Source organism: Bacillus sp. 005/A4HT-01/001 (assembly GCF_004634445.1).
GTDB classification, from domain to species: Bacteria; Bacillota; Bacilli; order Bacillales; family Bacillaceae; genus Bacillus; species Bacillus altitudinis.
On the sequence record NZ_SEIZ01000002.1, the window covers coordinates 630522 to 687145 of the forward strand.

Genomic DNA, 56624 nt, shown 5'->3' on the forward strand with positions numbered 1-56624 from the left:
CGCAGCATGCCTTTGTCACGCAATTAAAGGAACATCATTTATCAATAGATGATATTGATCAAGTGGTTTTGACACATCATCATGCAGATCATGTCGGTCTTTTAGATCTGATGAAACCCCATGTCCGTGTCATCGGACACGAGTTGAATGAGCCCTATATTAGTCAGGATGCAGCGTTTAAACAGCGTCAAATCCATTTTATGAATGATTTTTTTCAGCAGTTAGGTGTCCCACTTCGTCAAGGTGAGTGTGAAAGAATGGTGAGGCAGTCCTATACATATTCATGTACGGCACATGTCGATGACGTCATAAAAGAAGGTGATCGTTTGAAGGGACATGAGCATTTCCAAGTGCTGGAGACCCCAGGACATGCACAATCTCATCTTTCTTTTTTAGATGAAACAACAGGGAATTTCATCGGCGGTGATCTGCTGCTTACGACCATTTCTTCCAATCCGTTAATGGAAGCGCCGGTGAAAGGAACAGAACGTCAAAAATCGCTGCTTCAATATAAAGCATCACTCAAGCGTTTATTGCATTTGCCCATTCAGGCGATTTATCCAGGGCATGGCCAGCTCATTACCTCTCATCACGAATTGATCGAAGAAAGATTTAAAAAACAGGAAAAACGGGCAAATACGATGTATCAGCTGCTTCAACTAAAGGAAATGACCGCCTTTCATCTTTGCCGCACCTTATTTCCGGGCCTGTATGAAGAAGCATTATTTCTGACAATGTCTGAGACAGTCGGGCAGCTTGATGTGCTTTTAGCGGCTGGACAAATTGAAGAAGTGCAAAAAGACAGAACCCTCTATTATCGAGCAAATGAAGGAGTGAAATAAATGGGGCGACTAACAGGAAAGAGAATATGGATTACAGGTGCTTCAGGCGGTATTGGTGAAAAGATGGCGTACTTGGCAGCAGCTGAAGGAGCAGAAATCATTGTGTCAGCAAGACGAATTGAAAAGCTCACAGGTGTAAAAGAAAAGATTATAAGTGCTGGCGGCGTATGTCACATCGTTCAGCTTGATGTCAGTCGGCTTGAGGACATTGATCAAGCCTATCAACAAGTGGGAGCTGTTGATATTTTGGTGAACAATGCCGGCTTTGGTGTGTTCGATCTCGTCGAGGACGCATCCATTGAGGAAATGGTGTCGATGTTTGAGGTCAATGTCTTTGGTTTAATTGCCTGCACAAAAAAGGTCCTTCCTGAGATGAAACAAAGAGGGAAGGGACATATTATCAATATTGCGTCACAGGCAGGCAAAATTGCCACCCCTAAATCCGCCATCTATTCCGCATCAAAGCATGCGGTTCTCGGATTTTCAAACAGCCTCAGAATGGAGCTGGCAGACAGCGGAATTCATGTCACAACCGTCAATCCAGGACCGATTGCCACAGACTTCTTTACCATTGCAGACCGCAGTGGTGAATATGTGAAAAATGTTGATTTTATGATGCTCAGTGCTGACAAGGTAGCAGGGAAGATCGTATCCGCCATGATGACGAAAAAAAGAGAGATTAATTTACCAGGATGGATGAATGCTGGTAGTAAATTGTATCAATTATTCCCGTTTTTATTTGAAAAAGCAGCACGGAAAGCGATGATGAAAAAATAACAAAAAAAGAAACCGGTCACAGGCTGGTTTCTTTTTTTGTTTGATGGGGCTTAATATTGGTGACGCCAAAGACATTGCCATTAACATCTTCGAAGCTAAAACCGCCTAAGTCTGGGTCAGCTAATATTTGAATATCCGATACGGTGACGTTATGCTCGCTTAAATACTGGTGAAAGTTTTTTAAATCCTTCACAAATAAATCAATCATACTATGCCGAACTCCTGTAAAAGAGTTCATAAAGTAGATTCGTTTCTCGTGTTTTGTTTTGACGAGATAAAAAGAAGGTCCCTCGCCATGAGTAAAAGTGAGCATGGCGGCTTCTTCTGATTGATGTAGAACGATCATCTCTAAAATCTGTTCATACCAAGAGACAGCCCGGGGGATATCAGTCACAGGAATTTCAATAGTAGCAATTTGTTGAATGGTCAATGGCTTCACTCCTTTTTCTATATTCGTCTTGCCGCTTGCTGAAGTGGGTCCCATACACTGTTAAAAGGAGGGGCATAGCTAATATCTAAATCTTCAAGGTCTGTCACAGTCAGCCCTTGATAAAGAGCCGTTGCCATGACATCAATTCGTTTATCAACACCTTCTTTACCGATGATTTGTGCGCCAAGCAAGGTGTGATCATCGCTTCTATAAATCAGTTTCACTTTCATTTTCTCTGCATCTGGGTAATATCCAGCGTGGTCAGTGCTGTCGATGGTGATGGTGGAGAAAGGAAGGCCCGCGTCTTTTGCTTCTTTCTCTGATAAACCCGTTCGTCCCGCTGTCACGTCCATAAATTTCATCACCGCTGTGCCGGTTACGCCTTGAAACGCGCGGTTTGTTCCTGTCATATGAAAGCCTGCGATTCTTCCTTGTTTATTTGCTGTCGTGCCGAGCGGAATATAGTCCAGTTCCTTTTTGATACGGTGATAGGTTGCTGCGCAGTCACCCGCCGCATAGATATCTTGTACATTGGTCTGCATGTATTTATTCACAACAACTGCACCATTTTGAAGTCGCTGAATTTCTGTGCTGTCTAAAAAGGATGTTTGCGGAGTGACACCAACGGCGATGATGACCATATCTGTTTCAATGGTCTGCTTGTCTGTTTGAACAGCTGTTACATGTGTCTTGCCCTTTAATTTTTGCACTGTTTCACCAAGTACTACTTGAATGCCTTGATTGTCCGCTTCTTCTTTCAGATATTTTGCTATATCGGGATCAAAGCCTGGGCCAAGTGCTGTACCCCGCTGAATGATATGAACGTCTTTTCCTAGCGCTTTTAAATTTTCTGCCATTTCTAAGCCGATATATCCTCCGCCGATGATCGTGATATGTGTGACGTCTTTTTTTAGATTGTCTAAAATAGACAGCGCATGCGGGATTGTTTTTAATACGTGGACACCTTCTAAGGAATGACTGTCTAGATCAAGTGTGACGGGGCTTGCTCCTGTCGCAATTAACAGGCGGTCATACGTTTCTGTAAAGGGTTCTTTTGTTTTAGAATGAATACCCGATACTGTTTTTTGCTCCGGGTCGATTGAGGTCACTTCGTGTAAGCATCTGGCATCAATTCCGTATTTGTCACGAAAAGTGTCAGCGCTGCGTGCGATGAGTTTTCTGTGATGATCAATGAGACCGCCGATCAAGTAGGGGAGTCCGCACTGTCCATATGAGAAAATCTCTCCTTTTTCAAAAGCTACAATATGCGCGTCTGGATCCTCTCTATATATTTGCATAGCGCAGCTCATTCCTGCTGCATCTCCGCCAATCATCACATATTTCATTTGGTATGCTCCCTTCTATCTATCAAACTGAATACTCTTATTTACCCTCATTTTCCTTTATTTAATGCTTTTTTTTCGCAAAAGAAGCAAACTTTCGTTGAAAAATAAAGACAGCGCCTTCATTTTAAGCTACAATCGGATTATCGTCTTTTTGGTTATGAGTTTAGTTTAGATTGGTGGGAAAGACTTTGGGTGACGAACGACTAGATTTTAATACATTATATACACGCCATACGAGAGAGGCATGGGCGGCTCTTGGAGAATATATGCCGGTATCTGTTTCAGAAGAAGAAGTGAGAGCACTTCAAGGATTAAACGACTACTTATCGCTAGAAGAAGTTCGAGATATTTACATACCGCTTATTCGTTTTCTGACATTACACGTTTTTGCAGAAAAACAAAAAAATCAGCATGTAAATGCTTTTTTAAACTACCCGCATCATGCGAAAATCCCCTTTTTAATCGGGATTGCAGGAAGTGTGGCCGTCGGAAAAAGCACGACAGCACGTATCATTGAAACACTTTTATCAAGGCTTGGAGATGGACTGAAGGTGAGTCTCGTGACAACGGACGGCTTTTTGTATCCACAAAAAGAATTAAAAGATCGAGGGCTGATGGAAAAGAAAGGCTTCCCGGAAAGCTATGATGTTAAAGCGCTACTTTCGTTTTTAAATGAATTGAAATCAGGGAAACAAACTGTGCATGCACCTGTATATTCACATCTGACCTATGACCGTCTTGAAGGGGTGTATGAGACAGTAGAAGATGCAGATATTGTGATCATTGAAGGGATCAATGTGTTGCAATCACCGGCACTGGATGATCTGAAGGATGAGCCGCGCGTGTTTGTATCAGATTACTTCGATTTTTCGATTTATGTAGATGCCGCTGAGACGCAAATTCAATGCTGGTATAAAGAACGGTTCCGTTTGCTGCGGGAAACAGCCTTCCAAGACCCTGAATCTTTCTTTCATCAATACAAAGATTTGACGGATGAAGAAGCAGATCAGATGGCAAGCACGATTTGGAATACAGTGAACCGGCCAAATTTATATGAAAATATTTTGCCGACAAAATATAGAGCCGATTTGATTTTAAAAAAAGGCGATCAGCATAAGGTGGAAGAGATCGCCATCCGCAGGGTATAAAGAAAACCGCTCAAATTGAGAGCGGTTTTTTAATGACCTCCACTTACTTTCACAGCCACGGCAGCCGCCGTTCGTTTTTTTAGGCGGTAGTATCCGATGAGTAAAAACGGAACGCCTGCAGCGGTGACAATCGCCAAGACTGAAAAAATAGAAAGGGGATGGGCTGCGCCAAATAAGTCAATACACAATCCTCCGACAAACGGTCCGACGACGCTGCCGAGCTGAGAAAACCCCATTGCGCCGAAGTATGATCCTTTCACTTCAGGTTTTGCAATATTGTCTACAAACAGATCCATCATCGCAAAGAGCAGCACTTCACCAATCGTAAACACGACAATGATGAAAGCAAGCGTACCGAGACTTTGTGAAAAAGCAATGGCAAACAAACTGCCTGCTAGAAGCACGTTCCCAGTCGTTAACGACAAAATCGTTGAATAGCGCTTAGCGATCATAATCAGCGGGTACTGAACGACAATGACAACCACTGCGTTTAAGGATAAAAGATACCCAAACAGTTTAGGGCCATCCTCAATCATAGGGGATGCCGATAAATATTGAGGCAGTGTTGAGCTTAGGTGTGAATAGCCAAATGAACATAAAGTAACGCCAATGAGGATGATGCTAAAGACCGTATCTTTCTGAATAATGGAAAGAGCTTTTTTGACGCCGATTTGTTTGGTGCTTTCTGGAGCAGCCACTGGATGCTTTTGAAATTGCCATGCCAGCGTTAACCCATACAACAAGTAAATGAGGGCAGCGACGAGAAATGGAAAAGTCGTTTTTGATGACCCGAGATATAAGCCAAGCAGCGGGCCGAAAATGACACCAATGTTAATGGCCGTATACCGTAAGTTAAAGACAAACAACCGAATGCTCGATGGGGTGACATCGGATAAGAGTGCTTTAGACGTTGGTTCAAACAGCGCCCGGCACAGTCCATTTAAAGCATTCATAAAAAAGAAGACCCAAATGGCATCTGCAAATGCGAAGCCAACAAAGACAAGTGTCCAGCCAAAGATGGATAAAAGCATGACCTTTTTTCTGCCGATTCGGTCGGAAACATAGCCGCCGTAAAAACTCGCAACAATCCCAATAAGAGAGCTGACGGCAATGATCAATCCAGCTGAAGAGGCTGAGGCGCCTTTGACTTGTGTCAAATAAACGGCTAAAAAGGGAATGCTCATGGATGTCGCCATTCGGCCAAATATCGTGCCGATGATGATCGTCCAACTAAGTGGATGTAAAGTGCGTAAGTTATTTTTCATGCTGTGTCTCCCCTGAGTTTGTAAGATGTTCCAATCATACATGAAAAATTGTGCAAATTAAATACACAATTTGATGGAGGAGTCATCCGTCAAATGACAGAGAAGCTTGAACCGTTCCGTTCATTCGAAGAGCATATGCCTCGTTTTCAAGGTTTTAAGCCTTGATGGGTCATGATTTTTTCAGAAAAACGAAGCGGGTTTTCTCAATGATCATGTTTTCGTTTTGTGAAAATCAATTGAGATCGATGGCAATAATTTGATGTAAGGAAAGGTTTAGAACATCTTCGTCATTCACGATTTTCATTTGGCGTGTTTCATAATGAATGGCTTTCACCCAGCCCCAAAACTGTGCTTTCATGCCGGATGAGACATATGTCACGCAAATCGCTTGATCCTCGGTAATCGACTGTGTGATCAAAACATTCATTTCCTCTAGCTGATCGGAGCTGAGCGGTAGAGGTGTATATTCTTTTTTCTTTCGTTTTTGAGCAAGAAGCTGCTCCCGGTGCTCTGGTAGCATCATTCGGCTTGATTCCCACATGATGTTGTATCCAGGTGTTAATTTATTGGGATTCATGCTTGTTCGCCTCCGTTATTTGTAATGCCCGCCAATTTTTTCGGCGCGGTGATATGCCTGCCCTGCGCTTGTCAGTGACGAAGCATGCAATAATGCCGCAGGTCCATATTTCAGATGGATTTTATCAAATACTTTGCTGAGTTGATCTTTCTTCAAATGATGATCAAATAAAGTCAGCTGATAGTGGCTGTCAGGCTGCAGCTGTGAGAGGGTAATGCCTACACTGCGAATGGGCTGGCCATCCCAGTGCTGCTGGCATAGCTGAATCGCCGCCTCTGCAATATCTGAGCCATACTGTGTCGGTGAATGAAGCTTCATTTGTCGATGAAAGCCTGTTGGATGTGAAAAATCAGTCCCTCTTACACCAACAGACACCGTTTGACCGAGATAATGCTTAAAACGTGCCCGCCTAGCGACTTCCTCACTCAATTCAAGAAGAGCGACTTTGATCTCTTCAAAAGATGCGTAATCACGGGGAAGGGTCATATGATGCCCAACGGCTTTTTGCTGATCATGTGTGTGAATAGTGACTGGGGAGGGATCGTGTCCTAAAGCTGTTCGCTGCAGAAGCTCCCCATTGATTCCCCAGCGTTTTTTTAATCGGTCTAACGGATAAGTAGCAAGTGTGCCAATGGTACTGATGCCCATTCGTTTCAAATGATGCTCCATTCGTTTGCCGACGCCAAATAATTTTCCAATGGGAAGCGGCCATAAATCAGCAGCAACCCGGTCGGCACTCAGTTCATAGATGCCGGATCTGTTTTTTTTGGCAAAATGGTCACAGGCCATTTTAGCGAGCACTTTATTAGGGCCTATGCCCACACGTGCGTAAATGCCAGTCTGGTTCATAATCGTTGTTTGTATATGTTGAGCGATCTCATGTGGAGAGCCGAATAGTGTAAGACTGCCTGTAATATCAAGAAACTGTTCATCAATGGAATATGGCTCGACAAGGTCTGTGTATTGTTCAAGCAGTTCTGTAATCATGACAGAGATATCGAGATAGCGCTGCATACGTGGACGTACGACCACTGCTTCAGGACATTTCTCCTGTGCTTCCCATAACCTTGATGCATTTTGTACGCCACGTTTCTTCGCGAGAGGGCAGGCTGCCAGGACGACTCCGCTTCTTCGTTCTGGATCTCCAGAGACAATGAGCGGCACATTCTCCAAATGAGGCGCCTCCACCTTCTCAACTGATGCATAAAATGACTGCATATCCACAAGCAGAATGGCTCGTTCATTCATTGTACTTCACCTCTTAGAACGTATGTTCTGTATCTATTGTAAACAACATGAGGTGAAATTCATACTGGTAAATCATTCAAAAGCTGTCCATACAAAAAAGACGAAGTGATGAACACTTCGTCTCGTCTGCTGCAACGATTGTTAGGCATGTGCCATGTTGTGGAATGTTTGGAGCGGTTCAGAACGCAGACGATAAGCCATCAGCTTTTTCTTTGGCTTATGTGTAAACTGCCGAACCACATCCACATGGTCATCATAATGGAATAGATAAAGGGTGACATCATGTTTCCCATGCTTTGTTTGCATAGTAAGCGGCGCTGGCCCTTCATTCGGATGAAGAAAGCGCTCTTCATCACCAGGGTAAATATAATAGCGTTCAATAAAGATCGCATCATTAAAATGTTGAATGATTTCAGATGCTCGCTGCTCATCAAGCGAACGACCTTGAAAAGTAATATTTGTTTGCTCACTTGTTACTTTAGCATGTACGGCGTAGCGGCTAAAAAGGCGCTCAACAACACCAGAAGGCAAAGAGGTGACAAGCAGCTTTAAAAGACTAAACACAACAAGCGAAATAACAACCCAAACCAATCTCATCATCTCCAATAAACATTTGTACCATTTCCTATATGAACCATCTTAACATAACAAATGAATGAAACTTTCGCACAAAAAGTGAACTTTTTGAAATAAGTGTGAAGATTTAAAAGGAGATGACGGCTGAAAGACGAAGAACCAACAAGTGAACATGAAAAAGACGGGCATACTGTCTTTACAACCATTTGATCAGACAGTAGACTATTGAAACAATCGCATTTTTGAGAAAAAACGAATCAAAGGAAAGCCAAAATGGAAAAAGGGGCGAGGCCATCATGATACGTCAAGTGAAACCGTCAGATTTTTACGCAGTCACATCCGTCATTCAAAGCTGGTGGGGAGGCAGAGATTTGCGTGCAAAATTGCCAAAGCTCTTTTTTGAACATTTCCAGCAAACAAGTTTTGTTGTCGTTGAAAAGGGAGAGCTGATCGGCTTTTTGGTTGGCTTTTTATCGCAATCTCATTCGGATGAAGCCTATATTCACTTTGTTGGCGTCCATCCAGATCACCGTAAATTAAAGATAGGCAAAATCCTCTATCAAGCTTTTTATGAAGCGGCTGAAAAGGAAGGAAGAACAACCATTAAAGCTGTCACAGCTCCTATCAATAAAGTCTCCATTGCTTACCATACAAAACTCGGGTTTCAGATAGAAAAGGGAGATAAAACAGTAGATGGCATCTCAGTCTTTTCAGATTACGATGGCATTCATGAAGACCGTGTGTTATTTGTGAAGAAGCTGGAGGCAATGAAATGATTGTTCATTTAGATCACACAATAAGTGATGTAGCAAAGCAGATCTTACATATTCAACTAGCTGCATACCAACAAGAAGCTGAACAAATTGGCTATGCTGATCTTCCGCCATTAAAAGAGACCATTCAAGATGTCATGAAAGCAAAAGAGCAATTTATTGGTTTTGAGCAAGATGATCTCTTATTAGGTGTAGTCTCCTATGAAGAGCTGAAAGATTGTTTGATCATTAGTCGATTGGCTGTGCATCCAAAAGCGCTAAAGCAGGGTATTGGAACAAGACTTATGTCGACAATTATGGAGAAGAATGTCCCGATAGAACTGACCACAGGGCAAGAAAACACCCCTGCAAAAAGGCTATATGAAAAATTGGGGTTTTTTGAAACAAATGTGATTCATGTGGCAAAAGAGCTCACCCTATCAAAAATGAAATGGACACCGCGACGCAAGGTTGAGGTTGTCGAATTCAAAAAAGAATGGCATGAAGAATTCCGTCAAGAAAAGCAGCGACTCAAGCAAATCATTCAAAAGAGCTGGATAGAAGGATACCATATTGGCAGCACGTCAGTTACAGGACTTGTTGCCAAACCAATTATAGATATATTAATAGAAGTAAGCGATATAGAAGAGATTGATAGGAAAAAAGAGAGATTTGAACACCTTGGATACGAAGTGCTCGGTGAAAATGGTATAAAAGGGAGACGTTTTTTTCAAAAGGGTGGCTTGAATCGTACGCATCATGTCCATGTGTATGAAAGAAATCATCCTGATGTGAAAAGACATTTATTGTTTCGAGATTACTTAAGAGTCCACCCAGAACGAGCTGTAGCGTATGCGTCTGTCAAGGAACAATTAGCAAATCAGTATCCGGAAGATATACAAAGCTATATGGCAGGAAAGAATGAAATCATAAAAGAAATAGAAAATGAGGCATATCGCTGGGATAGAGAAGGAAGAGAGGAAGCTCTTAAATAAGCTGCCTCTTCATCTCGTTAATTAGGAAACTGAACATTGCCTTTTACAATATAGGCCTGTGAAGCAGCAGTAGACGGAAGAGCGGGTAATTGATCCTTTACTATGACCCCGCGGATATCTGTGATTCGAACAGGAAGAGATGTAGACCCCATATGAAAGCCAAGGAAATGGTTGTAGTCTGTCTTTTCCATGTTCACCCATTTTCCATCTTTGTAATATTCCATTTTCATAACCGGATATTTATGATTGCGCACTTGAATCGCAGCCCACCACTCACTGCTACCTTCTTTTATTCTGTAAGCTACATTTCCGCTAATCGGTGCTTTTATAATTTTCCAACTAATCGGGATTTTCCCATCTTCCATATTGCCAATTTTGGTAAAGGCATTAGGAGAAAGATCAAGAGCTCCTTTTGCTCCTTCTGGATATTTATCGGTTACATACACAACGGTTTTTCCTTTTGGCCCCGTTACTTCAAGGTAAGCCCCTGCAAGTGCCGCATTTACCCCTTTATAGTTATAGTCATGGGGATTTAAAGCTGTAATTTTCATGTCAGAGGGAATAGGATCTAATAAAGCGGCGCCCCCTGAGTAACCAGATCCCGTATAAGTCGCATAGCTTTCTCGTACTTCATCAAGGATAGATGCCGCTTTCATGTTTGGCATAGTGAAACTCAACATCAATATCAGCGCCCCGATAAAGCAGAGAGATAATCTTTTTTTCACGATCTAAAACCTCCTGTTTCTTCTTTTAAAATGGATAGCGTCATCAGTATAATTCTAAAAAACAGGATGCAGAAAGAGCCAATAGATAGATATAATCCTAGTGAGAAGAGCGTGTATTTCAAAGAGTATGACTTTCGGATTTAGTCGTGTGTCATGTTTTATGGTGTTTTATGTGTTACAATGTAAGCATCAATTTAAAAAGGATGTTCGCCATGTATATTCACATCACAGAACTGGCTAAAACATATATAGAAAAACAGCAAACAGGAAACGAGACGAAGGAGTTACTGCTTCGCTACGATTCAGAAGGTTGTGGCTGTGCAGTGAGTGGCGTACCAATGCTTTGGTTAACAAGTGAAAGAACAGGTGAATGGGAACCACTTAAAAATAGCCAACATTTAAAACTATATATACACACAGCACAAAAGGTGTTTTTTGACGAGGAAATGACGATTGATTTTAATGAAAAAGCCAATACACTTATGTTGAAAAGTCCTCAACAAATACTCAGCCCGAGAATGGGTATACTTGTAAAGTAAGGTGGAAACGTAGTGGATCAAAAGCTGAAAGTGATACAAAATACGGCACAAAATAAAACGTGGGTGTCGTTTTTAAATAATAATCATCCATATAGCCTTTTGCACTGGTCAATCGGTGGAATGGATTCAGTAAAAAAGGACGTCTGGCTTCTCCAAGATGAAGTCACATTTGAAACGGAAGAATTTCCAACGCTTGAATTAGCAGTCAGTTGGATAAAAGAGAATATGGAACACGTAACAGATGTGTTATAAGCCCTTTGCTGAAGAGGGCTTTTTTTGTGCCATCATCATCTCATCAAACAGAAGAACTGTCTAATTTGAAAAATGAGATTTTTCAACGATAAAAAGTCATTTTTAACAAACATTTCGACAAAATGAGAAAAGTAGAAAGAGAAAAATAGAGACTGTTAATGCCGAAAAATCGGCAATGGAAGCGGTTATTGCGGGATACCGAAAACTTTACGAAAAACGACATTTCATATTTCTTCCATTCGAGGAAATATGATAGAATACAACATGTATCGTACATGAGGAGGGAGGTGCTAAGGTGAATTGAAGCTCAAGCTGTCATCGCCTCAGGTTGGAATCAAAATAAACGAATGGTATAGGCAGATTTGCGGATTTCATGTCATGAAAGCAGAGAAGCTAAAGGCCGAGATCGAGCAGGAAATCCTTGAGATGGAGCAAGATCAGAACTTGCTGCTTTTTTACCAGCTAATGGATTTTCGACATAAGGTCATGCTTGAATATTTTGAACCGGCAAAAAAAGCCTCAAATGATGAGGAGATTAAGAAGCTTCTAGAAACAATTGAACATTCGCAGACCAAATTAACAGATATGCTTGAATACTATGTTCATTTTTTTACAGGAATGTTTGAATTTGAACAGAGAAACTATTTGAGTGCCATTGCTTATTACCGTTCCGCAGAAAAAAAGCTCAATCTCATATCAGATGATATAGAAAGAGCAGAATTTTATTTTAAATTAGCAGAAATATACTACCACATGAAACAAACCCACTTTTCGATGCACTATGCTTTGCAAGCGTTAGATACGTACTCTGCCTACAGAACGTACACGCTGAGAATCATCCACTGTGAATTTGTCATCGGTGCAAACTATGATGATTTGAAATGCTATGAACATGCATTGCCCTACTTTAAAAATGCTCTAAAGCGAGCACGCTCAATTGGAAACCCTCGAGTCATAGGTTCGGCCCTTTTCAACTTAGGTAACTGCTATTACCAAATGAACGATCTTGCTACAGCAAGTCGCTATCTCAAAGACTCTCTTGAAGTGTTTGAAAAGGAGAATTTAACCCATCTAAATCGCTCTCTAGACCCACTATTTATGCTGACCCAAATCCTGTTTAAACAAAAACAAATAGAAGAGTCGTTAACCCTCTATCAACAAGGTATTATGAAAGCCTGTGAATTAGAAGATGAAATTTACATCTGCAAGTTTCAGTTTTTAAAAGCATTATACGTTGATGCAGAAATAAAAATCATAGACGATACATTAGATTTGTTGGAGGACAAGCGCTTATACCCAGATATTGAGGAACTGGCACTTGATGCGGCTCATTATTATAATGAGCTTGGATTATTTGAAGTTTCTACCCGGTATTACGAAAGGAAAATTCAAGCCATATCAAAAATTCAAAATGGAGGTCATTTATATGAAAATGAGTTTGATAGTTCTTTTATTGGCAGCAACTGCAGGGTTATCGGTCATGAGTCAGCAGCAATCGGAAGAGAGCCATATGGAGCTGGCGGGCAGACACCATACAACAGTGGTGACTATCGTATAAGTTAGCAAAAAGAGGAGACGAACGGCTGTTCATTCTCCTCTTTCATTTTGATTGAATTGAAATGCTTCCAGAAATGCTTCGATCTCTTGTTCATAGACTTCCTTATTGTCACTATAAGACATCGCATGCGCACCATGTGGCGCAATAAATAGCCGTTTATCACCCTTTTTGCGTGCGTATAACTGCTCGCTTTGCTCACAAGGGATATAGTCATCATGGAGGCTATGAATAAAAAGGATAGGTTCTTTCACCTGGTCGATTACATCAAGTGGAGAAACTTGTCGAATGCTGTATCCGTCCCGCCATTTCAACACTTGATCACTTAGTGGAAGAATCCACTGTCCTGAAAGACGAAAATCTGTTTTTAATCGATACAGAAGCTGATCCTCAAAAGAAGCAAAAGGACAATCAGCGATGTAAAAATTGGCGTTTGCATCCGGTTTTGCAGCATATAATAAAGTTGTGACTGCGCCCATCGATTCTCCGTGTATCCCAATGATTGCTTTTTCCCCAAGCTTTTTTCTCAGCCACTTGACGACTTGAGCCAAATCTTCTTTTTCATAATATCCATAGCTCGTTGTTTTTCCGCCGCTCATCCCATGTCTTCTATGATCATAAAGCAGCACATTCCATCCAAGCTTTTGGAATAATTTCATATACTTCACGGAATTGATCAAACTGACGGTAACCCCGTGACAAAGAACGATGGTGCGTGTTGTATGAGGGAGCGGTACAAAATAGCCATGAAGATCGTAACCAAATGCTGAAGGAATACAAACTTTCTCTTTTTGCAGCTGTTGAAACTCCTCGTGATGATAGTGCCCTTCATCTGATTCTCGTTTGATGAGCTCTTCATCCGTTAATTTTCGTATATACATCATTTTATTGGTAAAAAAAATGCCGATTGCAGCGAGTGGAAATAATATCAAGGCGAGTATAGCGAGCCATTTCTTCTTCAAGCTGATTCTTCCTTTCCGAAGGGTTTCTATGAAGATCATACCACATGTTGGGAGTTTGGCGTGACTCTTGCTGAGCAAATAAAACGGATGATACACTAAAGCAAAAGGAGAGAGGCAAAGTGAAAAAGACCAATCAAGATCAAGCAAAGCTAAAGGACGGCATAAAGGATGATGTGAAACAGCAGCTCCTTCAAATGAAGCAGAACCTGGCCGCTGAGACAGAAAAAAGAGAAGAACAAAAACGACAAGACCTCCTTCGGCAACAGAAAGAAAAAGAAAAAAATAAAAGCTTCTCAGAGCTGCTAGATGAAAGTCATTTAGACTGGAGAAAGTATAAAAGTTAAAAAAGGGAGCTACGATGCTCCCTTTTTTATGTTATATTATTGAGATGAATACATACTACATGAGCCTGAGAGAAAACACGTCTAACTCCCTCGTATCACTTCATTTCAGAATCGCACCATCAATAGGGTTGTACATTAAAACAAAACATAAGTGGCAAGCTGTTCTTCCATTTGTCTTCTATTGATTCAAACGATGCGTCTCATACACAGACTGTTTTGTGAAATATGACAAAGCTTTTACTTCTTGGTCGCTTAATGAACGTGCATTTGCCGCTGCCACATTTTCTTTTAACTGTTTCACCGAGCTTGCGCCAAAAACAACAGAGCTGACTGCAGAATGCTTGAGCAAGTATTGAATGGACAGCTCTGTCAGTGATAGGTCATAAGCGACTTTCTTTAACGAAGGGATGATTTGCTGGAGCTCTTCAAATGAATAGTCAAGATACCCGTTCTTTTGAATCGCCGCACTTGCTTGCGAAAGGGGTTTTTCTGTTAATAATCCTTTTGCTAAAGGACCTCTTGCCACGACACTAATGCTTTGTTCTTCAAGAAGAGAAAACCATTCTTCTGGGCGGCGGTCGAGTAAACTATATTGCATCATCACACTCACGATGTTTGATTTTTTGGCGTATTCTTTAATGACATTTGGACGGATCGACGATATGCCGTAATAGCGAATGACACCTTCTTCAACCAATTCTTCAAATGCCTCGATTGTTTCGTCAATTGGATCGTCAATTGTGCCGCCATGCAATTGATATAAATCAATATAATCTGTTTGAAGTCGTTTCAGGCTTTGTTTCACTGCCTCTTTTATATATGCTTTTGAAGGATCCCATTCCCAGCCAGGTTTGCCATTTTCAAAGCGGTTGCCACCTTTTGTGGCCAAAATCAGATCTTGGCGTCTGTTCTTAATGGCTTCCCCGACGATTTCCTCATTTGTTCCAAAATCATATAAATCAGCTGTATCCAAATAGTTAATCCCAAGATCAATGGCTTCATCTAATAAAGAGAGCGCTTTTTCTTTTTCAGTCCCAAGGGACATACATCCTAGTGCCGCCTCACTAACCAAGAGATCAGAGGTGCCAATTCGTCTTTTTTTCAATTCAATCACACTCCTATCCTTTCACATTAAGTGAAACAATTCTGGAATTCAAGCTAGGTGATTTCAAAAGGCGCATTGAAGCAGGCATCCGCATTTTGGCTTCTCCTAAAACATCTATGTTAAAATGAATGAAGTAAAAAGTGAAAGTAGAACGAGGAGCTGACAAAATTGAAGGACTTTGAAGAAAAAACATTATCGTCAAAAACATTATATAACGGAAAAATCATTGACTTGGTTCTTGAAGATGTAGAATTGCCGAACGGAAAACCAGGCAAACGCGAAATCATTAAACATCCAGGTGCAGTAGCAGTCATTGCACGTACAGACGAAAATAAAATCATTTTGGTCAAGCAATACCGTAAAGCACTGGAGAGAGCCATCGTTGAGATTCCGGCTGGAAAATTAGAAAAAGGAGAAGAGCCGGCACATACAGCACTGAGAGAATTAGAAGAAGAAACAGGTTATACAACTCAGGCGCTCCAAAAGCTGACCGCCTTTTATACATCACCAGGGTTTGCGGATGAAATTGTTCATATCTACCTTGCCGATCAGCTCGTCCCACTTGAAGAGAAACGAGAGCTGGATGAGGATGAATTTGTCGAAGTGATGGAAGTTTCACTAGAAGAAGCACTGCACCTCATCGAAAAACAACATATTTATGATGCGAAAACAGCCTATGCCATTCAATACTTACAATTGCAAGAGGTACTTAAGTCTACAAAATGAGGGAATTCTTTGCAGATATCCATATTCATATTGGTCGAACAAGAACAGGCAGGGCTGTCAAAATTACAGGTGCAAGGTCACTGACCATTGACCAGATTCTCATTGAAGCGTCTCAAAGTAAAGGGATGGGGATGATTGGTGTGATTGATGCGCAATCTCCTGAAGTCCTAGAAGAATTGATAGAAGGTGTAGAGGAAGGCATATACACTGAACTAAGCGATGGCGGTTTATCATTTGGAAAGACCGTTTTGCTTTTAGGCAGTGAGCTAGAAATCAATGATGACCAATCAAAAGGTCCGATTCATGTGCTTGCCTTTATGCCCACGCTTCGTAAAATGTCTGAGTTTTCCGCATGGCTTTCTCTTCATATGAAAAATGTGCATTTGAGTTCACAGCGTTTATATGTGGATGGAAGAACGCTTCAGCATAAGGTGAAGGAACTAGGGGGATTATTTATTCCTGCCCATATTTTTACGCCGCATAAAAGTTTATACGGCAAAGGGGTTAATACTTCTTTAACCGAAGTATTCGATCCAGAACTCATTGATGCTGTTGAGCTTGGCCTTAGCTGTGATACGTCTATGGCCTCCCAGCTAAGTGAGCTAAACCGTTATCCTTTTTTAACAAATTCAGATGCCCATTCTTTAGGGAAAATTGCGCGGGAATATACTAAGATCCGAATGGATCATGCCTCCTTTGCTGAATTTGAGCTAGCGCTTCAAGGTAAAGATGGCAGAAATATCACTGGAAATTATGGGCTCGCTCCGCGGCTCGGAAAGTATTATCATACGACCTGTGAGAAATGCGGGGTAAGACCTGACAGTCAGGATCAAGAAAAGTGCCAAGCATGCGGCCATACCCGAATGACAAAAGGGGTGAGTGAGCGGTTAAAGGAGCTTGCTGACCAAGAAAGTGACAAAGGAATAAGGCCTCCTTATGTTCACCAGCTTCCCCTTCATTTTATTCCGGGTGTTGGAGCCAAAACGTTAGAAAAGTTAAAAGCTGTCTTTCATACAGAGATGAATATTCTTCATCAAGCAACAGAACAAGAATTAAAAGCGGTCCTGCCTGAGAAAACAGCCGATTACATCATCAAAGCAAGAAGAGGTGAAGTTGGACTGATCGCTGGCGGAGGCGGAGTCTACGGTAAGGTGGATATCAATCATGAATCAACTTAAATGGACATGTCACACATTTGAACAACTGTCTAAAGAGGACCTTTACCTGATTTTAATGGAAAGAGTGAATGTGTTTGTTGTAGAACAAACATGTCCTTATCCTGAAATTGATCATCGTGATCAAGAGGCGCTGCATGTCATCGCCAAAGAGAACGGCACGATTGTCGCTTATTGCCGCATTTTCCAAAGCGGGATCATGTACAAAGAGGCGTCCATTGGTCGTGTCCTTGTGACGAAGGCCGGCCGGAAAAAAGGTTACGGGAAGATCCTGCTCGATCAGGCGATAAAAAAGCTCAGTGTATTAGGCGAAACAAAGATTAAAATCCAAGCACAGGCTTATTTGAAATCGTTCTACGAATCGTTTGGCTTCGAAGCTGTCTCAGATTGTTATGATGAGGATGGAATTCCGCATCTTGATATGGTGAGAAAAGAAAGATAGGCGTGTATACGTCTATCTTTTTTAGATGCGTTCATGTATCATAACGACAACGAAAGGGGTTTTGCGAAATGGGAAAAAGCAAAGCAAAGAAAAAGAGAGAACACCTTCAAAGGCAGCACAGCCGAAATCCAGAACAATCGAGAGGAAATATGCCGCATTTTAGTACACACGAAAGAAAGACAAAAACAAAACAAGAAGCCTTGCAGCATATGATGAAAAAACATAAAGGTAGGAATGCTTATGATCGCTATGAACAGGATCATAAGCATTTTTATTTTGCTTTTTTGTGACAAGTAGATCAAACAATTGGAAAAATTTTAAAAAATAGGACAAACGGTCGTTTCTTTTTGTCTAAAAATGTAGTTAAATGACAAAAAGAAATGAAAGGGAGAGTGGGTATCGTGAAGGTCAAATCATTTGGAGCAGGGCTTTGTATGGCAAGTATGCTACTGGCATCGATGACATTCGGCGCATCAGATGTATCTGCAAAGGATCAAGCAAAAAAAGAGTATATGATCGGTTTTTCTTCTTCCGTTCAAGACAAAACACAAAAACAGCTTGTTGAAAAAGCCGGCGGTCATGTGAAAGAATCAATAGAGAAAATAGATATGATGAAAGTTTCGTTGAACGAAGCATCAAAAGAAAAACTACATCAAGCAAAAGAAGTTACTTTTATTGAGGAAGACCAAAAAGCAAAAACAAGCGGTCAAAGCGTTCCTTATGGCATCAAAAGCATCAAAGCACAAAAGGTACATAAACGAGGATATGCCGGACAGAATGTCAAAGTAGCTGTTCTTGACAGTGGAATCGACGGCAAGCATGAAGATTTACATGTAACTGGTGGTGTCAGCTTTGTTCCAACAGAGTCCGATCCGCTCGTTGACCCGCATGAACACGGAACTCACGTTGCAGGCACGATCGCAGCATTAGATAATAAAGTAGGCGTCGTTGGTGTGGCACCAAAAGCTTCGATCTATGCGGTGAAAGTGGCAGATGAAAATGGTGACGGCTACTATAGCTGGATCATTAAAGGCATTGAATGGGCGATTGAGAATGAGATGGATGTTATCAATATTAGTATGGGGGGAGCAAGTGAATCGGAGGCGCTGAAAGAAGCGGTAGATCGAGCTTATGACAACGGGATTCTCATTGTCGCATCTGCAGGAAATGCTGGGAGCTACGGGTCACTTAATACGATAGATTACCCGGCCAAATACAGCTCTGTCATGGCAGTCGCATCTGTGGATCAACGAAAGCAAAGAGCCTTTGATTCCTCTGTTGGGGAAGAAGTGGAAGTATCAGCACCAGGTGTTTCAACATTAAGTACCATTCCTCATAACGAATATGGATATAAGAGTGGAACGTCTATGGCATCACCTCATGTAGCTGGTGCTGCGGCAGTCATTCTATCAAAACATCCGAATCTGACAAATGATGAATTGCGTGAAAGGCTGACAAAAACGGCAACAAAACTTGGCGAACCTTTTTATTATGGCGCTGGGCTTGTGAACGTACAAAAAGCTGCACGATAAAGGAAACGAGAGAGCGGTGTACAGCTGCTTTCTCGTTTTTCTTTTTATAAAACTGTCATGTTTCGTCTGCTCTCTCATAGAATCTAGTAACCTTTACTATTTGGGAGGAAGGCGCATGCGGAAAAAGTCTTGGAAAGAACATCTTCTTCAGCACGTGAAAGATCATGTATCGATTTATTTGTTTGTTTCTGTACTATTTTTAATGGGCGTCATTTTTGGAGCCATTATCGTCAATAGTATGACAATGAGTCAGAAAGAGGATTTATTCTACTATTTAAATCAATTTTTTGGTCAACTGACGAATGAGAAAGCAGCAGAATCAAAAGAAATGTTTTTGCAAAGCTTTTTACATCATATGAAATATTTGGGCCTCATGTGGATACTCGGAATTTCCATCATTGGCCTGCCGCTTATTTTTCTTATGATTTTTTTAAAAGGGATTGTAGTTGGGTTTACTGTCGGTTTTTTGGTCAATCAAATGGGGCTTAGCGGTTTTTTTCTATCTTTTGTCTCGGTGCTTCCTCAAAATATCTTGCTCATTCCAGCGTATTTAGTGATCGGAACTTGTGCGATTGCGTTCTCCATTCGTTTAATTGGTCAGCTTTTTATGAAAAAAACCATCAGTCAAGCGCCAATCCATTGGTTTGGCCGGTATGCTTCTGTTCTACTGATGATTTTAACCCTCGCTGCTCTTTCGTCCTTTTTTGAATCATACTTATCATTCATGCTGATGAAAAAGCTGGCAGGTGTTCTGTTTTGATGATTTTATAATCGTTATTAAATAATAATCAATTTATTTATCAATTTAAAATGATTATAGTTGGCTCTCTGCACATCATTTGATATAATGATCAAGTAATGTGGCGTAGGAGGGAAAGTCAATGGAAAATCGGATTGATCGAATTAAGAAACAGCTTCATTCTTCCAGCTATAAGCTCACGCCACAGCGTGAAGCAACAGTAAGAGTACTGCTTGAGAATGAAGAAGACCATTTAAGTGCAGAAGATGTATACCTCCTCGTAAAAGAGAAGTCTCCTGAAATTGGTCTTGCTACTGTTTATCGGACGTTAGAATTGCTTACTGAACTGAAAGTTGTTGATAAAATTAACTTTGGAGACGGCGTTTCGCGATATGATCTTCGCAAAGAAGGAGCCGCTCACTTCCATCACCATCTTGTCTGCATGGAATGCGGTACAGTCGATGAGATAGAAGATGATTTATTAGAAGATGTTGAAGAGATTATTGAACGCGACTGGAAATTTAAAATTAAGGATCATAGATTGACATTCCATGGTATTTGCCACCGGTGTCATGATGATGAATCCGGCAAATAATCCGAATTGGAACCTTTTCATTCAAAATGAAAAGGTTTTTTGCATGTTCGCTGTATATTCCTTGTCCCACCTGGCATATGCTGAAGTAATGAGAACACGAGAAAGGACATGAAGAACATGCGAAAATGGCTCAAAACAACAGGTGAAGTAATGAAAGTATTTATCTTGTTCACTGGTTTTACCGTCCTGTTCTATTATGCTATGATATGGATAAATTCAGAATATGAAAGCTATCATCGTTATGATAAACCAGAAGGTGCAGCGATAAAAGTGATGGAAATGGATCAGCCGAAACAAGACAGCTGGCAGGATCGATTGATTTATTTTTATCAAAACGGGGAGTAGAAACCATTGAAGGATCAATTATCCGACTTTATTCATTTTATGACAGTAGAGAGAGGACTCTCTGAAAATACCATTGTCTCTTATAAAAGAGATTTACAGAGCTATTTGTCTTTTTTAATGACGCATGAACAATTGACAGATGTAAAAGACGTCACACGCCTTCATATTATTCATTATTTAAAACAGTTAAAAGACGAGGGGAAATCGAGTAAAACGTCCGTCCGTCATCTATCATCGATACGCTCCTTTCATCAATTTTTGCTCCGTGAAAAAGTGACAACAGATGACCCGTCATGGAACATTGAATCACAAAAAACAGAGCGGAAATTACCGAAAGTTCTATCATTAGATGAGGTAGAAAAGCTGCTCGATACACCTAAGCAGCAAACACCATTTGACTACCGTGACAAAGCCATGCTCGAACTTTTATATGCAACAGGTATTCGCGTAAGTGAAATGCTTGATCTGACTCTTGCGGATGTGCATCTGACCATGGGGTTTATACGCTGTTTTGGAAAAGGAAGAAAAGAGCGGATCGTGCCTATTGGTGAAGCTGCTACAAGTGCGATTGAAGTGTATATAGAAAAAGGCAGAAACAAGCTGCTCAAAAAACAGCCGGCCGATGCCTTATTTCTGAATCATCACGGAAAAAAAATGTCGCGGCAGGGCTTTTGGAAGAACTTAAAGAAACGAGCCATAGAAGCAGGTATTCAAAAAGAATTGACGCCTCATACGCTCAGACATTCATTTGCGACACATTTGCTTGAAAACGGTGCGGATCTTAGAGCCGTACAGGAAATGCTCGGACATGCCGATATTTCTACTACACAAATTTACACACATGTCACAAAAACAAGATTAAAAGACGTGTATCACAAATTCCATCCAAGGGCATAAGTAAAGCATGGCACGGTGAACGTGTATCATGCTTTTTTATGTTTGGACCGTTTATGGTTGTCAATTGACTTGAAAACGGTTTATACTTGAGATGTCTGACCTCTCCAGTTGTGAAAGGTGAAAGGACAAGAATATTGAAGGAGGCGCTTTTTTATGCCTGATTATCAGTATAAACGTATTTTCCTCATTGTGATGGATTCAGTAGGAATCGGGGAAGCACCTGATGCTGCTGATTTTAATGATGTAGGTGCAGATACACTTGGACATATTGCTGAAAAAATGAACGGGCTTCATATGCCGAATATGGCGAAGCTTGGGCTAAGTCATATTAAAGAAATTAAAGGAATTCCAGCGGACGAAAAACCGCTTGCGTATTATGGGAAAATGCAAGAAGCATCCAATGGGAAAGACACAATGACAGGACATTGGGAAATCATGGGTCTTTACATCGACACACCATTTAAAGTCTTTCCAGACGGCTTTCCAGATGAACTGTTAAATGAATTAAAAGAAAAAACAGGGCGCAGCATCATTGGAAATAAACCAGCGTCTGGTACAGAAATTCTGGATGAGCTTGGCGAAGAGCACATGAAAACAGGCGATTTAATCGTTTATACTTCAGCAGATTCTGTGCTGCAAATTGCTGCACACGAAGAAGTTGTGCCATTAGACGAACTTTACCGCATTTGCGAAATCGCACGTGAACTGACTTTAGATGAAAAATATATGGTAGGGCGCATCATCGCTCGTCCATTTGTCGGGGAGCCGGGGGCATTTGTTAGAACACCAAATCGTCATGACTATGCATTAAAACCATTCGACCGTACCGTCATGAATGAATTGAAAGATGATGGACTTGATGTCATTGCGATCGGAAAAATCTCTGATATTTATGATGGTGAAGGAATCACCTCTTCACTCAGAACGAAATCCAACATGGATGGAATGGACAAGCTAGTGGAGACGCTGAAGACAGACTTTACTGGGCTGAGCTTCTTAAATCTTGTCGACTTTGATGCGCTTTTCGGACATAGAAGAGATCCAGAAGGCTACGGTAAGGCACTAGAGGAATTTGACGCACGTCTACCTGAAGTGTTTGATCTATTAAAAGAGGATGATCTGCTTGTGATCACAGCAGATCACGGAAATGACCCGGTTCATCACGGAACAGATCATACAAGAGAATACGTTCCGCTTATTGCTTACAGCAAAAAGCATCAAGAAGCGAATGAGCTGCCAACAGCGAAAACATTTGCTGATCTTGGGGCAACGGTCGCAGACAATTTCAAGACAACGATGCCAAAATACGGCACAAGCTTTTTATCTAAACTCAAATAGGGGGAAATCACGTGGGAGCACAGTTTTCAGAAGCGGCGGCATATATTAAACAAGCATCGACATATGTACCAACAGTTGGATTGATTTTAGGTTCAGGTCTTGGCATTTTAGCCGATGAGATTGAAAATCCAATCAAATTGAAATATGAAGATATTCCTGGATTCCCTGTTTCAACAGTAGAAGGGCATGCAGGCCAGCTCGTCATTGGAACGCTGAAAGGCACGGTCGTTTGTGCCATGCAAGGACGTTTCCATTACTATGAAGGGTATGATATGAAGCAGGTGACATTTCCTGTCCGTGTGATGAAAGAAATCGGTATTGAGACATGTATTGTGACAAATGCAGCGGGTGGTGTGAATACATCCTTCCATCCTGGCGATCTCATGCTGATTACAGATCATATCAATATGATGGGGACCAATCCGTTAATTGGACCAAACGACAGTCAAGGGGTTCGTTTCCCTGATATGTCTGCACCGTATGATAAAGATTTGCTGGCACTTGCAGAGAAAACGGCTAAACATTTAGGCATATCTGTGCAGCAAGGCGTTTATGCAGGAATGACAGGTCCTTCATATGAAACACCGGCAGAGGTTCGTTTCCTCAGAACGCTTGGCGCTGATGCAGTCGGTATGTCGACTGTGCCAGAAGTGATTGTGGCACGTCATGCAGGCATAAAAGTACTTGGTATTTCATGCATCTCTAATGCGGCTTCAGGTATTTTAGATCAGCCGCTTTCTCATGATGAAGTGATCGAAGTGACGGAAAAAGTGAAAGCAAGTTTCCTTGATTTAGTGAAAGAAGTTGTCAAACAACTCTCATAGATCGTGTGAAAAAGCCTTCTGTTCATGAAACAGAGGGCTTTTTTTTATGGCAATCAAACGATCTCTGAATAAAACAGCCTTTATGAGGAAAAAATAGAAAGGATTACGATAATGGAGGTTTGCCACTTGAAACGTCATATATGTGCATTGTTTACTTTAATGATCCTTATCTCAATGGTTTCACCATCAGCGATGGCAAAGGAAAAGATTGAAAAGCCAGGAGAAAAACAAACATCAGAATTGGCGCATGAAGCCAAATCAGCGATTTTAATGGAACGTGACACGGGAAAAGTGCTTTACAACAAAAACAGTGATGAAAAGCTTGCCCCTGCAAGTATGACCAAAATCATGACGATGCTTCTCATCATGGAAGCGATGGATCAAGGAAAATTAAAAATGACTGATAAAGTAAGAACGAGCGATCATGCAGCATCTATGGGAGGCTCACAAATTTTCCTTGAACCGGGAGAAGAAATGACGGTTAAAGACATGCTAAAAGGCATTGCGATTGCGTCAGGAAACGATGCTTCAGTTGCCATGGCAGAACATATTGCTGGATCTGAAGAACAGTTTGTTGAGCAAATGAACAAAAAGGCAAAAGAGCTTGGGCTCACCTCAACGGTCTTTCAAAATCCAACAGGACTTCCTGAAAAAGATCATTACAGCACGGCTCATGATATGGCAAAAATGGCAAAAGAGCTGTTGAAATATGAAGAGATCACCAAGTTCACAGGTGTATACGAAGACTATCTTCGTCAGAACACGGATAAAAAATTCTGGCTTGTGAATACAAACCGTCTCATTAAATTTTATCCAGGTGTGGATGGGGTGAAAACAGGGTTTACAGGCGAGGCGAAATACTGTCTAACTGCATCCGCTAAAAAAGGGAACATGCGCGTCATTGCTGTTGTATTCGGCGCAAGTACACCAAAAGACAGAAATGCCCAAGTCGTCAAAATGCTGGATTACGCCTTTAGTCAATATACAACGCATCCTCTGTACAAGCGTGGTCAAGATGTAGCAGAGATCAAAGTGAGCAAAGGGAAAAAGAAAAAAATTCAGCTTGTCACGTCTGAACCGATTTCTCTTCTAACGAAAAAAGGCGAAAATGTCGATCAGATCAAAAAAGAAATTAAATTAACTCAAGATGTCACAGCCCCATTTTCAAAAGGAACGAAACTTGGCACCATCATCTTGAAAAAAGATGGAAAAGTGCTTCATGAAAGTCCTGTTGAAGCCAAAGAAGATATGGAAAAAGCCGGTGTTTGGACGTTCTTCAAACGGGCTATGGCCGAATTTGTTAAATGGAAGTAAAAGGTAAAAGACTGCTGAAACTGGCAGTCTTTTTTGCTATGAACGAAAAGAACATCTAAATGTGACGAATGATCACTAGTTTTGTCATGGTGAAGGATTTGCATGTGAAGAAAGAGAAACATTCTTTATCCGAAAATAGAGCAAGGAGGAAGAAAAGATGAGCCTTGGTATTGATTTTCAAATAAAAGAGAGCGTACTTTGCATTCGGTTGACAGGGGAGCTTGATCATCACTCCGCAGAGACATTGAGACAAAAGGTGACGAATTATTTGGAAACAGAGGACATTCGCCACATCGTGCTGAATTTAGCTGATTTATCGTTTATGGACAGCTCTGGCCTCGGAGTGATTTTAGGAAGATACAAAGAAATTAAACAGCTTGGCGGTGAAATGGTCGTCTGTGCGATCTCGCCGGCGGTGAACCGTTTATTTGATATGTCCGGCTTGTTTAAAATTATTCGTATGGAGCCTTCAGAGCAAACTGCGCTACAAACATTGGGGGTGGCATCATGACAAATGAAATGAATTTGACTTTTTCTGCTTTAAGTCAAAACGAATCTTTTGCAAGAGTAACGGTGGCAGCATTCATCGCTCAGCTCGATCCAACATTAGATGAGCTAACAGAAATCAAAACAGTCGTATCAGAGGCGGTCACGAACTCGATCATTCACGGGTATGACGGGAATCCAGACGGCAAGGTGCACATTAGCGTCACACTGGATGACCATATTGTGTATCTGACGATTCGAGACGAAGGCATGGGCATTTCAGATCTTGAGGAAGCAAGGCAGCCGCTTTTTACGACGAAACCAGATTTAGAGCGTTCCGGGATGGGTTTTACGATCATGGAGAACTTTATGGATGATGTCATGGTGGACTCATCTCCAGAAATGGGCACAACGATCCGCTTAACAAAGCATCTATCAAAAAGCAAAGCGCTTTGTAATTAAGGAGCTGCTCATATGGATGTGGAGGTAAAAAAGCAAGCAAAAAAAGCACAGCTGTCTAATGATGAAGTGAAACAGCTCATCAAAAAAAGCCAAGACGGAGATCAACAAGCAAGAGACCTCCTCGTAGAAAAAAACATGCGTCTTGTTTGGTCCGTTGTTCAGCGCTTTTTAAATAGAGGATATGAACCAGATGATCTGTTCCAAATAGGCTGTATTGGCCTGCTGAAATCTGTTGATAAATTTGATTTGTCTTATGATGTGAAGTTTTCGACCTATGCCGTTCCAATGATCATTGGTGAAATTCAGCGTTTCATTCGTGATGATGGAACCGTCAAAGTCAGCAGGTCCTTAAAGGAACTTGGAAATAAAATTAGGCGGGCAAGGGACGAATTGTCTAAATCTCATGGACGAATGCCGACTGTTCAGGAAATCGCTGAATATCTGGACATCACACCTGAGGATGTTGTCCTCGCTCAAGAAGCGGTCCGCTCACCATCATCAATTCATGAAACCGTGTATGAAAATGACGGCGATCCGATTACGTTGCTCGATCAAATTGCCGATCATTCAGAAGAAAGATGGTTTGATAAAATTGCGCTGAAAGAGGCGATTAAAGAATTAGAAGAGCGCGAGAAACTGATTGTCTATTTAAGGTATTATAAAGACCAAACACAATCAGAAGTAGCAGAAAGACTCGGAATTTCCCAAGTGCAAGTCTCACGGCTTGAAAAGAAGATTTTAAAACAAATCCAAATGCAAATGGATCAAAAAGACAGCTAGCCAATTCGGCTGGCTTTTTTTGTGTGGTAATTACCGGTAAATCAAGTTCTTACAGTATGAGAACCATTTTTCACCACATACTATTTTTAACCCATCGTATAGGAAGTGACTTGGATGGACGGACAAATCTTTATTCGGCTGCGCCATCGGATTAAGACTGGTAATGATCAGCTTATTTATTTAGAGGATATCGCCCAAATCACTGGAGATGACAGTGCTGTGCAAAAGCTGAGCAAAATGCCGATATACCATGTCAGCAAAAAGGATCGTCACATCGTTGTGTTAGATATCATGCATGTGGTCAAAACGATCAAAAAAACATGGCCTGACATTGACATTCAAACAGTCGGAGGCTCAGAAGCCATTGTTGAAATAGACACAGGCAAACGCCAGCTGTCCCCCGTATTATTCGTGTTTGTATGGCTCCTCTTATTTGTCGGAGCGGCCCTTGCCATCATGAATTTCCATGAGGATGTTAGTATGCGACTTGTTCATATCCGCCTTTACGAGATGATTACTGGAAACACGGTTGAGCATCCGTATTTATTACAAATTCCATATAGCTTTGGACTCGGTTTTGGCATGATTTTATTTTTCAATCATGTGTTTAAAAAGCGTTTAAACGAAGAGCCAAGCCCGCTTGAAGTGGAAATGTTTAAATATCAGCTCGATCTTGATCATTATGTCGCACTCAATGAAAACAAAGAAACATTGAAAGATATCCATGATCGGTAAATGGCTTTTTGTGGTGCTTGTTGGGCTCGGCGGCGGTTTAACGGTAGGGGCAGGATTTGTGGCGTTTCTCACAGTGCTTGGTATTATCCCTCGATTAATGCAATTAACGAAAACGCAGCGTTTTATTCAAGGATATGAGGCTGCCGTGATAAGTGGAGCGGTCGTTGGTGGCTGGGCTACTTTAAGTCAAGTCCATTTGCATTTATCCAAATGGCTGGCGCTACCGATCGGTCTTTTATCTGGCATTTTTGTCGGCATGCTTGCTGCCGCACTCACTGAAGTGTTAAATGTACTTCCTATCTTAACGAAAAGAATTGGAATGGACGGGAAAATTGTGCTGCTGCTCATGGCCATCGTCTTAGGAAAGGTGTTTGGCTCGCTATTTCATTGGCTTATTTATATTTAAAAATGTGGAGGGAACAACACGTGTCAAGTTTAAAAGAGAACTATCCATCTAAAGTGAAAACGTATCAGCCGAAACCTCCTTATGTACTGAACTGCATCAAGGCTTTTCTTGTCGGCGGTTTGATTTGTGCGATAGGTGAGGGATTGCAAAATTTCTATATTACTTTTTTTGATTTTAATGAGAAGACAGCAGGGAATCCAACGGTGGCGACCCTTATTTTAATTTCTTCTATTTTAACTGGTATTGGTATTTACGATAAAATCGGCCAGTTTGCTGGAGCGGGATCAGCTGTCCCAGTGACAGGATTTGCAAATAGCATGACAAGTGCGGCTCTTGAGCATAAAAGTGAAGGGCTTGTGTTAGGTGTAGCGACCAACATGTTTAAACTGGCTGGGAACGTCATTGTGTTTGGTGTCGTCTCGGCATATGTCGTAGGGATTATTCGATACGTCTTGGAAAAGATGTTTTCGTAGGAGGAATAAAACGTGAAACTAACAGGTAAGCAATCTTGGGTATTTGAACACAAGCTTTATGTGAATGCGGAAGGAACAGCTGCAGGACCGAAAGAAAAAGAAGGCCCAATCGGTCATCTCATTGATAAAACCTATGATGAAATGCACTGTTATCAAAAGAACTGGGAAATGGCTGAAAGGCAGCTCATGGATGATGCCATATCAATGGCCTTATCAAAAGCGAATTTGCAAAAAAGTGATATTGACCTTTTGCTGGCAGGAGATTTACTAAACCAAAACGTGACAGCCAACTATGTGGCAAGAGAACTCAAAATCCCGTTTCTTTGTTTATTTGGTGCCTGCTCCACATCTATGGAATCAGTCGCCATTGCCTCAGCGTTAATAGATGGTGGGTTTGCCAATAGAGCACTTGCTGCGACAAGCAGTCACAATGCGACGGCAGAGCGGCAATTTCGTAATCCAACAGAATATGGCGGGCAAAAACCAGATACAGCCACAAGTACAGTGACAGGGAGCGGTGCTGTCGTCATCAGCCAAGAACCTTCCCAAATTCAAATTACAAGTGCCACCGTCGGACGGGTGATGGATCTTGGGATTACAGATCCATTCGATATGGGTTCGGCTATGGCGCCTGCAGCGGCAGACACAATCAAACAACATTTAGAAGACTTAGGAAGAACAGTAGATGATTATGATCTCATCCTAACAGGAGATCTATCTGGAATTGGATCGCCTATTTTAAAGGATCTTCTGAAAGAAGATGGCATTCAGCTTGGACGGAAGCATGATGATTGCGGATTAATCATATACACACCTGATCAAAATGTATTCGCTGGAGGCAGCGGCTGTGCCTGCTCAGCTGTCGTGACATTCAGTCACATCTTTCAAGAAATGAAAGCAGGGAATTTGCAAAGAGTATTGGTTGTAGCAACCGGTGCGCTTCTCAGCCCAATGATGGTTCAGCAAAAAGAGACCATTCCAACCATTGCGCACGGAGTTGTATTTGAGCGTGCAGGAGGAGAAAGCTAATGGATTATTTGATTGCTTTTGTTGCAGGCGGACTGATTTGCGTGATCGGCCAGCTTTTACTTGATGTACTGAAACTCACACCGGCACATGTCATGACGACCTTTGTTGTGGCGGGGACGATTTTAGACGGGTTTGGTATTTATGATAAATTTATTGAATTTGCAGGAGCGGGTGCTACCGTCCCTATCGTAAGCTTTGGTCATAGCTTGCTTCATGGGGCGATGCATCAGGCCGATGTCCACGGATTTATTGGAATCGGAATTGGGATTTTTGAGTTAACCTCTGCTGGAATATCAGCTGCAATTTTATTTTCATTTATCATTGCACTTATCTTTAAACCGAAAGGATAACCTAATATGGGGCAAAGACGCAAAGTCATTTTAGTGACAGACGGAGATATATATGCTGCCAAAACGATTGAGCTTGTCGCAAAGAAAGTCGGCGGAAGATGTATTTCCAGCTCAAAAGGGAATCCGAGCAAACGAACAGGACCAGAACTGGTCCAGATGATTTTGAAAACGCCGTATGACCCAGTGTTTGTCATGTTTGATGATTCTGGTCTAACAGGTGAAGGAACAGGGGAAACGGCCATGAAGCACGTAGCACGTCACCCTGAAATTGAAGTGATTGGCGCCATTGCAGTCGCATCTAAAACCCATCAAGCGGAATGGACAAAGGTACATGTCTCCATTGACCGGGAAGGTGAACTGACAGAATACGGCGTTGACAAACATGGACTTCCAGAAATGGAACCACACAAAATGAGTGGAGATACAGTGTATTGTCTCGATTCACTACAGCTTCCGATTGTTGTCGGCATTGGAGATATTGGCAAGATGGGACGGAAAGATGATCTAAGCAAAGGGTCCCCCATTACAATGAAGGCAGTCGAATTAATTTTAGAAAGGAGCGGTTTCCATGAAGAAAGACAAGGTGCATGTGTACCGAGATCCAAAGAAAAATGAAGATTTTTTCAAAGACAATGTCGGGATGGGTCTCAGCTTTGACCTTGGCGTTCGGAAAATTTATGTCCATGATCAGGAAATCCAGCTTTACTATGTAAATGGATTATGTGATACACAATATGTGATCTATTTATTAAAAGAACTGATTGAAATCAATGACAACGAACCTGAATCAGATGATCTTGCACGTGTGGTAGAAAACCGTCTTGTCAATCAGCAAGTCTCAAAAGTTGAAACGCTTGATGAAGCAGTGGATCAAGTGTTGTCTGGACTTGTGGCAGTCGTTGTCGAAGGTGAAAATTACGCATTTATTATTGATGTCAGGAGCTACCCTGGCAGAATGCCGGAGGAACCGGATACAGAAAAGGTTGTCAGAGGTGCAAGAGACGGCTTTGTTGAAAACATCATTGTGAACACAGCACTCATTCGCAGAAGAGTGCGGGATGAAAAACTGCGATACAAAATGCTTAAAGTAGGCGAGCGTTCTAAAGCAGACGTTTGTGTTTGTTATATTGAAGACATAGCTGACCCTGATCTTGTTGATATTATCGAAAAAGAAGTGTCTGGGATCAAAGTTGATGGACTGACGATGTCTGATAAAACAATAGAAGAATTTATCATTAAGCAAGGATATAATCCCTTCCCGCTTGTGCGATACACCGAGCGCCCAGATGTAGCCGCTAACCATATATTAGAAGGGCATGTCATCATCATTACAGATACATCACCTAGTGTCATCATTACGCCAACCACTATTTTTCATCACGTTCAACATGCTGAAGAATACCGCCAGGCGCCAGCGGTTGGGACTTTTTTAAGATGGGTGCGTTTTTTAGGCATCTTATGTTCTACTTTTCTTTTGCCGATCTGGTTTCTTTTTATTCTAGAACCGAATCTTCTGCCAGAAAATCTAAGCTATATTGGATTTAACAAACCCTCCCATATCCCTGTTATTCTCCAAGTATTCCTTGCTGATTTTGGGGTGGAATTTTTACGAATGGCGGCCATACATACGCCGACCGCCTTGTCGACTGCTATGGGTTTGATTGCAGCCGTCTTAATTGGACAAATCGCGATTGATGTCGGTTTATTTACACCAGAGGTCATATTATACGTCTCGCTAGCAGCCATCGGCACATTCACCACTCCAAGTTATGAACTGAGTGTCGCTAATAAAATCATCCGACTGATCATATTAGCACTAGTAGCGATCTTTAAGCTGAATGGACTGATCATCGGGTTTACGCTGTTACTTATTTATTTAACATCCATTCGTTCCTTACAGACCCCTTATATGTGGCCGTTTATTCCTTTTAATGGAAAAGCTTTATGGCAAGTGCTCATTCGGACGTCTGTTCCTGGCTCAAAAGTAAGGCCAAGCATCGTTCACCCTCAGAACAGATCAAAAATTCCGCCAAATTCTTAACGCTCGTTGAAAGTGGCTGAAGATTGTGATATTGTATTTTTAACTTTGAGAAACGGCAAAAGGCAGCTTGTGCAGCTGTCTTTTTTCAGCCGAGGCGGAGAAAGAGGGAATGACATTGTATTTACACGGCACTTGCAGACAAAATGAACTCGGACATTTAGAAATTGGTGGTGTTGATGCCGTTTCTTTAGCTGAAACGTATGGGACACCACTTTATGTATATGATGTGGCTTTAATACGGGAGCGTGCAAAAAGCTTTCAGAAAGCATTTATTGAAGAAGAACTAAAAGCTCAGGTGGCATATGCGAGTAAGGCGTTTTCTTCTATTGCCATGTTCCAGCTGGCAAAAGAAGAAGGCTTATCACTTGATGTCGTTTCAGGCGGGGAGCTGCACACAGCCATTTGTGCCGGGTTTCCAGTAGAAAAAATTCATTTCCATGGTAACAACAAAAGCAGAGAAGAATTAAAGATGGCACTAGAGCACGGAATTGGCTGTATTGTCGTTGATAATTTCTATGAAATGACGCTCATTGAACAGCTTGGTCAAGAGCTGTCAAAACAGGTGAAAGTACTACTCCGCATCACGCCGGGTGTCGAAGCACATACGCATGACTACATTACAACAGGTCAAGAAGATTCAAAATTCGGTTTTGATCTTCATAATGGACAAGCAGACGAAGCGGTGAAACAAGTGCTTAAATCAGAAGTGATCGAGCTCTTAGGTGTTCATTGTCATATCGGCTCACAAATTTTTGATACGGCTGGTTTTGTCCTTGCGGCAGATAAGATTTTCTTGAAGCTAGATGAATGGAGAGAATCATTTGGCTTTATTTCCACAGTGCTGAACTTAGGCGGAGGTTTTGGCATCCGTTATACAGAAGAGGATGAGCCACTGCCAGCAACTGAATACGTGGAGAAAATTATTCAAGCGGTGAAAGAAAATGTAGCCCGCTATGAATTTGAGATGCCTGAAATTTGGATTGAGCCAGGCCGCTCACTTGTTGGAGATGCGGGAACCACTCTTTATACGATCGGCTCATCCAAACATGTACCTGGAATTCGCGATTATGTAGCCATTGACGGCGGAATGAGTGATAACATTCGACCTGCTTTATATCAAGCGAAATATGAAGCAGCGAGCGCCAATAAAATGAGCCAAACGCATGATCAAACGGTGTCCATTGCAGGGAAATGCTGCGAGAGTGGAGATATGCTCATTTGGGATATTGATCTGCCAGAGTTATCACAGGGAGACTTGTTAGCTGTCTTTTGTACAGGAGCTTATGGCTACAGCATGTCAAACAACTATAACCGCATCCCGCGCCCGGCTGTAGTATTTGTAGAAGATGGGGAAGCGCAGCTTGTCGTTGAGCGTGAGACATATGAGGACATTGTCAAATTGGATTTACCTTATCAATCAAAAGTGAAATCATCGACTTAAAAAAAGCTGCCTGATCATCAGGCAGCTTTTTCTATGACATTTATTTTCCACCAGTAAATACAGAGACGATCGCATTCCAAATGGAGACAAAGAAATCCCAAATCTTCTGTAGAAGGTTTTTCCCTTCATCTGATTCTATGAATTTTGTAATCTTGTCTTTTGCTTTATCAATTTGAGATCCGACTTGTTTCCAATCGATATTGATATTTTTCATTTTATCGAAGAGAGAGACAAGTTGATCTTTTTGGTCCTGCGTCAGATTTAAGTTCAAATCAGAAGCGGCTTGATCTACTTTTTCTTCCACTTCTTTTGTTGTTTTAGGAACTCCATTTTTGGCAATGTCATCTTTGATTTTTGCAATCAGGGCAGAAGCATTGTCTTTTCCAATAGAGTCACCCAATTTAGATGTTGTTACAAGCTCTTCGTTAGCCACCTGTTTCACATCTTCGGGAATGGCTTTGTCGCTTGACACCTCATAGGCTTTTAATAAACCTGTCAGTGCTGCTGTGCCAGATACTTCAAACGGCGCCGTCACGACAACCTTTGCATCTTTCACGCCTGCGGTCATTAAAGCATTTAAATACATCTCATCTGTAATGGTCTTAATGTTATGTGTATCCACAGTCAGACCCGTACCTGATTTTTCAATAGTAATAGATGAAGATGATAATGCTCGAGTCCCGATTTGAGAGCGAGGGATATACTTTCCTAAATATTCGTGCTCTTCTTTATTGGTTACTTCAATTTTTGTCGCATTTTCAGGTGGATTCAACTCGTCAAGCACCTTCTGGCGATCAGCCGGTGTTAAGTCTTGCCCGAGTGTGACGATGACATCGCCGACAGCTGCATCCGCTAAGCTGACTTTTGGCGCACCAATCAGTAAAAGGAGCGCTGCCATCATACCAAGCATTGTTTTTTTAAACATGTTGACCTCCTTCAAGTCGAAAGCGTTTCTCGATGGTGAGAAACTCATCATTTGAGTACATGATTTGAATCGTACTTCATCATATAGACGTAACAAATCAGTCTGACGTTTCAATTATCTTTTAAAGATGTTTGAAACCTCCAATATGATGAAGTGTTTTGCTCAGTCTGTGATCATTTCCTTAGGAGAAAAGGATCAAGCTCTTTTATTTTATCAATGTTGGCAAAAGAGGTAAATCACATTAGGTAAGCAGGGGATGTTTAACATCACCGAAAATGTGCTATAATGAGCGTTGTTTAACCTGAAAGGAGAATGTGAAAAATGGCGAAAAAAGGATACATACAATTAACGAATGGAAAGAAAATTGAGTTTGAACTGTACCCAGAGGCTGCTCCAGGTACAGTAGCAAACTTTGAAAAATTAGCGAATGAAGGCTTCTACGATGGATTGAAATTCCACCGCGTGATCCCAGGGTTCGTAAGCCAAGGCGGCGATCCAAACGGTAATGGAACTGGAGGACCTGGTTACACCATTAAATGTGAAACAGAAGGAAACCCTCATCAGCACGAGAGAGGTTCATTATCAATGGCACACGCTGGTAAAGACACTGGCGGCAGCCAATTCTTTATCGTACATGACCCACAGCCGCACTTAAACGGTGTTCACACTGTTTTTGGTAAAGTAACATCTGGTATCGAGGCTGTTCTTGACATGGAACAAGGTCAAGGGATGGAAAAAGTCGAAGTTATCGATGCTTAATCCAAAACACCGCTTAATTGCGGTGTTTTTTTATTTTAAATCTGATGTTCCTGTGATCTGTGCCGTGAAGCGGTAGGTGATCATCCAATATAAAAGGGCTAAGGCGCTGATAGAGGCTCCAAATAAACATACCCCATTCCAGCCAGCGTTTGCGTATATGTTAGTTGATACAATAGAACCGAGCGCACTGCCGAGGGAATAAAAAATCATATAAGCAGCAGTCAGCCGGCTTCTCGCCTCAGGCCGGACCATGAAAATCATACTTTGATTGGTCACATGAACGGCCTGCACAGATAGGTCAAGAATGACGATACCAACGATTAATAAAATGAGGGAATATTCAGTGAAAAAAATAAAACACCATGAAAAGAGTAATAGGACAAGGGCGATGCACGTTGTTAACTGTCCTAAGCCTCGATCAGCAAGGCTTCCAGCTCGAGCGGCACCTAATGCTCCGGCAACTCCAGCAAGGCCAAATGCACCAATCGCCGTATGTGACAGATTGTATGGCGTAGTGCTGAGAGGCAGCACAAGTGAAGTCCACAGCGTGCCAAACACAACAAAGATCAGAAAACCCAGTACGCCACGAATACGTAGAATTCGTTCTTGTCTGAACAATATAAACATTGAAGCGAGCAAGTTCACATAGGATATGGAGACTCTCTTGTTGTCAGCACGAGGAAGATACCGGTACAACACGCCAGTGATGATCAGCATCATCACGCCGGAAACGAGATAGACTGATCTCCAGCCGGCGAGATCGGTTAGTACACCAGCAAACGTTCGTGCGAGAAGAATACCAATCACAATTCCACTTTGAACCAAGCCCACTATGCGGCCACGTTCTTCAGGAGCGGCCCATGTCGCTGCGAATGCTACGAGTACCTGAGTGACTACAGCGAGCAGTCCCACCGCAGCTAGTCCTATGAACAGGACGGTGGCGGTAGGGGCGATACTGACTAGAATGAGAGATAACACGGATACTAGCATTTGAGCTACGATGAGCCGCCGTTGGTTGAACAGATCACCAAGTGGTACGATCAGTAGCAGTCCTAGCGCATAACAAAGCTGAGTAATCGTAATGACCATACCAACGGATGAATAGCTGATACCAAACTCGGATGCGAGGGAGTCTAATAATGGCTGTGCAAAGTATATGTTTGCAACTGCCATCCCGGAGGCTGTCGCAAACAGTAGAGCCATATTGCGAGTCATCGTTGATCGGGTGGTTATTTGTAAATGAGTCGTTTCCAGATCAGAATGTTCAACGGCATTCATTTTTTCTTTTTTCATGCATGTCATCAGCTCCTTTTGTACTAAAAAATATAATATACTTATCGGTATAAAATGATTCCTGTTAAGGATAACCAGATAAACGTTTTAAAGTCAAGGTGATGTAGTGAAGATCTTGAGAGAGGCAGTCAATTTGACAATGATATGTCAATAAAATAAAATGATAATGTACCGATAAGTAAAAAATATCCTTATAAGAAATAGATGATTGATCTAGTGAAGAGATTTTTATGATAGAAATGAGGGTTGATGATGGTTCGACAACGGGAATTTGATGAGGAAAAAGCGTTAGATGAGGCTTTGTTGCTTTTTTGGGAGAAGGGGTACAGAGCCACTACATTAAGCGACTTAACTGCAAAAATGGGAATACAGCGGCCAAGCTTATACTCAGCGTTCGGTGATAAAGAGGAATTGTTTGAAGCAGCATTACGCAAATATACAACTCAGCATGCAGCACATATTCGATCAAAACTGCAAAACAATCTATCTGCAAAGGAAGCATTTCATACATTATTTGCTGAATTAGTAGAAGAGGAATATGGAGATGGGCCGAGTAAAGGGTGCTTCTGCATCAATACAATAGTCGAGCTTGCCCCCCACGAAGAGAAATTTGAAATTCTCACAAGAGAGCATCAAATGTATCTTTCGGTCATTTTTGAAGAAAAAATTGTACAAGGTATTCGCTCGGGTGAGCTCGAAAGCAGTCTGAATGCCAAAGCCTTAGCACAGGCGTTGGTTGTTTCTTTTATTGGACTTACAGTTCTCATGAAATCTCGCCCAGAGCGTTCATTTGTAGATCATTCTGTGGCGACGATACTATCCATATTGAAATAAATAGTCTATATAAAAAAGCGTATTTTGATCAATTGATTAAAACACGCTTTTTCTTTTAGGGTGTGATGGACACGTTTTTGTGATATGATAAGAGAACAAATATTCGTATTCGTGAGTGTCACCATATGTAGCTCTAAAAATAAGTGAAAGTGCAAATCTAAAAAGCGTGTGATCATGCTGAAAGAAAGCAGGAGATACTTTGAAACCATTAACAAAAGAAGAAAAAAATCAGATGATGATTGCTATTCAGCGTTACTTTGCCGAAGAACGAGAAGAGGAGATTGGTGAATTAGCAGCCATCAATATATTAGAATTTATCACAAAACATCTTGGAAGCTACTATTATAATCAAGGGGTTCGTGACAGCCGAAATATCGCTGTTCAAAGATCTCAATTGTTAGAGGAAGATCTATTCGCACTAGAGAAAAGAATATAATCAAAAAGCTCGTCTATCTTATTCACCCTGCTAACAGATAAAGAGGAAAAAAGACCCCCTTAATAAAGAACGCATATTCGTATCATATGTAATGATGAAAAGGTGGAACCAAAAGTCCATTTGAATCGTTATATAAGTAACCATTAATGAAAATCAGCTTTTTTGGTTTTATTTCATCAAAAGAAGGAATAGAACATACAAATAGGCGAAGTGCAGATGATGGAGGTTCTAAATATGGGGAAAATCAAATTAAAAATCGCAATCTTATTTGTTTTACTGCTTTGTTTAGGCGCAGGTTATTTATACATGAATGGTATGAAAATTGAAGATGTGCCAACAGCCATCGGCGAAAGCTTAACGAATAATGACAAAGATTACACAATCTATGAATATACCATTACAAAAATTGATGGTGATGAGTATTACGGTCAAGCCAAAAATGGCACGAAAATCATTTTTAATGGAAAGAAATTTGAAGATGATGTGGCCGATCTGAAAAAAGGCGATCGTATTAAAGCATACTTTAGTAATGAAAAAAGAATAGACGGTCTTATAAAAGTAGTAAAAGTCGTCAATTAACAAGTCTCCTTTCCTATAAGGAGGCTTTTTTTATGAACAGGTGAATAAATCTTGATTGTTGCATTTGACAACAAGGATCGCTATAATAGCCCCTAAGGACAGCTAAATATCGATTGTATCCTTCGGGGCAGGGTGAAAATCCCGACCGACGGTAATAAAGCAAATGCTTTACAGCCCGTGACCCGTTAATTTATTAACGGTTGATTCAGTGAGAAGCTGAAGCCGACAGTGAAAGTCTGGATGGGAGAAGGATAACGAAAGCTATGTATGAACAAAAAATAAGTGTTGATCATAGTTTTATTTCTAATGCAAAAAAACCACAGCCCCGGAATTTTTCCGGGGCTTTCTGTATGTCAATATAGTCATCGCATGCAGTGTTTATTAGGTGATCCCTCATTTACCTTGTATGGACCATAAAAAGCGACGAAGGTGTTCAATCGATCACATGTCCCAAACATCGCTTTTTCATAAAGTGAGAAATACAAAAGAAAGAGAAAGGGAGGATCACATGTTTACGGGGATTATTGAAGAAGTGGGTACAGTCCAGTCATTGAGCAAAAGATCCGCAGATGCCATGGAAATCATCATCAAGTGCAGTCGTGTACTAGAAGATGTTCACCTAGGCGATAGTATCGCCATCAATGGCGTTTGTCTCACTGTCACAAGCTTCACAAAAGAACAGTTTGCGGCAGATGTGATGCCTGAGACGGTCAAAGCGACATCACTTGATCAGCTTGCACCAGGTAGCCAAGTGAATTTAGAGCGAGCGATGTCCTCAAATGGACGATTCGGCGGTCATTTTGTTTCAGGCCATGTTGATGGAACGGCTGTGATTACCCGTGTAGAAAAGAAGAGTAATGCCATTTACTATGATTTGAAAATGGACAAGACCCTCACAGATATGCTTACAAAAAAGGGATCGATCGCAATAGACGGCGTCAGCTTGACTATTTTCGATTTGCGAGATGCTCACGTGACAGTTTCTATCATTCCACATACGCTTGAAGGAACTATTTTCCCGACTAAATCTATGGGGGATGTAGTAAATATTGAATGTGACATGATCGGTAAATACATTTATCGCTTTTTAACAAAAGAGCAAAACGAAAAGCAGCCATCACGATTAACCCCATCATTTTTAAAAGAGCACGGATTCTAGGAGGCGATTGTATGTATCATTCAGTTGATGAGGCAGTAAATGCCCTGAAACGAGGAGAAATCATTATCGTAGTAGATGATGAAGACAGAGAAAATGAAGGAGACTTTGTGGCACTTGCTGAGCATGCAACGCCGGAAGTCATTAACTTCATGGCTTTACATGGAAGAGGTCTTATTTGCACACCAGTTCATGCTTCGATTGCGAAACACTTGGATCTGCATCCTATGGTCGAGCGAAATACGGATGCACATCATACAGCATTTACAGTAAGCATCGACCATACGTCAACAACAACTGGTATAAGTGCTTTTGAGCGCTCAACGACCATTTTGGCCATGTTAAATAAAGAGTCAAAACCAGAAGATTTTGCCCGCCCAGGTCATGTTTTCCCTCTTATTGGGAAAGAGGGAGGCGTAGTAGAAAGACCAGGTCATACAGAAGCGGCCATTGATCTTGCTAAACTTGCGGGTTCAGTGCCAGCGGGTGTCATATGTGAAATTATGAATGCAGATGGAACCATGGCCCGTGTACCCGAACTGCAAAAAATTCAAAAAGAACACGATTTAAAGATGCTGACGATTGAAGCATTGCAGGCATATATAAACAAGCAAACAACGACAATGAAAACAAAATAAAAATCACAAAAAAGGATGATGAACATATGAATACAATACAAGGGAATGTAGTAGCAGAAGGATTAAAGTTTGGAATCGTCGTCGCTAGATTTAATGATTTCATTACAAGCAAACTGCTAGACGGAGCAGAAGATACATTGCTTAGACACGGAGCAAACGGTGACGATATTGATGTCGTGTGGGTGCCGGGGGCTTTTGAAATTCCGTATATGGCAAAAAAACTAGCAGAAACAAAAAAATATGATGCAGTCATTACACTTGGAACCGTGATTCGCGGGGCAACATCACATTACGATTATGTTTGTAATGAAGCGGCTAAAGGAATCGCACAAAGTGCCATCTCAACAGGGGTGCCGATTATCTTTGGTGTACTGACAACAGAATCTATTGAACAAGCCATTGAAAGAGCCGGTACAAAGGCTGGAAATAAAGGCAGTGAATCGGCTGCAGCTGCTATTGAAATGGCCAACCTAAATCGAACGTTTCGTTAATTTGATGAAAAAGAGTTTAAAAACAACCTAAAAGTGTTTATAATGTGTGATGAGCAAGTGATTCATAAGACATTTGCTGGAAAATAGGATAATTTTAATATTGAGGGGTATATATGTTAATTCGTTACAAGAGGTCTTTTGAAAAAATTGCCATGGGACTCCTGTCCTTTATGCCGGGTGAGAAAGACGTCAAACAGCTTCAGCAGACGATAAAGTCGTATGAAATGGATGAAGATCGGCAGCTGTTCCTTTGGAAAGATGGTGAGGATATCGTCGGTGCGATTGGTGTGCTGAAAACAGACGACCAAGTACAAATCGAACATATTAGTGTCAATCCGTCCCATCGTGACCAAGGCATCGGCAAGGAAATGGTATTAGCCGTGGAAGAAGTATTCAAAACGAAAACACTCATTCCAAATGAATTAACGCAAGGCTTCTTTCATAAGTGTCACAGTGAAACAAACTAAATATCACACATGTAAAAGCAGAGGTTATATGCCTCTGCTTTAGATTGTTGACAAAGGGCTAAAATGAACTTGATTTTAGCCCTTTGTCTTCTTTTCAGCGTGATAGAAAACCTTTGCAGTCTAGGAAGGACGAGTACTGGAGCGGAGCGAATTCGATATTCGTGAGCACCGGCACGCAGGACTGACACCGAATGCGAGGGTTTGTCTACACGCTGAAGCAGAGGTTATATGCCTCTGCTTTTTTTACGTTCCATCTGCTTTTCACGTTCAAGCAATACGTCCGTCCGATCACGCAGTCTATGTTTTTCAATTAAGAATGTATGGGATAAGTTGCTCTCCTGTCCGAAGGTTAAGCCTTCTTTTTGGGCCATCTCTTGGCATAAAGAAAGAAGCGTTTCATCTCGTATTGGCAGCATCACACTTTCGTAGGGCATGTCTTCATCGATTTTCTTTTTCAGTGTTCTCAGCAGTAAAAGAAATGCCTCTTCATCAAGACCTAATTCTGTTAGTATGTTCCGGTCCGAATCTAATATATGAAGGCTGTTTGAAATCAGCCGTTTTGCTCCTTTTCCATTCCCTCGTCTTTGATGATACAAAGCAACAGCAAGCTGAATGAGACCCACCCAGTACTTTTTACGCTGATGAGGAGGATCTTCTTTCCAAAATTCTTCAAGAATTTCATGACACTCAAAATAATCTCTTGTCGTATGAAATTCATGTAAAAAAGCCACGTACGCTTTAGGATACACAGCGGTCATCTCCTTTTCCACTATCAGTCTAACATACCGAAAAGAAAAGAAGAAAGAGCGCCCCTTTATGAAAGGACGCTCTGTTTCTTTAATAAACCCAAGCCGCGCCAACGATGATCAGCAAGATGAACAGCACAACAATAAGCGCAAATCCTCCGCCGAAGTAATAACCATCTCCCATAATGTTACGGCCTCCTTTTTTCATCAGTTCTGATTACAATGGTATTCTATGTATAAATGCCCTCATTGGTATGGGCGAATCAACTGTTTTTCTTTTTTTGCCTGCTGCCTCATAGTCGAAATTATATTGGACGAGAGCTTTATGGTGTCTTATACTAAAGGTTAGCCGATGAAAACGGTACTTAGAAGACAGTAGAAATGGTGAGAAAAGAATGCTGGAATATCAGGTGAAAATAGATTCGTTTGAGGGTCCTTTGGACTTGCTTTTACATTTAATTAACCGTTTGGAAATTGATATTTATGATATTCCCGTCGCTAAAATTACGGAGCAGTATTTATTATATGTCCACACGATGAGGGAGCTTGAACTTGATGTTGCAAGTGAGTATTTGGTGATGGCTGCAACCCTCCTGAGCATTAAAAGCAGAATGCTTCTCCCAAAACAAGAGGAAGAGCTGTTTGATGAAGACCTGATGGAAGAAGAAGAGGACCCTCGTGATGAGCTGATTGGCAAATTAATTGAATACCGCAAGTATAAAAATGCAGCGCAAGAACTGAAGGAACGTGAAGAAGAGCGGCAAAACGCCTTTACAAAACCACCAAGTGATTTAAGTGAATTTGCAAAAGAAGCAGAAGCGAAGGACACAAACTTACACGTCACGGTGTATGATATGTTAGGTGCGTTCCAGAAGGTATTGAACCGCAAAAAAATAACAAAACCAGCACCATCAAAGATTACAAGACAAGAAATCCCGATTGAAGACAAAATGAATGAGATTATGAACCATTTAAGAAAAACAAAAAAGCGGACCAATTTCATGACTTTATTTCAACATGATCAAAAGGAACACCTTGTCGTGACGTTTCTTGCTGTTCTCGAATTGATGAAAAGCCATCAAATCATGCTGGAGCAGGAAGGAAACTTTGAAGATATTTATATCATAGGGAGTGAAACGATTCATGACGCTTGATATCGTGAATTGGAAAGCCATCTTAGAAGCGCTGCTATATGCAGCAGGTGACGAAGGCTTAACAAGAAAACAGCTCATGTCTGTTCTTGAAGTTGATGAGGCAGCGTTGCTTGATATTATGTCTGCCGTAAAAGAAGAATATCAAAAACAAGAACGAGGAATTGAGCTCATTGAATATGCAGATTCATATATGCTGCTGACGAAAAAAGAATACAGCGTATATTTAAAAAAATTAGTAGAGACACCATCGAAAGGTTTGTCACAGGCAGCGCTAGAAGTGCTCGCCATTGTCTCGTATAAACAACCGATTACACGCAGCGAAGTCGAGGAGATCAGAGGCGTTAAATCAGAACGAGTGCTGCATAGTTTAGTTGCCAAAGCACTGCTCTGTGAAGTAGGACGTGCCGATGGACCGGGACGAGCGATCCTTTATGGGACAACACCTACCTTTTTAGAGCAATTTGGTTTAAAAGCCTTAGATGAATTACCGCCACTTCCAGAGAATGTGGAAGCAGATGGGGTGCAAGAAGAGGCTGATCTCTTTTTTGAAAACTTCAATCAAACATTTGAAGAGATAAAATAGTTCAAAATAAGGAAAAATGTATGATAAAATATAACAAAGATTTTAGGTCTAAAACCTTTGTTTGAAAGATAAAATGGTGACAAAGCCATGAGGGGAAGGTAAACACGAAACAAATGGCACATATGAATGTAAAGGCTCAAGTTGATCAAGCAGGCGTTTTTTTATCAAAGGTTGCAGTTGAAATGAATGATTTTCTGAACGAAGCTACCTTATCAAGCTTGAAACGATTAAACCCGGAAGCGGAAGCCTATTATTGTGACATATTAAGTACATTGCGGAAGCTTGCAGTTTATAGCGAGGATGCCGCGGCGGTTTGCAGGAAAATCGGGCAGCAGCAGACATTCCCGCAGCAAGCCGCACAGCAGACGCTTCATCGTATTTATCATCAATGTATTGAAGAATTTTTTACACCAAAAAAGGATACATGGTATGAAGATAGCCGTTCAGCCTATACAGGAAAAAGCTGCATTGTTTTCCATCATGAAGTATCGGCTGAAGTCAAACGTTTGTTTTCTTCATTAGAAAAAGAGTTTTTAACGATGAGAGAAGAGCTGGAATATACAACATCTCATCAGCAAATGAAAATGGTATAAAGAAGACAAGGCAACTCTCACATGAGAGTTGCTTTTTTTTATGGACGAGGCATCATAACTTTTTCAGCCGCGCATACACTTGTACAAAACGGACAAGGACGTGAATGAACATGCCCTATTTAAAAATTGGAACAGCAGTCCTTCTTCTATTGACACTCTTACTGCCTTTTTCCTCACACGCTCAAGCAGACATTTCATTATCGGTGAGTGCGAGAAGCGCCATTTTAATAGATGGACAGTCAGGCAGAGTCCTATTTGGAAAGGACGAGCACGAAAAAAGAAGAATCGCCAGTATCACAAAAATTATGACGGCTGTATTAGCCATTGAATCAGGAAAAATGAACGACATGGTCAAAGTGTCAAAACGTGCGATTCAAGCGGAAGGTTCTTCGATTTATTTAAAGGAAGGACAGAAGGTGAGCTTAGAAGACTTGACATACGGGCTCATGCTGCGCTCTGGAAATGATGCAGCTGTTGCCATTGCAGAACATGTTGGTGGCAGCTTAGAAGGCTTTATTTTTATGATGAACCAAAAGGCCTCTGAACTAGGCATGGAGAATACGAATTTTCAAAATCCGCATGGACTCGATGATCATAAAAACCATTATTCATCAGCTTATGATATGGCAATCTTAACGAAATACGCCATGAAGCATCAGCAATATCAAAAAATTGCCGGTACCACCTTTTATAAAGCAAAAACAATCGAAGGTTATTGGAAAAACAAAAACAAGCTGCTCACTGGTTTATATCAATATTCGACTGGAGGGAAGACAGGATATACAAAACTTGCAAAACGCACGCTTGTCTCCACAGCTGCAAAAGGAGATGCTACGCTCATTGCTGTGACGATTAATGCACCGGATGATTGGAAGGATCATATCTCAATGTTTGAGTATGCATTTGATCACTATAAAACGTATGTGCTTGCTGAAAAAGGCAGGCTCGCTTCGTTAAAAGGGACTTTTTACGAAAAAAAAGCGTTTATTAAGCGGGATGTGGACTATTTTTTAAATGAAGATGAGAAAAAACTAGTGGAAATCGAAACGGAAATGCTGACGCCTGAAAAGAAATGGGAGAAAAACAAAGAAGCGATCCCAGATGTAGTAGGGAAAATGACGTTCTTACTGGATGGTCAGGTGATTGAGCAAGTCCCCATTTTTTATGAAAATAAACGCAACCGAATGCCTCAAAAAAGCTTTCAAGAAATGTTTAAGTCTGTCTTTCAGACATCGATAGGCGGATCTTCATGGTCAATCTGATCTGGGTATTCCTCACGGTCATCGGTCTTGTCTATGCAATGTTTAACGGAACGATGCATGAAGTGAACGAAGCGGTCTTTAAAGGATCAAAAGAAGCGGTCACCATTTCAATTGGGTTGATTAGTGTTCTTGTATTCTGGCTAGGATTGATGAAGATCGCAGAAGAAGCGGGGTTGTTACATTTCTTTAGTAAATTATGCCGGCCCTTTATCTCAAAACTATTTCCTGAGATTCCTGCGAATCATCCAGCGATGGGGTATATTCTGTCCAATCTCATGGCAAATTTCTTTGGCCTTGGCAATGCCGCCACTCCACTTGGGATTAAGGCGATGGAGCAGATGAAAGCATTAAATGGCGGAAAAAATGAGGCGAGCCGGTCTATGATCACTTTTTTAGCAGTCAATACATCTTCTATCACACTTGTGCCAACGACCGTCATTGCCATTCGTATGACCTATGGCGCAGATCAGCCAACAGATATTGTAGGCCCAACCATTTTGGCGACACTTATTTCAGGTATCGGTGCGATTATGATTGATCGCTATTTCCACTATCGCAGAAGCAGGCGGGGGTGATCTTGTGGCATTTATTAACTGGCTGTCACTTGCTTTGATTCCACTGATCATCGCAGGAATATTGATTGCAGGGACGATTAAAAAAGTACCGACGTACGAAACATTTGTAGAAGGCGGGAAAGAAGGCATTCAAATTGCCTTTTCAATCATTCCGTATTTAGTCGGTATGCTTGTCGCCATTACGATTTTCCGAGCATCAGGTGCCCTTGACTTTGTCATGGAATTATTGAAACCTGTGTTTACAGCGATTGGTATTCCTACAGAAGTGGTGCCGCTAGCTTTGATACGCCCTATATCAGGAACAGCGGCGCTTGGTATGACATCAGACTTAATTGCGACTTATGGTCCAGATTCTTTTATCGGCAAGCTTGCCGCCGTTATGCAAGGGTCAACGGATACGACCCTTTATATTTTAACCGTCTATTTTGGAGCAGTTGGTATTAAAAAAATGGGAGATGCACTGAAAGTGGGGCTGCTTGCAGACCTGATTGGGATCATTGCATCGATTATTATCGTCAGTTTGTTATTTAGCGGCGCCTAATCAGGTGCTTTTTTTATTTCGTGGATGGAAAACAGCTTTTTTGTTGAAATTAGACAGATGAAACGCTTATTTTTCCACGAATGCTTGTTTGTTTCAAGCCAAGCAAGTAAGATAGTACATGAGGTGAAAGACAAATGGAACGTTTACAGAAAGTAATTGCCCATGCCGGCGTCGCTTCTAGACGAAAGGCTGAAGAATTAATTAAAGAAGGACGAGTTACCGTTAATGGTGAAACAGTGACAGAGCTCGGAGTAAAGGTGGGCTCTTCAGATAAAATTGAAGTCAATGGCTTAAAGCTTGAAAGAGAAGAACCGGTTTACTTTATGCTTTATAAACCGCGCGGCGTCATTTCAGCTGCCGAGGATGATAAAGGACGCAAAGTCGTGACAGACTTCTTTGATGATGTTCCGCAGCGTCTGTATCCAATCGGCCGGTTGGATTATGATACGAGCGGTTTAATTTTGATTACAAATGATGGTGAGTTTGCCCATAAGCTCATGCATCCGAAATATCAAATTGATAAAACGTATGCAGCGAAACTAAAAGGCATCCCTTCAAAAGAATTGCTTAGAAAGTTAGAAAAAGGAATCATGTTAGACCATAAAAAAACAGCACCTGCCCGTGCCAAAATGCTTTCAATTGATAAACGAAAGCAAACATGTATTGTGCAATTAACCATCCATGAAGGCAGAAACAGACAGGTTCGCCGCATGTTTGAAGCAATCGGTCACGACGTTTTAAAACTCAAAAGAGAGCAATATGCTTTCCTTCATATTGAAGGCATGAGACCAGGAGATCGCAGAGAATTGACGCCGCATGAAGTAAAACGTCTAAGAGCGATTGCGGATCATGGGAAAAGCGCTTTTTAATTTTCACATAAACTTCAAAAAATGAAGAAGCATCAAAAGAAGGAGAATGCTATAATTTACCTGAATGTCTATGGGGAAGGGGTACTTCAGATGAAGAAAAGACGATTTTTCATACGGACGGGCATTCTCCTCGTGATGCTTGCTGCACTGTGTTATACGATGTATAACTCAGTATTTGCCAAACAGGATCAAATCAAAGAAGGATCTATTGCGCCGAACTTTGTCCTTCAATCGGTAGATGGGGAACGGATTGAATTAAAGGACTTAAAAGGCAAAGGCGTCTTTCTCAATTTTTGGGGTACATGGTGCGGTCCATGTAAGCAGGAATTCCCTTATATGGCAAATCAGTATGAAGTGTTCAAGGATCGCGGTGTCGAAATTGTTGCCGTGAATGTGGGGGAATCCAATATTGCTGTGAAGAATTTTATGGATGCTTATGGCGTGAATTTTCCTGTTGCCATGGACAAAGATCGTCAAGTGACAGAGGCATATGATATTACGCCGCTGCCAACCACATTTTTAATTAATCCTGAAGGCAAAGTAATCAAAGTCATAAAGGGGACGATGACAGAACGTAATGTCTATGAATATATGAATTTGATTAAACCAAAGGGGTCATAGAATGAAAGAGGTAAAGTGCGAGTGTGGACATATTAATCCAATCGGTACTGTTCTATGTGAATCATGCGGGAATCCCATTGCAGCAAAAGAGAAAAATTCATCAAAGCTGCTTGATATGAGATATGACGGCAGTGCAAGACGCTCGCAAACATACAACAAAACGATTGTTGATAAAGTATGGAACTTTTTTTCTTCCGTAAAAGTGGGTGTGTGGCTCATTGTCATCACACTGTTAGCTTCTTCGCTAGGAACTATTTTTCCGCAGGAGCGGTTTATTCCGCCAGGTGCATCAGCTTCCACTTATTATGAGGAGCAATATGGGTCGTTTGGCAAGTTATATTACATCCTTGGATTCCATGATCTTTATAATTCTTGGTGGTTTTTAGCCCTTGTCGCATCTATCGGAATTTCCCTTGTGATTTGCAGCCTTGATCGAGTGATTCCACTTTATCGTGCACTCAAAAATCAAGGGGTTGTCAAAAAAGAAGGCTTTATGAGAAGGCAGCGTCTTTTCAGCGAAACAAACCAAACATTAGATCAACATACATATGAAGGCATCGTTAGTAAAATGAAACAAAAGCGTTACCGCGTAAGAGAAGAAGATGGACATATTTTAGCTGAAAAAGGCCGCTTTTCCCGCTGGGGACCTTACGTCAATCATATTGGATTAATTATATTTCTCATTGGATCCATGCTCCGGTTTGTTCCGGGAATGTACGTGGATGAAACATTATGGGTAAGAGAAGGCGAAACGGCACCAATCCCAGGGACGGGAGGCCAATACTTCTTAAAGAATAATGCGTTTTCAATTGACCGCTATGAATCTGAAAAAGAAAAAGAAGTCTTTGAAAATGCGATTGAAAAGGCTGGCGATGGTCAAGTCGTCAAAAGTTATAAAACCGATGCCGTTTTATACAAACGTGAAGGGGAAGTTGTTTTTGGTGAAAAGCCAAAGCTAAAGCAGGTAACAGAACACGATATTAAAGTGAATGAACCGCTTAAGTTTGACAATTTCTCATTATATCAAGTGGATTTTAAACAAAATGAACTCGATCAAATGGTCTTTCAGCTGATTCGAAAAGATACTGAGAAATCTTTCGGAACAGTGAAGATTAATCTGCTGGAGCCTAAGTCAGAATATGATCTTGGTAGCGGTTACAAAGTCAAGGTGATGAGTTATTTGCCTGACTTTTATTTTGACGAAGATGGCACACCTAGTACGAAAACGAGGAATCCAAATAATCCTGCGTTCGTATTTGAAATGATCTCTCCTGAAAAACCAAAAGGTGAAAAAAGCTTTGTCGCAATTCAAGAGACAGTAGAGGGTTCTGATAACAATCTTTATAAAATGAAATTTGACCGGGTTGAAACAAAAAACGTGACAGGTTTAACGGTTCGAAAAGACTTAACACTCGGGGTACTTATTGTTGGCGGAATCATCTTTATGATTGGTGTCGTACAAGGGATGTACTGGCAGCATAGAAGAATCTGGCTGTCGGCAAAGGATGGAAAAGTATTTGTGGCAGGACATACAAACAAAAACTGGTTCGGCTTAAAGTCTGATCTCAAGGTGTTACTGCACGGCAGTGGCATCAAACAGCCAGTGGATCAAAAAGAACTGCCTGATACAACAAGTATCAGCAAAAGCAAGGGGGAAGGGTTAGATGGCGGCAGTCAGTGAAAACCTGTTATTTGCAGCTTTTCTATTTTATTTAGCGGCAGTTCCTTTTTTTGGAGGGGCCATTAAAGGAAAAAAGAAAGAAGAGGGTCCGCGCAAAAATAAGGCGGCACTTATCGGCATAACGCTCACCATCATTGGTTTTTTGAGTCAATTTGGCTATTTTATTTCAAGGTGGATCGCGTCTGGTCACGCACCAGTCAGTAATCTGTTTGAATTCACCACAGCCTTTGGAATGATGCTGGTGCTCGCATTTATTATTTTATATTTTGTCTATCAAGTGTCTGTGCTAGGTTTATTCACACTTCCAATCGCTTTATTAATCATTGCTTATGCAAGCATGTTTCCATCGGATATTTCACCGCTGATTCCTTCGCTTCAAAGTAATTGGCTATATATTCACGTCACGACAGCAGCGCTTGGTCAAGCCATTTTGGCGATCAGTTTTGTGGCAGGTGTGATTTTTCTTTTGAAGCATGTCGATCAAACAAAACCGGGGAAGAAAACCTTTGGCTTAGAGCTGGTCATGTTTATGATTGTGGTCACCCTTGCATTTATCGCTGTCACGTCCATCTTTAGAATGACAGGGTATGAAGCGAAATTTAATTGGGTAGATAAAAATAAAGAAGAGAGCGTCATGGTCTATGAGCTGCCTGCCTTAGTAGGACCTCATAAAGGAGAGCTTATCACAAAAGATCGTTTAGAGCCTGTGGTTGATCTGCCGCCTGTTTTTTCAGGTAGAAAGGTGAATACAGTGCTGTGGTCATTTGGCGTTGGGCTGATTATTTATGGATTGCTGAGATTGATCATTCGCAAACGTCTAAGTGCGCTGCTTCAGCCGCTCGTAAGACAAGTGAATCTCGATTTAGTCGATGAAATTGGGTACAGGGCTGTTTCCATAGGATTCCCTGTATTTGCGTTAGGCGGTCTTATTTTTGCGATGATCTGGGCACAAATTGCATGGACGAGATTCTGGGGATGGGACCCGAAGGAAGTATGGGCTTTAATTACATTTTTATTTTACGCCGCCTATCTCCACCTTCGGTTATCACGAGGCTGGCATGGTGAAAAGTCCGCTTGGCTTGCTGTAATCGGATTTGCGATCATTATGTTTAACCTTATCTTTGTCAACCTAGTGATTGCGGGGCTTCATTCTTACGCGTAATCGCATGAAAAAGGCCAACTTTTATGATTCGATTCGGCTTTTTGTTAAAATGTATGTAACAACGGAGAAAGCAGGAGGATTGTCTAATGGAACACACAACTCAAACGAAAATATTAGTCGTCGATGACGAGGCAAGAATTCGCCGCCTTTTAAAAATGTATTTAGAACGGGAAAATTATGAAATTGATGAAGCGGAAAATGGGGATGAAGCCATTCAAAAAGGACTTCAAACCGATTATGACCTCATTTTGCTTGATTTAATGATGCCTGGGACAGATGGGATTGAAGTGTGTAATCAAATCCGAGATAAAAAAGCCACACCAATTATTATGCTGACAGCAAAAGGTGAGGAAGCTAACCGTGTGCAAGGCTTTGAGGCAGGAACGGATGATTATATCGTTAAACCTTTCAGCCCGCGTGAAGTGGTTCTTCGTGTGAAAGCACTGCTAAGAAGATCGTCGCAAACGTCATACCTTAATACTGGAACAACCACAAAAGATGTTCTCGTGTTTTCTCATCTATCCATTGATCATGATGCACACCGGGTCACAGCAGATGGAAAAGAAGTCAGCCTCACGCCGAAGGAATACGAACTTTTGTACTTCTTGGCAAAAACGCCGGATAAGGTCTATGACAGGGAAAAGCTTCTCAAAGAAGTGTGGCAGTATGAATTCTTTGGGGATCTGAGAACAGTGGATACCCACGTCAAAAGGCTTCGCGAAAAACTAAATAAAGTGTCACCAGAAGCAGCGAAAAAAATCGTGACAGTATGGGGTGTCGGGTACAAATTTGAGGTCGGCGCTGAATGAAGCTGTGGAAAAGTGTCGTAGGAAAGCTATGGTTAACCATTCTTTTCCTCGTACTCATTGTTTTATCGATTTTAACTGTGCTTCTTTTAGAGTTCATTGAGAATTACCATGTGGAAGAAGCAAAGTCTGATTTAACACAAATGGCCAACAAAGTAGCAGTCATTTTAGAAAGCCATGAGGATCAATCACTTGCAAGATCGATTACATCAGAACTAGCTGATAAATTGACAAGTATCGCGATTGTTCAAGAGGATGGACTAGAATGGTATTCGTCTGAAAAAGGCGGGAAGCTTCCTGCGATCACAAAAGAACAAATTGAAGCAGACAAAGATTTGAACAGGGCACTGACAGAACGAAAAAAAATCAGTAAACGAGCTGAATCTGATACAGGCAATCAGAAGGATGAACGCATTGTAGTAGGTGTTCCTTACGAGGCGAACGGAAAGAAAGGGATGGTCTTTCTTTCTCAATCCCTCCTCGCAGTAGAGCAGACGACAAAACATACGACGCGTTATATCTTCCTCGCAGCCGGAATTGCGATTGTGCTCACCACGATTTTCGCTTTCTTCTTATCCACTCGTGTCACCTATCCTCTTAGAAAGATGAGGGAGGGAGCACAAGATTTGGCGAAAGGGAAATTTGATACAAAGATTCCTATTTTAACGCAAGACGAAATTGGGGAACTGGCGATCGCCTTTAATCAAATGGGTAAGCAGCTTAAATTTCATATAACTGCTTTAAATCAAGAAAAAGAACATTTGTCCAACATTCTCAGCAGTATGGCAGACGGTGTCATCACGATCAATATTGATGGGACGATCCTCATGACAAACCCTCCTGCAGAAAGATTCTTGCAGGCTTGGTATTACGAGCAAAATATGAAGATCAAAGATGGGGATGAACTGCCGCCAGAAGCGCGTGAATTGTTTCATACTGCCGTCAGTACGGAAAAAGAGCAAATGATCGAAGTCACGCTGCAAGGGCGTACTTGGGTTCTTCTCATGTCTCCGCTTTATAACCAGCAAGATGTCAGAGGGGCGGTAGCGGTACTTCGAGATATGACAGAAGAGAGAAGACTGGATAAGCTAAGAAAAGACTTCATTGCAAATGTCAGTCATGAACTCCGTACACCTATTGCTATGCTGCAGGGCTATAGTGAAGCGATTGTCGATGACATTGCCGGATCAGAAGAGGAAAAGAAAGAGATTGCCCAAATTATCTACGATGAATCACTTCGAATGGGGCGTCTTGTGAATGATCTTCTCGATCTCGCACGTATGGAAGCTGGTCATATTACACTGAATCTTGAATCAACTGATACAGAAGAGCTGACTGAAAAAATCTACCGTAAATTCCTTGGAATTGCGAAAGAAAAACAAATCAACCTGACGTATGAAATTCAAGTAGAAGAACCGTATTTTGTATTTGATCCAGATAAAATAGAACAGGTTTTTACAAATCTCATCGATAATGCCATTCGTCATACACCAGAAGGCGGAGAAGTTCACTTCTCAGTTCAATCGGTGGAAAATGGGCTCAAGATGGATGTGAAAGATTCGGGAAGCGGCATTCCTGAAGAGGATCTCCCGTTTATTTTTGAACGGTTCTATAAAGCAGATAAAGCAAGAACAAGAGGACGTTCCGGTACGGGGCTGGGCCTTGCGATTGTGAAGAACATCGTAGAAGCGCATCAAGGCTCCATTCATGCACATAGTAAGGCTGGAACAGGTACTCACTTCACTTTCTATATTCCGAAAAAAAAGCAGGAACTCGTCTAATCTTGACGAAGAATCTTGTTACATGAGAAACACTTCTTTTCGAAAGAAAATGAAGTGTTTTTTCTATTTTCATATTTTTAAGGAGAAGTTAAACTAAAAGCCCTTTCCAAATTGTCGATCTTGTAATATATTTGTCATAAAGTTGTAATGTAACGTTTTGTGAGAGTCACTCGACAAAAATAAGTGAACGGAGGGGTTTCCTATGCATGAAACCTTTCAAAAAATATATGATTCGTACCATCAAGATTTGTACCAATTTTTATTTTATATGGTAAAAGATAAAAATCAGGCAGAGGATCTCGTGCAGGAGGTTTACATTCGGGTACTTCACTCATATAAAACTTTTGAAGGAAGAAGCAGCGAGAAAACATGGCTGTTTTCAATTGCAAGGCATGTGGCAATTGACTGGTTTCGCAAACAGCAAACCATCAGACAACGGGTGCTTGGCACGTTTGATTGGGATAAACAGGATGTAAAAGATCCAGACCTGCTCCCAGATGAATTGGCTGTACAGGATGAAAATATCAAAGAAATTTATGCCGCACTTGATCATTGCACCATTGATCAACGAGCCGTCATCATTTTAAGGTTTATCCAAGGCTACTCAATCATGGAGACGGCCAAGGCGCTAAAGTTCTCGGAAAGCAAAGTCAAAACAACGCAGCACCGAGGCCTGAAAGTGCTCCGAAAACATATGGAGCTTTTGAAGGAGGAGCTAGTGAATGAAAACGAACAGGTCCAATTGGAGCGAAGAACGAATTAAAGTATTACTCAGTCAGCTTCCAAAGGTGGAGGACAACCGTTCATCTAAGCAGATTTACCAGCAAATGCTGATGGCAAGCGGGAAGAAAAAGAAAAGTGCCAGATGGATCGGTCCAGCGGTCGCAACCGTTGTGGTCTTATTTATGGCGTTTTTGATTTCTCCTCATTTATTTCAGCCGGCTGCTCAAGATATAAAGAAAGTGAAAATGGACTCGAGTGCTGAAAAAGGACAGGTGAATGCTACATTAGAGGCGGTAAAAAACACAAATGATCCTTCACATGTTGCTTATGCATCTGACAAAGAAAAGTATATGACGATTTCATACATAGATGAATCGACTTCTCAAGTTGTCCCAATCAGTATTCAAAAAGAAAATAAGCATGATGATGTGCAGGCGCTTCTTGATACATATGAAAAACTGGAGCTGCCTGAAATGACAAAACCCCTTCAAGCCTATATGGATATGGTGGATGTGAGTGAAAAAGGGGACACACTGATTTTTCAGCTGAAAAATGATTTGTCTCTTGATACATTAAAAGAAGCCAACCGTTTTAAAGACATGGTCAAAGAAACGTTAAAATGGAGCCAATATAAACAAGTACAGGTCAAGTCTGTCAATGGCTCGCACCTTCAATTAGGGACGAATGGCCGTCTTGGTACCATTTCAATTAATAAACAAACAAAGCACGCTTACTACGTTTTAGAAAATAAGAGCGGGACATTTTTGGTGCCGTCAAAAGATGATTATCCTTCTTATAAAGATGCGGTAGAGGCGATGAAGCGGGCGAATGATGCAGGACTCGATCCACTCATTAAAGAAGAGCCTATTCAAAAGGTGACATCAAAAGGAAAACATGCAACCATCACGTTTGGAGCATCAGCACAATTAACGGACTCAATTGATCATATTTTACTTATTGAAGGACTGCTGCTCACAGCGAAAGATTTCGGTTTTACAGATGTCACGATACAAAATGCAGGAACAGATCAAGTAGGCCCATATGAATTAAAAGAACCGCTAGAGGTACCGGCACTGCCAAACCCAGTTGTTATCAAAGAACGCTAAAGGACGCAACTTATTGCGTTCTTTTTTCATGTATAGAAAAGGGCTTCCTTGAGGTATACTAAGCTGTCATGAAAAGAACTTCAAAGAAGGGAAGTCACTGATGAAAAGGTATTGCTACATATGTGCTAGCTGTTTCTTGTTCTTGACCTTATCACCGTTTGCCCATGCAGAGAAAACAACCGAGTGGGTGGAACCAATCAAAGGTGAAGTCACTGATTTGTTTGGGACAAGAGGTGGTTCGCATAAGGGGTTAGACATTGCTGCACCAGAAGGAGAATCCATTTTGGCTGCTAGCGAAGGTGTGGTTACTCGTTCCTATGTATCTGCTACATATGGAGAAGTTGTATTTATTCGGCATCCAAATGGATATGAAACCGTCTATGCGCATTTAAATGCGCGTTTTGTAAAGAATGGTGACCATGTACAAACAGGGCAGCCGATCGGCATCATAGGCAACACAGGCGCCTCTAGGGGCACTCATTTGCATTTTGAGGTGCACAGGGGTAATTGGTCAGTTAGTAAAGAAGATGCAGTAGATCCGCTCACAATCATTGCAAGAGATCGTTTCCAAGAGCCAGCCCTTCATGTAGATGGATATGAGAAACATACATATGTCATACAACGAGGGGACACGCTCTGGTCCATTGCTAAAGCACATCAAATGACCGTTGATCAATTGAAGAAAATCAATGCACTGACAACGCATCTCATACGGACAGGTGAACGTTTAATCGTTTCAACAAAATAAACCTCATGCTTTTGCATGAGGTTTACCATTTTTTTATAGGTCAATCAGACGTACAGAAAGAATATCGCTCACTTTAGTTAACGTTTGGACAATTTCATCTTCAAGGTGCTTATCAAAAGAAAGCATCATGATAGCTTCGCCGCCTTTTTCTTTACGGCCTACTTGCATTGTCGCAATGTTCACATCGTGGTCGCCTAAAATTTTTCCAACTTGACCGATGACACCAGGTGCGTCAGTATGCTGAATATAGACAAGGTGCCCATCTGGGTAAAAGTCAATATTGAAACCATTAATAGAAACGACACGCTCACCTAGATGCGGGATATACGTTGCTTTTAATGTAAAGGTGGAAAGGTCACCTTTGACTTCAATGGAAATGCTGTTCTCATAGCCAGATTCGCTTGAAGAAATTTTCTCGCTAAAGCTAATGCCACGTTCTTTTGCCACCATACCAGCATTGACTTCATTTACAGTCGAATCGACACGCTCTTTCAAAAAGCCAGAAAGCAGACTTTTTGTAATAAATG

The 56624-nt window shown here is 41.3% G+C and carries 69 protein-coding genes and 1 riboswitch (2 of these 70 cut by a window edge); of the genes, 55 read left to right on the top strand and 14 right to left on the bottom strand.

Annotation, left to right across the window (positions count from 1 at the left end):
- Both ES896_RS08900 and ES896_RS08905 read left to right on the top strand, forming a co-directional pair.
- Nucleotides 1-842, top strand: partial view of an MBL fold metallo-hydrolase gene (locus tag ES896_RS08900; protein ID WP_079919578.1) — the 3' portion only. 121 nt of this gene lie to the left of the window's left edge; 842 of the gene's 963 nt are visible here — the last part of the coding sequence; the start codon falls outside the window, past its left edge; it ends in the stop codon at nt 840-842.
- A complete protein-coding gene (locus ES896_RS08905) occupies nt 843-1619 on the top strand; it encodes an SDR family NAD(P)-dependent oxidoreductase (RefSeq protein ID WP_058214170.1) in 777 nt (258 codons plus the stop codon).
- Nucleotides 1620-1635: 16 nt separating this feature from the next.
- On the opposite strand, the gene ES896_RS08910 is transcribed toward ES896_RS08905, so the two are convergent.
- Nucleotides 1636-2058, bottom strand: coding sequence for a VOC family protein (locus ES896_RS08910; protein WP_227820666.1), 423 nt, complete (start codon nt 2056-2058; stop codon nt 1636-1638).
- Nucleotides 2059-2066: 8 nt separating this feature from the next.
- On the bottom strand, nt 2067-3395 hold the full coding sequence (locus ES896_RS08915; protein ID WP_135226721.1) for a CoA-disulfide reductase: 1329 nt from the start codon (nt 3393-3395) through the stop codon (nt 2067-2069).
- A 188-nt stretch (nt 3396-3583) separates the two neighbouring features.
- Here ES896_RS08915 and coaA point away from each other — a divergent pair, with 188 nt between their 5' ends.
- Complete coding sequence (gene coaA / locus ES896_RS08920; protein WP_008342294.1) at nt 3584-4543, top strand: type I pantothenate kinase; 960 nt, start codon at nt 3584-3586, stop codon at nt 4541-4543.
- 29 nt (nt 4544-4572) lie between these two features.
- On the opposite strand, the gene ES896_RS08925 is transcribed toward coaA, so the two are convergent.
- The 4 genes from ES896_RS08925 to ES896_RS08940 form a co-directional block, all read right to left on the bottom strand.
- Nucleotides 4573-5808 (bottom strand): MDR family MFS transporter, encoded by a 1236-nt coding sequence (locus ES896_RS08925; RefSeq protein ID WP_008343828.1) that lies wholly within the window; start codon nt 5806-5808, stop codon nt 4573-4575.
- A 232-nt stretch (nt 5809-6040) separates the two neighbouring features.
- Complete coding sequence (locus tag ES896_RS08930; RefSeq protein ID WP_017367544.1) at nt 6041-6385, bottom strand: YolD-like family protein; 345 nt, start codon at nt 6383-6385, stop codon at nt 6041-6043.
- Nucleotides 6386-6400: 15 nt separating this feature from the next.
- Entirely contained in the window at nt 6401-7633 is a 1233-nt protein-coding gene (locus ES896_RS08935; RefSeq protein ID WP_135226722.1) for a DNA polymerase IV, read from the bottom strand.
- 141 nt (nt 7634-7774) lie between these two features.
- Complete coding sequence (locus ES896_RS08940) at nt 7775-8224, bottom strand: YfmQ family protein (protein WP_024718948.1); 450 nt, start codon at nt 8222-8224, stop codon at nt 7775-7777.
- A 281-nt stretch (nt 8225-8505) separates the two neighbouring features.
- Between ES896_RS08940 and ES896_RS08945 the strand changes: the two genes are divergently transcribed.
- Nucleotides 8506-8985, top strand: coding sequence for a GNAT family N-acetyltransferase (locus tag ES896_RS08945; protein WP_007501073.1), 480 nt, complete (start codon nt 8506-8508; stop codon nt 8983-8985).
- Nucleotides 8982-9956: a GNAT family N-acetyltransferase gene (locus ES896_RS08950; protein ID WP_056705199.1), complete on the top strand. Its 975-nt coding sequence runs from the start codon at nt 8982-8984 to the stop codon at nt 9954-9956. Before ES896_RS08945 ends, ES896_RS08950 begins: the two co-directional genes overlap by 4 nt.
- Before the next feature lie 17 nt (nt 9957-9973).
- Here the strand turns inward: ES896_RS08950 and exlX are convergent, their stop codons facing one another.
- Nucleotides 9974-10636, bottom strand: a complete 663-nt coding sequence (exlX, locus tag ES896_RS08955) for an expansin ExlX (RefSeq protein ID WP_175580636.1) — start codon at nt 10634-10636, stop codon at nt 9974-9976.
- A gap of 257 nt (nt 10637-10893) precedes the next feature.
- Here exlX and ES896_RS08960 point away from each other — a divergent pair, with 257 nt between their 5' ends.
- The 3 genes from ES896_RS08960 to ES896_RS08970 all read left to right on the top strand — a co-directional run bounded on the left by ES896_RS08960 (nt 10894) and on the right by ES896_RS08970 (nt 13035).
- Nucleotides 10894-11220 (top strand): iron-sulfur cluster biosynthesis family protein, encoded by a 327-nt coding sequence (locus ES896_RS08960; RefSeq protein WP_024718944.1) that lies wholly within the window; start codon nt 10894-10896, stop codon nt 11218-11220.
- A 12-nt stretch (nt 11221-11232) separates the two neighbouring features.
- Nucleotides 11233-11472 (top strand): YqkC family protein, encoded by a 240-nt coding sequence (locus ES896_RS08965; protein ID WP_008343836.1) that lies wholly within the window; start codon nt 11233-11235, stop codon nt 11470-11472.
- A 300-nt stretch (nt 11473-11772) separates the two neighbouring features.
- Entirely contained in the window at nt 11773-13035 is a 1263-nt protein-coding gene (locus ES896_RS08970) for a response regulator aspartate phosphatase (protein ID WP_024718943.1), read from the top strand.
- A 24-nt stretch (nt 13036-13059) separates the two neighbouring features.
- On the opposite strand, the gene ES896_RS08975 is transcribed toward ES896_RS08970, so the two are convergent.
- Nucleotides 13060-13989 (bottom strand): alpha/beta hydrolase, encoded by a 930-nt coding sequence (locus ES896_RS08975; RefSeq protein ID WP_080987801.1) that lies wholly within the window; start codon nt 13987-13989, stop codon nt 13060-13062.
- A 119-nt stretch (nt 13990-14108) separates the two neighbouring features.
- Here ES896_RS08975 and ES896_RS08980 point away from each other — a divergent pair, with 119 nt between their 5' ends.
- A complete protein-coding gene (locus tag ES896_RS08980; RefSeq protein WP_008343840.1) occupies nt 14109-14333 on the top strand; it encodes a YqkE family protein in 225 nt (74 codons plus the stop codon).
- Nucleotides 14334-14511: 178 nt separating this feature from the next.
- Here the strand turns inward: ES896_RS08980 and ES896_RS08985 are convergent, their stop codons facing one another.
- Entirely contained in the window at nt 14512-15438 is a 927-nt protein-coding gene (locus ES896_RS08985) for an aldo/keto reductase (RefSeq protein ID WP_035702855.1), read from the bottom strand.
- Between the two features lie 168 nt (nt 15439-15606).
- Here ES896_RS08985 and ES896_RS08990 point away from each other — a divergent pair, with 168 nt between their 5' ends.
- The 23 genes from ES896_RS08990 (at nt 15607) to lysA (ending at nt 33568) form a co-directional block, all read left to right on the top strand.
- Nucleotides 15607-16164 carry an NUDIX hydrolase gene (locus tag ES896_RS08990; protein ID WP_024718940.1) on the top strand — a complete coding sequence of 186 codons (558 nt, stop codon included), beginning with the start codon at nt 15607-15609 and terminating at the stop codon, nt 16162-16164.
- Nucleotides 16161-17342, top strand: a complete 1182-nt coding sequence (locus ES896_RS08995) for a TIGR00375 family protein (RefSeq protein ID WP_050827375.1) — start codon at nt 16161-16163, stop codon at nt 17340-17342. Before ES896_RS08990 ends, ES896_RS08995 begins: the two co-directional genes overlap by 4 nt.
- A complete protein-coding gene (locus tag ES896_RS09000; RefSeq protein WP_046527215.1) occupies nt 17329-17781 on the top strand; it encodes a GNAT family N-acetyltransferase in 453 nt (150 codons plus the stop codon). The genes ES896_RS08995 and ES896_RS09000 overlap by 14 nt, the downstream gene beginning before the upstream one ends.
- Nucleotides 17782-17849: 68 nt before the next feature.
- The gene (locus ES896_RS09005; protein WP_008344413.1) at nt 17850-18071 is read left to right on the top strand and encodes a hypothetical protein; all 222 of its coding nucleotides are present in this window, start codon (nt 17850-17852) and stop codon (nt 18069-18071) included.
- Between the two features lie 111 nt (nt 18072-18182).
- Complete coding sequence (locus ES896_RS09010; protein ID WP_008344415.1) at nt 18183-19313, top strand: S8 family peptidase; 1131 nt, start codon at nt 18183-18185, stop codon at nt 19311-19313.
- 115 nt (nt 19314-19428) lie between these two features.
- Nucleotides 19429-20073 carry a stage II sporulation protein M gene (gene spoIIM / locus ES896_RS09015; RefSeq protein WP_008344417.1) on the top strand — a complete coding sequence of 215 codons (645 nt, stop codon included), beginning with the start codon at nt 19429-19431 and terminating at the stop codon, nt 20071-20073.
- Nucleotides 20074-20194: 121 nt separating this feature from the next.
- The gene (fur, locus tag ES896_RS09020) at nt 20195-20647 is read left to right on the top strand and encodes a ferric iron uptake transcriptional regulator (RefSeq protein WP_003215577.1); all 453 of its coding nucleotides are present in this window, start codon (nt 20195-20197) and stop codon (nt 20645-20647) included.
- Nucleotides 20648-20764: 117 nt separating this feature from the next.
- On the top strand, nt 20765-20992 hold the full coding sequence (locus tag ES896_RS09025; protein ID WP_008344420.1) for a YqzK family protein: 228 nt from the start codon (nt 20765-20767) through the stop codon (nt 20990-20992).
- Between the two features lie 6 nt (nt 20993-20998).
- Entirely contained in the window at nt 20999-21889 is an 891-nt protein-coding gene (xerD, locus tag ES896_RS09030; protein WP_017357921.1) for a site-specific tyrosine recombinase XerD, read from the top strand.
- Between the two features lie 153 nt (nt 21890-22042).
- Nucleotides 22043-23227, top strand: coding sequence for a phosphopentomutase (deoB, locus tag ES896_RS09035; RefSeq protein WP_135226723.1), 1185 nt, complete (start codon nt 22043-22045; stop codon nt 23225-23227).
- Nucleotides 23228-23238: 11 nt separating this feature from the next.
- Nucleotides 23239-24051 carry a purine-nucleoside phosphorylase gene (locus tag ES896_RS09040; RefSeq protein ID WP_019743098.1) on the top strand — a complete coding sequence of 271 codons (813 nt, stop codon included), beginning with the start codon at nt 23239-23241 and terminating at the stop codon, nt 24049-24051.
- A 159-nt stretch (nt 24052-24210) separates the two neighbouring features.
- Nucleotides 24211-25365: a D-alanyl-D-alanine carboxypeptidase family protein gene (locus ES896_RS09045; RefSeq protein ID WP_201297801.1), complete on the top strand. Its 1155-nt coding sequence runs from the start codon at nt 24211-24213 to the stop codon at nt 25363-25365.
- Between the two features lie 157 nt (nt 25366-25522).
- The gene (gene spoIIAA, locus ES896_RS09050; RefSeq protein WP_008344431.1) at nt 25523-25876 is read left to right on the top strand and encodes an anti-sigma F factor antagonist; all 354 of its coding nucleotides are present in this window, start codon (nt 25523-25525) and stop codon (nt 25874-25876) included.
- Nucleotides 25873-26313, top strand: a complete 441-nt coding sequence (spoIIAB, locus tag ES896_RS09055) for an anti-sigma F factor (protein WP_007501052.1) — start codon at nt 25873-25875, stop codon at nt 26311-26313. Before spoIIAA ends, spoIIAB begins: the two co-directional genes overlap by 4 nt.
- Before the next feature lie 12 nt (nt 26314-26325).
- Nucleotides 26326-27093 (top strand): RNA polymerase sporulation sigma factor SigF, encoded by a 768-nt coding sequence (gene sigF / locus ES896_RS09060; protein ID WP_007501051.1) that lies wholly within the window; start codon nt 26326-26328, stop codon nt 27091-27093.
- A 114-nt stretch (nt 27094-27207) separates the two neighbouring features.
- Complete coding sequence (locus ES896_RS09065; protein WP_024718931.1) at nt 27208-27828, top strand: stage V sporulation protein AA; 621 nt, start codon at nt 27208-27210, stop codon at nt 27826-27828.
- Nucleotides 27818-28234, top strand: a complete 417-nt coding sequence (locus ES896_RS09070) for a stage V sporulation protein AB (protein WP_007501049.1) — start codon at nt 27818-27820, stop codon at nt 28232-28234. Before ES896_RS09065 ends, ES896_RS09070 begins: the two co-directional genes overlap by 11 nt.
- 20 nt (nt 28235-28254) lie before the next feature.
- Nucleotides 28255-28707, top strand: coding sequence for a stage V sporulation protein AC (spoVAC, locus tag ES896_RS09075; RefSeq protein ID WP_024718929.1), 453 nt, complete (start codon nt 28255-28257; stop codon nt 28705-28707).
- A 12-nt stretch (nt 28708-28719) separates the two neighbouring features.
- Nucleotides 28720-29736, top strand: a complete 1017-nt coding sequence (gene spoVAD, locus ES896_RS09080; RefSeq protein WP_024718928.1) for a stage V sporulation protein AD — start codon at nt 28720-28722, stop codon at nt 29734-29736.
- Nucleotides 29736-30086, top strand: coding sequence for a stage V sporulation protein AE (gene spoVAE / locus ES896_RS09085; RefSeq protein WP_007501045.1), 351 nt, complete (start codon nt 29736-29738; stop codon nt 30084-30086). The genes spoVAD and spoVAE overlap by 1 nt, the downstream gene beginning before the upstream one ends.
- A 6-nt stretch (nt 30087-30092) precedes the next feature.
- Complete coding sequence (gene spoVAEA, locus ES896_RS09090; protein WP_017367529.1) at nt 30093-30701, top strand: stage V sporulation protein SpoVABEA; 609 nt, start codon at nt 30093-30095, stop codon at nt 30699-30701.
- On the top strand, nt 30655-32127 hold the full coding sequence (locus tag ES896_RS09095; protein ID WP_019743092.1) for a spore germination protein: 1473 nt from the start codon (nt 30655-30657) through the stop codon (nt 32125-32127). The genes spoVAEA and ES896_RS09095 overlap by 47 nt, the downstream gene beginning before the upstream one ends.
- Before the next feature lie 115 nt (nt 32128-32242).
- Nucleotides 32243-33568 (top strand): diaminopimelate decarboxylase, encoded by a 1326-nt coding sequence (gene lysA / locus ES896_RS09100; RefSeq protein WP_008344445.1) that lies wholly within the window; start codon nt 32243-32245, stop codon nt 33566-33568.
- Nucleotides 33569-33608: 40 nt separating this feature from the next.
- Here lysA and ES896_RS09105 read toward each other — a convergent pair whose 3' ends face one another.
- Nucleotides 33609-34493 (bottom strand): DUF1002 domain-containing protein, encoded by an 885-nt coding sequence (locus ES896_RS09105; protein ID WP_017359791.1) that lies wholly within the window; start codon nt 34491-34493, stop codon nt 33609-33611.
- Between the two features lie 321 nt (nt 34494-34814).
- Between ES896_RS09105 and ES896_RS09110 the strand changes: the two genes are divergently transcribed.
- Nucleotides 34815-35252 carry a peptidylprolyl isomerase gene (locus ES896_RS09110; RefSeq protein WP_007501040.1) on the top strand — a complete coding sequence of 146 codons (438 nt, stop codon included), beginning with the start codon at nt 34815-34817 and terminating at the stop codon, nt 35250-35252.
- Between the two features lie 30 nt (nt 35253-35282).
- Here ES896_RS09110 and ES896_RS09115 read toward each other — a convergent pair whose 3' ends face one another.
- Nucleotides 35283-36545: an MFS transporter gene (locus tag ES896_RS09115; RefSeq protein ID WP_129548449.1), complete on the bottom strand. Its 1263-nt coding sequence runs from the start codon at nt 36543-36545 to the stop codon at nt 35283-35285.
- Between the two features lie 252 nt (nt 36546-36797).
- Between ES896_RS09115 and ES896_RS09120 the strand changes: the two genes are divergently transcribed.
- The 7 genes from ES896_RS09120 to ES896_RS09155 all read left to right on the top strand — a co-directional run bounded on the left by ES896_RS09120 (nt 36798) and on the right by ES896_RS09155 (nt 41146).
- Nucleotides 36798-37379, top strand: a complete 582-nt coding sequence (locus ES896_RS09120) for a TetR/AcrR family transcriptional regulator (protein WP_046343886.1) — start codon at nt 36798-36800, stop codon at nt 37377-37379.
- Nucleotides 37380-37578: 199 nt separating this feature from the next.
- Nucleotides 37579-37815 carry a DUF2164 domain-containing protein gene (locus ES896_RS09130; protein ID WP_017359788.1) on the top strand — a complete coding sequence of 79 codons (237 nt, stop codon included), beginning with the start codon at nt 37579-37581 and terminating at the stop codon, nt 37813-37815.
- Nucleotides 37816-38049: 234 nt separating this feature from the next.
- Nucleotides 38050-38394: a hypothetical protein gene (locus ES896_RS09135; RefSeq protein ID WP_008344451.1), complete on the top strand. Its 345-nt coding sequence runs from the start codon at nt 38050-38052 to the stop codon at nt 38392-38394.
- A 114-nt stretch (nt 38395-38508) separates the two neighbouring features.
- Nucleotides 38509-38650, top strand: a riboswitch (FMN riboswitch).
- Between the two features lie 252 nt (nt 38651-38902).
- A complete protein-coding gene (gene ribE / locus ES896_RS09140) occupies nt 38903-39553 on the top strand; it encodes a riboflavin synthase (RefSeq protein WP_026050106.1) in 651 nt (216 codons plus the stop codon).
- An 11-nt stretch (nt 39554-39564) separates the two neighbouring features.
- A complete protein-coding gene (gene ribB / locus ES896_RS09145; RefSeq protein ID WP_008344453.1) occupies nt 39565-40188 on the top strand; it encodes a 3,4-dihydroxy-2-butanone-4-phosphate synthase in 624 nt (207 codons plus the stop codon).
- Between the two features lie 26 nt (nt 40189-40214).
- Complete coding sequence (gene ribH, locus ES896_RS09150; protein ID WP_007501031.1) at nt 40215-40679, top strand: 6,7-dimethyl-8-ribityllumazine synthase; 465 nt, start codon at nt 40215-40217, stop codon at nt 40677-40679.
- A gap of 113 nt (nt 40680-40792) precedes the next feature.
- On the top strand, nt 40793-41146 hold the full coding sequence (locus ES896_RS09155; RefSeq protein WP_008344455.1) for a GNAT family N-acetyltransferase: 354 nt from the start codon (nt 40793-40795) through the stop codon (nt 41144-41146).
- Between the two features lie 224 nt (nt 41147-41370).
- Here ES896_RS09155 and ES896_RS09165 read toward each other — a convergent pair whose 3' ends face one another.
- Nucleotides 41371-41895 carry a DUF309 domain-containing protein gene (locus ES896_RS09165; RefSeq protein WP_017359784.1) on the bottom strand — a complete coding sequence of 175 codons (525 nt, stop codon included), beginning with the start codon at nt 41893-41895 and terminating at the stop codon, nt 41371-41373.
- Between the two features lie 88 nt (nt 41896-41983).
- Nucleotides 41984-42076 (bottom strand): YjcZ family sporulation protein, encoded by a 93-nt coding sequence (locus tag ES896_RS09170; protein WP_008359694.1) that lies wholly within the window; start codon nt 42074-42076, stop codon nt 41984-41986.
- Nucleotides 42077-42287: 211 nt separating this feature from the next.
- On the opposite strand from ES896_RS09170, the gene ES896_RS09175 reads away from it, so the two are divergent.
- The 15 genes from ES896_RS09175 to ES896_RS09245 all read left to right on the top strand — a co-directional run bounded on the left by ES896_RS09175 (nt 42288) and on the right by ES896_RS09245 (nt 56097).
- Nucleotides 42288-43046, top strand: coding sequence for a segregation/condensation protein A (locus ES896_RS09175; protein ID WP_007501021.1), 759 nt, complete (start codon nt 42288-42290; stop codon nt 43044-43046).
- Nucleotides 43036-43629 carry an SMC-Scp complex subunit ScpB gene (gene scpB, locus ES896_RS09180; protein WP_008344462.1) on the top strand — a complete coding sequence of 198 codons (594 nt, stop codon included), beginning with the start codon at nt 43036-43038 and terminating at the stop codon, nt 43627-43629. The genes ES896_RS09175 and scpB overlap by 11 nt, the downstream gene beginning before the upstream one ends.
- Before the next feature lie 113 nt (nt 43630-43742).
- The gene (locus ES896_RS09185) at nt 43743-44222 is read left to right on the top strand and encodes a YpuI family protein (protein WP_007501019.1); all 480 of its coding nucleotides are present in this window, start codon (nt 43743-43745) and stop codon (nt 44220-44222) included.
- A 110-nt stretch (nt 44223-44332) separates the two neighbouring features.
- Entirely contained in the window at nt 44333-45484 is a 1152-nt protein-coding gene (locus tag ES896_RS09190) for a D-alanyl-D-alanine carboxypeptidase family protein (protein WP_048003379.1), read from the top strand.
- Nucleotides 45472-46059 carry a nucleoside recognition domain-containing protein gene (locus ES896_RS09195; RefSeq protein WP_007501015.1) on the top strand — a complete coding sequence of 196 codons (588 nt, stop codon included), beginning with the start codon at nt 45472-45474 and terminating at the stop codon, nt 46057-46059. The genes ES896_RS09190 and ES896_RS09195 overlap by 13 nt, the downstream gene beginning before the upstream one ends.
- Nucleotides 46060-46063: 4 nt before the next feature.
- On the top strand, nt 46064-46600 hold the full coding sequence (locus ES896_RS09200) for a spore maturation protein (protein ID WP_019743084.1): 537 nt from the start codon (nt 46064-46066) through the stop codon (nt 46598-46600).
- Between the two features lie 134 nt (nt 46601-46734).
- Nucleotides 46735-47469, top strand: a complete 735-nt coding sequence (rluB, locus tag ES896_RS09205) for a 23S rRNA pseudouridine(2605) synthase RluB (protein WP_008344472.1) — start codon at nt 46735-46737, stop codon at nt 47467-47469.
- 90 nt (nt 47470-47559) lie between these two features.
- Nucleotides 47560-48090: a thiol-disulfide oxidoreductase ResA gene (resA, locus tag ES896_RS09210; RefSeq protein ID WP_017359780.1), complete on the top strand. Its 531-nt coding sequence runs from the start codon at nt 47560-47562 to the stop codon at nt 48088-48090.
- 1 nt (nt 48091) lies between these two features.
- Nucleotides 48092-49771 carry a cytochrome c biogenesis protein ResB gene (gene resB / locus ES896_RS09215; protein WP_135226724.1) on the top strand — a complete coding sequence of 560 codons (1680 nt, stop codon included), beginning with the start codon at nt 48092-48094 and terminating at the stop codon, nt 49769-49771.
- The gene (gene ccsB, locus ES896_RS09220) at nt 49755-50933 is read left to right on the top strand and encodes a c-type cytochrome biogenesis protein CcsB (protein ID WP_019743082.1); all 1179 of its coding nucleotides are present in this window, start codon (nt 49755-49757) and stop codon (nt 50931-50933) included. Before resB ends, ccsB begins: the two co-directional genes overlap by 17 nt.
- An 86-nt stretch (nt 50934-51019) precedes the next feature.
- On the top strand, nt 51020-51742 hold the full coding sequence (locus ES896_RS09225; RefSeq protein WP_003215596.1) for a response regulator transcription factor: 723 nt from the start codon (nt 51020-51022) through the stop codon (nt 51740-51742).
- A complete protein-coding gene (locus ES896_RS09230; protein ID WP_024718919.1) occupies nt 51739-53520 on the top strand; it encodes an ATP-binding protein in 1782 nt (593 codons plus the stop codon). The genes ES896_RS09225 and ES896_RS09230 overlap by 4 nt, the downstream gene beginning before the upstream one ends.
- 202 nt (nt 53521-53722) lie before the next feature.
- Entirely contained in the window at nt 53723-54283 is a 561-nt protein-coding gene (sigX, locus tag ES896_RS09235; protein WP_007501006.1) for an RNA polymerase sigma factor SigX, read from the top strand.
- Nucleotides 54243-55349, top strand: coding sequence for a hypothetical protein (locus ES896_RS09240; protein WP_017367519.1), 1107 nt, complete (start codon nt 54243-54245; stop codon nt 55347-55349). The genes sigX and ES896_RS09240 overlap by 41 nt, the downstream gene beginning before the upstream one ends.
- A gap of 100 nt (nt 55350-55449) precedes the next feature.
- Nucleotides 55450-56097, top strand: coding sequence for a M23 family metallopeptidase (locus ES896_RS09245; protein ID WP_056704681.1), 648 nt, complete (start codon nt 55450-55452; stop codon nt 56095-56097).
- 33 nt (nt 56098-56130) lie between these two features.
- Here the strand turns inward: ES896_RS09245 and serA are convergent, their stop codons facing one another.
- Nucleotides 56131-56624: the final stretch of a phosphoglycerate dehydrogenase gene (gene serA, locus ES896_RS09250; protein ID WP_008344488.1), read on the bottom strand. It continues 1081 nt past the right edge of the window; the window shows 494 of its 1575 coding nt (coding positions 1082-1575); its start codon lies off the right edge, out of view; its stop codon occupies nt 56131-56133.

Excerpts from the sequence above, each read along its gene's own strand:
- fur (WP_003215577.1), top strand. The coding sequence starts at position 20,195 with ATGGAAAATCGGATTGATCGAATTAAGAAACAGCTTCATTCTTCCAGC.
- exlX (WP_175580636.1), bottom strand. The coding sequence starts at position 10,636 with ATGTTGAGTTTCACTATGCCAAACATGAAAGCGGCATCTATCCTTGAT.
- sigX (WP_007501006.1), top strand. The coding sequence starts at position 53,723 with ATGCATGAAACCTTTCAAAAAATATATGATTCGTACCATCAAGATTTG.
- ES896_RS09135 (WP_008344451.1), top strand. The coding sequence starts at position 38,050 with ATGGGGAAAATCAAATTAAAAATCGCAATCTTATTTGTTTTACTGCTT.
- ES896_RS09005 (WP_008344413.1), top strand. The coding sequence starts at position 17,850 with ATGGGAAAAAGCAAAGCAAAGAAAAAGAGAGAACACCTTCAAAGGCAG.
- ES896_RS09115 (WP_129548449.1), bottom strand. The coding sequence starts at position 36,545 with ATGAAAAAAGAAAAAATGAATGCCGTTGAACATTCTGATCTGGAAACG.
- ES896_RS09000 (WP_046527215.1), top strand. The coding sequence starts at position 17,329 with ATGAATCAACTTAAATGGACATGTCACACATTTGAACAACTGTCTAAA.
- ribB (WP_008344453.1), top strand. The coding sequence starts at position 39,565 with ATGTATCATTCAGTTGATGAGGCAGTAAATGCCCTGAAACGAGGAGAA.
- spoIIAB (WP_007501052.1), top strand. The coding sequence starts at position 25,873 with ATGACAAATGAAATGAATTTGACTTTTTCTGCTTTAAGTCAAAACGAA.
- resB (WP_135226724.1), top strand. The coding sequence starts at position 48,092 with ATGAAAGAGGTAAAGTGCGAGTGTGGACATATTAATCCAATCGGTACT.
- ES896_RS09045 (WP_201297801.1), top strand. The coding sequence starts at position 24,211 with ATGATCCTTATCTCAATGGTTTCACCATCAGCGATGGCAAAGGAAAAG.
- ES896_RS09155 (WP_008344455.1), top strand. The coding sequence starts at position 40,793 with ATGTTAATTCGTTACAAGAGGTCTTTTGAAAAAATTGCCATGGGACTC.
- ccsB (WP_019743082.1), top strand. The coding sequence starts at position 49,755 with ATGGCGGCAGTCAGTGAAAACCTGTTATTTGCAGCTTTTCTATTTTAT.
- ES896_RS08960 (WP_024718944.1), top strand. The coding sequence starts at position 10,894 with ATGTATATTCACATCACAGAACTGGCTAAAACATATATAGAAAAACAG.
- ES896_RS09240 (WP_017367519.1), top strand. The coding sequence starts at position 54,243 with ATGAAAACGAACAGGTCCAATTGGAGCGAAGAACGAATTAAAGTATTA.
- rluB (WP_008344472.1), top strand. The coding sequence starts at position 46,735 with ATGGAACGTTTACAGAAAGTAATTGCCCATGCCGGCGTCGCTTCTAGA.
- deoB (WP_135226723.1), top strand. The coding sequence starts at position 22,043 with ATGCCTGATTATCAGTATAAACGTATTTTCCTCATTGTGATGGATTCA.
- ES896_RS08915 (WP_135226721.1), bottom strand. The coding sequence starts at position 3,395 with ATGAAATATGTGATGATTGGCGGAGATGCAGCAGGAATGAGCTGCGCT.
- ES896_RS08905 (WP_058214170.1), top strand. The coding sequence starts at position 843 with ATGGGGCGACTAACAGGAAAGAGAATATGGATTACAGGTGCTTCAGGC.
- ES896_RS09120 (WP_046343886.1), top strand. The coding sequence starts at position 36,798 with ATGGTTCGACAACGGGAATTTGATGAGGAAAAAGCGTTAGATGAGGCT.
- scpB (WP_008344462.1), top strand. The coding sequence starts at position 43,036 with ATGACGCTTGATATCGTGAATTGGAAAGCCATCTTAGAAGCGCTGCTA.
- ribE (WP_026050106.1), top strand. The coding sequence starts at position 38,903 with ATGTTTACGGGGATTATTGAAGAAGTGGGTACAGTCCAGTCATTGAGC.
- ES896_RS09065 (WP_024718931.1), top strand. The coding sequence starts at position 27,208 with ATGGACGGACAAATCTTTATTCGGCTGCGCCATCGGATTAAGACTGGT.
- spoVAEA (WP_017367529.1), top strand. The coding sequence starts at position 30,093 with ATGGGGCAAAGACGCAAAGTCATTTTAGTGACAGACGGAGATATATAT.
- ES896_RS09195 (WP_007501015.1), top strand. The coding sequence starts at position 45,472 with ATGGTCAATCTGATCTGGGTATTCCTCACGGTCATCGGTCTTGTCTAT.
- ES896_RS09095 (WP_019743092.1), top strand. The coding sequence starts at position 30,655 with ATGAAGAAAGACAAGGTGCATGTGTACCGAGATCCAAAGAAAAATGAA.
- ES896_RS09225 (WP_003215596.1), top strand. The coding sequence starts at position 51,020 with ATGGAACACACAACTCAAACGAAAATATTAGTCGTCGATGACGAGGCA.
- ES896_RS08930 (WP_017367544.1), bottom strand. The coding sequence starts at position 6,385 with ATGAATCCCAATAAATTAACACCTGGATACAACATCATGTGGGAATCA.
- spoVAE (WP_007501045.1), top strand. The coding sequence starts at position 29,736 with ATGGATTATTTGATTGCTTTTGTTGCAGGCGGACTGATTTGCGTGATC.
- ES896_RS09175 (WP_007501021.1), top strand. The coding sequence starts at position 42,288 with ATGCTGGAATATCAGGTGAAAATAGATTCGTTTGAGGGTCCTTTGGAC.
- ES896_RS09190 (WP_048003379.1), top strand. The coding sequence starts at position 44,333 with ATGCCCTATTTAAAAATTGGAACAGCAGTCCTTCTTCTATTGACACTC.
- ES896_RS09230 (WP_024718919.1), top strand. The coding sequence starts at position 51,739 with ATGAAGCTGTGGAAAAGTGTCGTAGGAAAGCTATGGTTAACCATTCTT.
- ES896_RS08950 (WP_056705199.1), top strand. The coding sequence starts at position 8,982 with ATGATTGTTCATTTAGATCACACAATAAGTGATGTAGCAAAGCAGATC.
- sigF (WP_007501051.1), top strand. The coding sequence starts at position 26,326 with ATGGATGTGGAGGTAAAAAAGCAAGCAAAAAAAGCACAGCTGTCTAAT.
- ES896_RS08995 (WP_050827375.1), top strand. The coding sequence starts at position 16,161 with ATGAGGGAATTCTTTGCAGATATCCATATTCATATTGGTCGAACAAGA.
- ES896_RS09245 (WP_056704681.1), top strand. The coding sequence starts at position 55,450 with ATGAAAAGGTATTGCTACATATGTGCTAGCTGTTTCTTGTTCTTGACC.
- ribH (WP_007501031.1), top strand. The coding sequence starts at position 40,215 with ATGAATACAATACAAGGGAATGTAGTAGCAGAAGGATTAAAGTTTGGA.
- spoIIAA (WP_008344431.1), top strand. The coding sequence starts at position 25,523 with ATGAGCCTTGGTATTGATTTTCAAATAAAAGAGAGCGTACTTTGCATT.
- ES896_RS08945 (WP_007501073.1), top strand. The coding sequence starts at position 8,506 with ATGATACGTCAAGTGAAACCGTCAGATTTTTACGCAGTCACATCCGTC.
- ES896_RS09070 (WP_007501049.1), top strand. The coding sequence starts at position 27,818 with ATGATCGGTAAATGGCTTTTTGTGGTGCTTGTTGGGCTCGGCGGCGGT.
- ES896_RS09025 (WP_008344420.1), top strand. The coding sequence starts at position 20,765 with ATGCGAAAATGGCTCAAAACAACAGGTGAAGTAATGAAAGTATTTATC.
- ES896_RS08935 (WP_135226722.1), bottom strand. The coding sequence starts at position 7,633 with ATGAATGAACGAGCCATTCTGCTTGTGGATATGCAGTCATTTTATGCA.
- resA (WP_017359780.1), top strand. The coding sequence starts at position 47,560 with ATGAAGAAAAGACGATTTTTCATACGGACGGGCATTCTCCTCGTGATG.
- ES896_RS09170 (WP_008359694.1), bottom strand. The coding sequence starts at position 42,076 with ATGGGAGATGGTTATTACTTCGGCGGAGGATTTGCGCTTATTGTTGTG.
- ES896_RS08925 (WP_008343828.1), bottom strand. The coding sequence starts at position 5,808 with ATGAAAAATAACTTACGCACTTTACATCCACTTAGTTGGACGATCATC.
- ES896_RS09105 (WP_017359791.1), bottom strand. The coding sequence starts at position 34,493 with ATGTTTAAAAAAACAATGCTTGGTATGATGGCAGCGCTCCTTTTACTG.
- spoIIM (WP_008344417.1), top strand. The coding sequence starts at position 19,429 with ATGCGGAAAAAGTCTTGGAAAGAACATCTTCTTCAGCACGTGAAAGAT.
- ES896_RS09110 (WP_007501040.1), top strand. The coding sequence starts at position 34,815 with ATGGCGAAAAAAGGATACATACAATTAACGAATGGAAAGAAAATTGAG.
- ES896_RS09185 (WP_007501019.1), top strand. The coding sequence starts at position 43,743 with ATGGCACATATGAATGTAAAGGCTCAAGTTGATCAAGCAGGCGTTTTT.